The organism is Gordonia pseudamarae (assembly GCF_025273675.1).
Classification (GTDB): Bacteria; Actinomycetota; Actinomycetes; order Mycobacteriales; family Mycobacteriaceae; genus Gordonia; species Gordonia pseudamarae.
In genome coordinates this window covers 4,494,567-4,552,237 of sequence record NZ_CP045809.1, presented here as the reverse complement: position 1 = coordinate 4,552,237, position 57,671 = coordinate 4,494,567, and the positions used below count along the sequence as shown (strand labels likewise).

Sequence of the window (57,671 nt, the reverse complement as noted above, 5' to 3'; positions counted from 1 at the left end):
AAGACGACTGCGCCCGTACCGGGGTGAACTCGGTACGGGCGCAGGAGGTGTTGCGGTGGGGTCAGTGCATCAGCACGGGCACCGACTCGGCGGTGGCCACGCGCTTGCGCGGCAGGAAGAACGCCGGGACGAAGGTGACCACGATGAGCACGGCGGAGACGACGAACGCTCCGGCGAAGGCGGAGGCGCCCCAATCCAGCCACTGGGCGGGCACCTCGGCCGGTGCCTGACCGGCCGCGACGAGCTTGTCGTACTGCTCGGGTGCGGCGTTCGAGGCGATCGCCAGCTTCGACTCGGCGTGCGCGGCCAGGTTGGAGGCGAGCAGCACCGAGATGATGGCGGTGCCTATCGACGAGGCGGTCTGCTGGACGACGTTCACCAGCGTCGAGCCGTCGGGAACCTGCTCGGTCTTCAGGGTGGCCAGCGCCGCCGACATGATCGGCATCATGGTCATGCCCATACCCATGCCCTGCACGAACAGCGCACCGCACAGCAGCCAGTAGGAACTGTCGGCCGCCAGGAAGGTGAAGGTGCCCACACCGAGCGCGATCAGGACCAGGCCGCCCAGGACGAACTTTCCGGGGCCCATCTTGTCGGTGAGCCGACCGGCGATCGGCATCGTCAGCATCGCGCCGATGCCCTGCGGGGCCAGCAGCAGGCCCGCCGACAGGGTCGATTCGCCGCGGATGCCGATGAAGTACTGCGGGTACAGCAGCGCCGCACCGAAGAACGCGATCATGAACAGGGTCATCGCGATCACCGAGATCGACAGCGTCCGGTTACGGAACAGACGCAGATCCAGCAGCGGGGCCTTGCTGCGCAGCGCGTGGGCGATGAAGGCCAGGATCAGCACCAGGCCGACGGCGGCCGGGACGAGGACCTTGGCCGCGATGAAGGTTCCCTCTTCGGCGCTGGTGGAGATGCCGTACAGGAACAGCGCCAGGCCGGGGGAGAGCAACATCAGGCCGACGATGTCGATGGACGGCCGGCTGGTTTCTTCCTTGTCGCGCAGGATGATCCATGAGTATACGAAGGCGACGATGCCGACCGGCACGTTGATCAGGAACACCCAGTGCCAGCTGGCGGTCTCGATGAGCAATCCGCCGAGGATGGGGCCGGCGATGGGGCCGAGCAGCATCGGGATACCGAGCACCGCCATCACCGAACCGACGCGATCGGGGCCGGCCGCCTTGGTCAGGATCATCATGCCGACGGGCATCAACAGACCGCCGCCGAGGCCCTGGATCACCCGGAACGCCACCAGCATTCCGATGCTGGAGGCCATCGCGCACAAGGCCGATCCGATGGTGAACAGCACAAGTGAGGTCAGGTACACGTTGCGTGCGCCGAACCGGGCCACCGCCCAGCTCGAGAGCGGGATCACCGCGGCCAGGGCCAGGGTGTAGCCGGTCATCGTCCATGCGGCCCCCGCCGCGTCGGTGCCGAATTCCTGCTGGAAGGTGTTCTGCGCGACCGCGACGATGGTGACGTCGAGGATCGACATGATGGCGCCGAGGACGACGACACCGGCGATGAGCAACACCTTGCGGTCGAGTGGACCGCCCGGTGGCGTCTCGGTGGTCGCCGGCGAATTGCCGGTGGTTGAGGACATGGGGGTATTCCTGTTCGTTGCGGGGTGGGCCGTGACGTCAGACGGGGTGCGCGGCGGTGCGCGGCGAGTGGCTGCAGGCGGCGAAGTAGTCGGTGTCGGCGCGGACGATCCGGTCGAGCGCCGCCCGAAGTTGTTCGCCGATGTCCGCGGGCAGGGTGCTCACGAAGCGTGTGATGGTGTCGTCCATGACGGCGCGTTCGGAATCGATGAACTCCTGCCCGGAGTCGGTCAGCGAGATTCGTTTGACCCGCCGGTCGACCGTGTCCTCGCGACGGTTCACCAGCGTGACACCGACGAGCTTGTCGATGATGCGTCCGGTGGCCGCCAGGGACAGGTGGATCCGATCGGCGAGTTCGTTGACCGACATCGGGCCGTCACTGCTGCCGAGGGCGAACAACACCTTCAGCTGGGACAGTGTCAGCTCGGACTCGGCCAGAAAGTCCGTCGCGTTGGTCTTGGCGACGGCCATGAATCTGTGCAGGAACTCGGTCAATGCCGCACACGTCGCCGACTCGCCCGGATGAGACGCCGGCGCGTGGCCGGGTTCTGTGGCGATACGGGTTGGTGAAGGCACCTGAAAATACTAACTCATGTGCAACTATTTCGATCACGCAAGTATTGGTGACGTTGAGCACCGATGAGGATCGGTGTGAGCGCGCACACGCAACCGGTCCCGGGTATGACTACCCTTGGCTCGCATGGCCAATATCAAAGAGATCCCCGTACACGCCCTCGACGGTTCCGATCTGGACCTGAGCACCTTCGCCGGGCCGCTGCTGGTGGTGAACGTCGCCAGCAAGTGCGGGCTCACCCCGCAGTACACCGCGCTGGAGAAGCTCGCCGAGACCTACGGCGGCCGTGGTCTCACCGTGGTGGGTGTGCCGTGTAACCAGTTCGCCGGACAGGAACCGGGCTCGGCCGAGGAGATCGCCACCTTCTGCTCGGTCACCTACGGCGTCAGCTTCCCGCTCCTGGAAAAGGTCGACGTCAACGGTGACGACCGGCACCCGCTGTACGCCGAACTCACCCGGACCCCCGACGCCGCCGGCGAGGCCGGTGACATCCAGTGGAACTTCGAGAAGTTCCTCGTCGGCGCGGACGGCGGTGTGGTGGGCCGCTTCCGGCCACGCACCGAACCCGATGCACCCGAGGTGATCGAGGCCATCGAGGCCGCACTCGCCTGACCCGAGACCGGAGTCGTCGCCGCGCGATGCGCCCGGACCAGTGCTACCCGGTAAGGTGAGCGAGGGCGAGCGCGGCGACGGGACCGTGCTTATCGCGCACGATACGACGGTGGATGCCTGTCGCGCGCGTGGCGACGGCGGACGCGCCGGCCCATTCCGCAACAGACGAGGAGCGTACGGACGATGGCGCGAGTGGTGGTCGATGTGATGCCCAAGGCCGAAATTCTCGATCCGCAGGGCCAGGCGATCGTCGGGGCGCTCGGTCGTCTCGGTGTCGCCGGGATCGCGGACGTGCGGCAGGGCAAGCGGTTCGAGCTGGAGGTCGACGACTCGGTCGACGACGCCACGCTCGAGCGGATCGCCGAAGAACTGCTGACCAATACGGTCATCGAAAATTTCAGCGTCTCGCGGGTGAGCTGAGCTCATGGCAGTGCGTATCGGTGTGATCACCTTCCCCGGAACTCTCGACGACGTCGACGCCGCACGGGCCGCGCGTCTGGCCGGTGCCGAGCCGGTCGCGCTGTGGCACGGCGACGACGATCTCAAAGGGGTCGACGCGGTCATCGTGCCCGGCGGCTTCTCCTACGGCGACTATCTGCGGGCCGGCGCCATCGCCCGGTTCGCGCCGGTGATGCAGTCCGTGGTCGACGCCGCGGGCAAGGGCATGCCGGTCCTGGGTATCTGCAACGGCTTCCAGATCCTGTGCGAGGCCGGTCTGCTGCCCGGTGCCCTCATCCGCAACGAGGGCCTGCACTTCATCTGCCGCGACGAATGGCTGCGCGTGGAGTCGAACACCACCGCCTGGACCGGACGGTTCGAGCGCGGTGCGGAGATCCTGATCCCGCTCAAGTCGGGTGAGGGCCGCTTCGTGGCGCCGCAGCGCAAACTCGAAGAGCTCGAGGGCGAGGGCCGCATCGTGTTCACCTACGCGGGCGGCAACCCCAACGGATCAACCCTGAACATCGCCGGTATCACCGATGAGACCGGCCGCGTTGTCGGGCTCATGCCGCACCCCGAGCACGCCACCGAGGCGCTGACCGGGCCGAGCGACGACGGTCTGGGCCTGTTCTACTCGGCCATCGACTCCGTTCTCGCCGCAGTCTGAGCGTCGGCGACATGATCTCCACCAGTGCGTCGGCGGCTGGTCTCGGTGAATTCATCGACGCCTCGCCGTCTCCGTTCCATGTGTGCGCCACCACCGCGGACGTTCTCGACGCCGCCGGCTACACCCGGCTGTACGAGGAGCGGAATTGGCCGTCGGCGGCCGGCCGGCACTACGTGATCCGGGGCGGATCGATTATCGCCTGGGCGAGCGAAGCGACGGGAGATCTCGTCGGGTCCGGCGGCGCCGATACCGTGGCCGGTTTCCGGATTGTCGGCGGGCACACCGATTCACCCAATCTACGGCTCAAGCAGCACCCGGACCGCAACGACGCCGGTGTCGGGGTGGTGGCGCTCGAACCATACGGCGGAGCCTGGCTCAACTCGTGGCTCGACCGCGACCTCGGCCTGTCCGGGCGGCTGGCCTACCGTACCGAGGACGGTGTGGCGCATCGGCTGGTGCTGGTCGACGAGCCGGTGTTGCGGGTGCCGCAACTGGCGATCCACCTGTCCGAGGACCGCAAGGGCGTGTCCCCCGACCCGCAGGGCGACGTCAACGCCATCTGGCACACCGCGGACGCCGAGCCCGACATTCTGGCCTGGGTGGCCCGGCGTGCCGGCATCGAACCGGGCGATCTGCTCGGCTGGGATCTGATGGCGCACGATGTCACCCCGTCGCGGATCATCGGTGCCGAGCAAGATCTGCTGAGCGCCCCGCGCCTGGACAACCAGGGCACCTGTTATGCGGGTCTGCGGGCGTTGCTCGACGCCGACGCCGGAGTGTCCGCCGGGTTTACCCGGATGCTCGCGCTCTTCGATCATGAGGAGGTGGGCAGCGGTTCCGAACGCGGTGCGGCCTCCGACTTCCTGGCAACGATCTGCGAACGAATCGTGTTGGCCGAGGGCGGATCTCGTGCCGACTACCTGCAGTCGATGGCGGCCAGTTTCTGTGTATCCGGCGACATGGCGCACGCCACCCACCCCAACTATCCCGACCGTCATGAGCCCAACCACCGCATCGCCATCAACGGCGGCCCGGTCCTCAAGGTGAACCAGAATCTGCGCTATGCCTCGGATTCCTTGGGGGAGGCGGTGTTCGCGGTCGCCTGCGCCGACGCCGGGGTGCCGCTACAGCGGTACACCCATCGTGCCGACCTGCCCTGCGGGTCGACGATCGGTCCCATCACCGCCACCCGTACCGGCCTGCGCACCGTCGACGTCGGCGCCCCCCAACTCGCGATGCACAGCTCCCGCGAACTCATGGGCACCCACGACGTCCCCATGTATTCCGCCGCCCTGCAAGCCTTCTACCTCTCCACCACTCCCTGAATCACCGGCCATCTGCCGGTTGAGCCCTCAAGGTTTTGCTCCCGCCCGTTCCGACGGGAACGCCGCCCACCCCGGCGGTTGAGGTGCGAGGTCGCCCAGCGACCGAGCCTCGAAACCTGGTGAGATAGCACTGTCATCTCACCAGGTTTCGAGGCTCGCAAGCTCGCACCTCAACCGACAAGGTTGGCCGGTCTCAGGATCAGGGCGACGTCGCCGGCGGTCAGTAGTTGCGGGCGTAGCCGCGGACGTCGGCGACGTACTGATACGACTGGTTGTAGCGCAGGATCGCCCGGGTCTGACCGTCGTCGGTGCGCATGTTGATGCCTTCGGCGCACAGGTACCTGGCGGTGGTCAGCGCGGCGTCGTACAGGTTCTGCGGGTCGGCCTTGCCGTCACCGTTGCCGTCGGCGGCGTACAGCCTCCACGTCGACGGCAGGAACTGCATCGGGCCGACAGCGCGGTCGTACGCCGCGTCGCCGTCGAGGGCACCGCCGTCGGTGTCGGTGATCACCTGGTTGCCGGCGAGGGAGCCGTCCAGTCGTGGACCGTAGATCGCGTTCTTCAGCGTGCCGTCCGCCGATGCGTCACCCATGTTGGCGTGGTGCGACTCGACGCGGCCGATGCCGCCGATGATGGTCCACGGGATGCCGCAGCCGGGCGTGGTGCGAGCCATGGTGTCGGCCGCCGTCTTGTACGCCTTGTAATTGATGACGGGAATCTCGCCGGTGGCGACGGCGGACGGCGTCGACACAGCCGCGGAGGACTGGGCCGGCGGGATGAAAGCGGGCCCTGCGACCTGGCGGGCGGGGGTGACGCCGACCAGATCCGGCGCGGGTGCCGCCTCCGGCGTCCGGTGCTTGCCGGTCGTTGCGGCAGTGCCCCGATCCTGTGCGCCCCGATCCGGTGTGCCCCGATCCGGTGTGCCCTGATCTGATCCGTTCCGATCAGACTTGTCGGGGCTGGGAGTGGCTGCGTCGACGAGCATCTTTATGCCGGTGGTGTGCGCGTCCGCTCCCGCGGCGGTGGCCACCAGGCCGCCCGCCACCGGCACCATGGCGGTCACCATCCACTTCGCGTGGTTGCTCGGCTTGGAGTGTTTGCCCACTTCAGTCGCCCTCCCGTTGGATGTTCGGGCTGACGCTACATGAATCTGTGCTCTGGATGTTATGTTCACGTTACATAACGAGCTGATAACTGATTGTTGTCGCTGGTAGGCGACCTACACCCCAGATCATGTGATGCTCGTCATATATGTCCCACAACTGGGTGACACGTCAGGGGGTTGACGCCGCCTGCCGCAACGTGCGGGACGGGCGGAAACCGCACGGTTGATCGCCGACGTGGCGAGTGCTGATCCCATATAGCGGGTCGGCGAGTGCGGCGCCGTCGACGGTGCGTACCAAGGGCGCGCCCGTGAAACGGACAGTAGTCGGGATTCGACTCGGGTTCGGATGGGATCGATTCGCGTGACGAGGGTCACCGTGTCCTGACTGGTCTTTCGCCCAAAAGGGTTACATCAGGGTTTTGGCTCGGCGAATAGCCTTATTACCTGCGTGAACTTCGGGCATCTATCGGCGGGTGATCCGACGAAGTCGATCGGGAAGAACTGAGGAGAAGGAATTGAAGCGAATGATCGTGGGCGTCGCTGCGGGCGCCGTGCTGGCCTGTGGAGCTGCGACGCTGAGCGCCGCGCCGGCAGGTGCGGACGAACTGTCGGATCTGATCGGGGCGCTGATCACCGGTTCGGCCGCCGCCTCGAGTGACGACGGCGGCTCTCCCTCGCCGACCGGACCGGCACCGCAGAACGGACCGTCGTCGAACGGGGTGGTCGGAATCGACGTCACCGTCAGCAATTGGGTGGGTAGGAAGTTGGGGCCGAATCTCTATACTTTCGGCGACAGTGGCTACTTTACGCCGCGGGTAAGGCATACTGCGCGGACGTCATCCGGTGGCACCAATAGTTCCGACAGTTGCCGGATCGAGCTTCAGGTCATCGGACCGCAGTCCTCCGGTGTGGTCAAGACCGCGAATTGTAGCGACAGCTGGAACATGGACCGGATTACCCAGACCGGCAGCTACACCGCTGTGGTGGTGGACCGGGTGTCCGGCCGCAAGGGCACTTCGACGTTCGTCATCGAGTGAACTGAAAATCCGGGTGGTACGGCGACCCCTGGGGCGGAGATCGCCCCGGGGGTTGCCGCATTTCCGGAGAATTCGCGTTTCGCTCACGGCGTACTCCGGCCGGAACATCGCCGGATCGACGGTGGTTGTCCAGGTCAGGCCGTTGTCGATGGGCGGTGACGGCGTGACCGGAAGCGACATTAACCGCAGGTGGCCGGGCATGGACCACTACAGTGGTAGCCAGACTGGTCGCACCGGTGACGAGACCGTCAACCGCCAGGTTCGGGACGCGAGTCCGGGGCCCCGGTGGCGACGGGTGAAAAGATACGTGAGGGAGAACAATGTTCGAACGGTTCACCGACCGCGCACGCCGGGTTGTGGTTCTGGCCCAAGAAGAGGCGCGGATGCTCAACCACAACTACATCGGCACCGAGCACATCCTCCTGGGTCTGATCCACGAGGGTGAGGGTGTCGCGGCCAAGGCGCTCGAATCTCTGGGAATCTCGCTGGAAGGCGTCCGCAGCCAGGTCGAGGAGATCATCGGCCAGGGGCAGCAGGCCCCGTCCGGTCACATCCCGTTCACGCCGCGCGCCAAGAAGGTGCTGGAGCTGTCGCTGCGCGAGGCGCTGCAGCTCGGCCACAATTACATCGGCACCGAGCACATCCTGCTCGGCCTCATCCGCGAGGGTGAGGGTGTGGCCGCCCAGGTGCTGGTCAAACTGGGCGCCGACCTCAACCGGGTCCGTCAGCAGGTCATCCAGCTGCTCTCGGGCTACCAGGGCAAGGAGCCGCAGGAGGCCGGCACCGGCGGGCGCAGCTCGGAGTCGGGCACGCCGTCGACGTCCCTGGTGCTCGACCAGTTCGGCCGCAATCTCACCGCCGCCGCATCCGAGGGCAAACTCGATCCGGTCATCGGGCGTGAAAAAGAGATCGAGCGCGTCATGCAGGTGCTCAGCCGCCGCACCAAGAACAACCCGGTGCTGATCGGCGAGCCGGGCGTCGGCAAGACGGCGGTGGTCGAGGGCCTGGCGCAGGCGATCGTCAACGGCAAGGTGCCCGAGACCCTCAAGGACAAGCAGCTCTACACCCTCGATCTCGGTTCGCTGGTCGCCGGCAGCCGCTACCGCGGCGACTTCGAGGAACGCCTGAAGAAGGTGCTCAAGGAGATCAACACCCGCGGCGACATCATCCTGTTCATCGACGAGCTGCACACGCTCGTCGGCGCGGGTGCCGCCGAGGGCGCGATCGACGCCGCCAGCATCCTCAAGCCGAAGCTGGCCCGCGGTGAGCTGCAGACCATCGGTGCCACCACCCTCGACGAGTACCGTAAGTACATCGAGAAGGACGCCGCCCTCGAGCGACGCTTCCAGCCCGTCCAGGTGGGCGAGCCGTCGGTGGAACACACCATCGAGATCCTCAAGGGTCTGCGCGACCGCTACGAGGCGCATCACCGTGTGTCCATCACCGACGGTGCGTTGGTGGCCGCGGCCACGCTGGCCGACCGCTACATCAACGATCGCTTCCTGCCGGACAAGGCGATCGACCTCATCGACGAGGCGGGCGCGCGCATGCGTATCCGCCGGATGACCGCACCGCCGGACCTGCGCGAGTTCGACGAGCGCATCGCCGACGCGCGCAAGGAGAAGGAATCGGCGATCGACGCCCAGGACTTCGAGAAGGCCGCAAGCCTGCGCGACAAGGAGAAGACCCTCGTCGCCGAGCGTTCCGAGCGCGAAAAGCAGTGGCGCAGTGGCGATATGGACGTCGTGGCCGAGGTTGACGACGAGCAGATCGCCGAGGTTCTCGGTAACTGGACCGGCATCCCCGTCTTCAAGCTCACGGAGGAGGAGACCACCCGTCTGCTCCGCATGGAGGACGAGCTGCACAGGCGGATCATCGGCCAGGAGGACGCGGTCAAGGCCGTCTCCAAGGCGATCCGCCGTACCCGCGCCGGACTGAAGGACCCCAAGCGTCCGTCGGGCTCGTTCATCTTCGCCGGCCCGTCCGGTGTGGGTAAGACCGAGCTGTCCAAGGCGCTGGCCAACTTCCTGTTCGGCGACGACGACGCGCTCATCCAGATCGACATGGGCGAGTTCCACGACCGGTTCACCGCCTCGCGCCTGTTCGGTGCGCCTCCCGGCTACGTCGGTTACGAAGAGGGCGGCCAGCTCACCGAGAAGGTGCGCCGCAAGCCGTTCTCGGTGGTGCTCTTCGACGAGATCGAGAAGGCCCACTCGGAGATCTACAACACACTGCTGCAGGTCCTGGAGGACGGTCGGCTCACCGACGGTCAGGGACGCACGGTCGACTTCAAGAACACCGTGCTGATCTTCACCTCCAACCTCGGCACCAGCGATATCTCCAAGGCCGTCGGTCTGGGCTTCAGCAAGAGCGACGACTCCAAGTCGAACTACGAGCGGATGAAGCTCAAGGTCAACGACGAGCTCAAGAAGCACTTCCGGCCCGAGTTCCTCAACCGGATCGATGACGTTATCGTCTTCCATCAGCTGACGCAGGACGAGATCATCCAGATGGTCGACCTGATGATCGCGCGGGTCGAGACGCAGCTGAAGAACAAGGACATGGCTCTCGAGCTCACCGACAGGGCCAAGTCTCTGCTGGCCAAGCGCGGATTCGATCCGGTACTCGGCGCCCGTCCGCTGCGTCGGACCATCCAGCGTGAGATCGAGGATCAGCTGTCGGAGAAGATACTCTTCGGTGAGCTGACCGCCGGACAGATCGTGCTGGTCGATGTGGAGAACTGGGACGGTGAGGGCGACGGTGAGAACGCGAAGTTCACTTTCGCCGGATCGGAGAAGCCGCGTGCGGTTCCGGACGCGCCCGTCGAACTGACCAAGGCGGCCGACGACGCGAGCTGACGGTCGGGGTCGGCTGGGCACGTTGCCCGGCCGACCGGCATAATAGAACACGACAAGTGACGCCACCGTGACAACGGTGGCGTCACCGTTGTAGAAAGGGGTCGTTCACCGCATTGAGAGCACAGTTGTGTGACACTCTTACCGTGCTGCGTCCGTTCCGCAATCAGATCCGTGCCACCGCGGTGGCGGCGACGGCCCTCGCGACCGCCGCGGTCGTCACGACCGGAGTGGTGATCGCGGAGAAGAGCACACCCGAGGTCAAGGCGGTGTCCAACGCCCAGGAGACCCCTCGTGTGTACGTCGCGCTCGGCAGTTCGTACGCCGCCGGACCGGGACCGCGCAGCCTCGATATCGGGCCGTGTCTGCGGACCAAGAACAATTATCCCAACCAGGTCGCCGAGACGCTCGGTCTGAAGCTGATCGATGCGACCTGCTCGGGGGCCACCACTCGCAACATCCTCGATGTGCCGCAGCGTGCGTTCGGTGGCCGTCCGCAGATCGACGAGGTGCCCGCCGACGCCGACGTCATCACCATCACCACGGGTGGCAACGATCTGGGCTATGTGAGCAGGCTGATTCTGAACGGCTGCGGCAACGTACTGCCGGAGTTCCTCAAGCGGACGCCGATCCGCAGCTGCCGGCTGGGTAAGGATCCGTTCCCCGAGCCCGGTAAGGCGGCCTACCTGGAGGTGGAGCGGTCGATGGTGGCGGTGGTCGAGGCGGTCCGGATGCGCGCACCAGGCGCCAAGATTCTGCTGGTGGATTACCCGCCGGTCGTCGAGGCGGGTAAACCGGCCTGTTCCCGGCTGCCGTTGCGGCCTGCTCAGGTGGCGCAGACCGTCCGCGTTTTCAACGGGCTGGCCCAGGCCACCTCGCGCGCCGCGGAGACCACCGGCGTCACGCTGGTGGAGGCGTCCCGTGCGGGCGCCGCACACACGGTGTGCTCGTCGTCGCCCTGGTTGACCGGGTTTACGCCGCCGGTGCCGTACCACCCGTCGGAGGCCGGTAAGAAGGGGGTGGCCGAGTTGGTCGTCGACGAACTGCGCCCGAGTCGGGCACAGCGCGCCAGTTCGCGCACTCCGGGCGCCTGATCCCGCCGCGTCCGACAGCACGCCCCGGGCAAGACACCACCGAACAAGACACCACCGAACAAGACACGCCGGGCCGGTCTCGATGAGACCGGCCCGGCGTTGTAGTCTGTGATGCCTGTTCACCCTGTGGGGTCGTCGTGGCCCCGGGCGAGATCAGACCGTCGCACCCTCTTCGAGTGCCGCACGCCGGCGCTTGTAGCCGACGACGGCGGCGGAGACCAGCAACAGCAGACCGGTTCCGGTGATCAGCTGGCCGACCACCATCTCGAAGCCGTAGCGCAGGACGATGCCGAGCACGATCGCGCCGACGGCCACCGCGGCCGAGCGCACTTCGTTCTGCTCACGCCAGTCGATGGTGCTGCGTCCTGTGGTGATGAGACTGATCGGGCTGCGCCGCAGTACCTCCACCACGAACACCGTCAGCGCGCAGGTGACGATGTAGGTGATGATGATCTTGGGCCACAGCGGGCCGTCCGGGTGCTCGCGCAAGAAGCGCATCAGCTCGGCCAGCGCGAGCGCATGGGCGAGGTAGATCCCGTACGAGCGGTCGGCGGCTTTCGCCATGAACGTGTCGGCCAGCGAGCCCTTGGTTCGGCGCTGCTGCCAGATGGTGCCCAGGCAGTACAGGATCACGATGATCGCGATGAACGCGGCGATGTTGTAGATCGAGAACACGTTGGTGGCGCGGAACATGCGGTCGAACTCGGTTCCGTGCATGACGTTGCCGCGGCCCTCGTGGTAGGCGGTGTTGTACCACCACAGGGTGATGCCCACGACCACCAGACCGGCGGCGATGAGGTGGACGCGCCAGCGGATCATGAACGCCTGGAACGCCTCCAGATGCATGGCGGCGACACAGCCGGCGAGGATGAAGAACTGGTACGGCAGCAGGGTGATGGTGAGGTGGCTCCACAGCTTGCCGGGCAGGCCTGACTGGAAGAATTCCAGCGGCGGCAGCATCATCCGCCAGATCAGCCAGGCGTGGAACGCGAAACTGATCGCGAGCAGGTAGCGGTGGTAGCCCCAGGTACGTTTGAGAACCCACAGCACCGCCGGGAACACCAGATAGATCTGCATGCTCACCGACATGAAGTACATGTGGTAGAAGGCGTGGCCGGTGATCAGGTCGTAGGTGATGCTCTTGAGCGCGGTACCGATCGAGGACCAGCTGTTGAAGATGTCGGTGAGGGCGTCGATACCGCCGCGACGGTAGCGGGTGTAGCCCCAGTAGAACAGGCTCCACACGAGGAACGGCAGACCGATCAGCTTGTACCGTCGGCGCCAGTAGTCGACGGGCTTCAGCTCGCGGTCGCGGTACTGGTAGGTCTGGACGAAGCCGGTGAGCGCGAAGAACGAGTAGCGCGTGTACCGGCACAGTAGGCCGACACCGCCGGCGACCACCGCGGTGGCCGACATGAGGCCGAGGATGACGTGGTCGAGGATGACCGCGGCGAAGGTGACCAGTCGGACGAAGTCGATCTGGTAGAGATGACCACCCCGCTTCGGCTTGGGGGCGGCGGCGTCCGGGTCGACGGAGGAGCCCGTCGGTTCCGGATCGGGTACCGGCCGGGCCGATGGGGGATTGTGGGGATGATGCTTATTCGTATCCACACCGGTGTTTGTCCGGGCGGATGCGTTTTCCTCCATGGTGATGGGGGCCTCCGTCTCGCCTCGACCGCGTACCGATCACGTAGCGGCCGACTGTGCTGATCGTGGGACAGGCTACCCGCACTTGTGTCAGGGGCGTGCGTTGCCCGCCCCGTGGGGCCGGATTGCGGCGTTCGTCCGAACGGGCTACCGCGGATCGAGGACTCGGACAGAACGGCCGGATCGGCCTGGCGGGTGTTCCCCCTGTCGCCGGGGTACGCCGTCCATAGGGCAGGGCTTGCTGTCACCCGGGCAGGGGCCGGGCTCCGCGAGCTTCCAGCAGCATGGTCATCTGTGAGATCTCCTGGCCCTGGTCGGTCATCATCTCGTAGGCGGTCCGCTTCACGGTCGGTGAGACCTCGTCATTGTTGTGCGCGGCCTTGGCCATCTGCAGGCCGCCCTGGTGGTGCCGGATCATCAGTTGCAGAAACCACACCTCGGCGGCGCGGCCGGTGAGGTCGGCGAGACGGGAGATGTCGGCGGTGCTCGCCATCCCGGTCATCGCCGGACCCTGGTCAGCGGCCGCGGACGGCACGGTGGTGCGCGTGACGGTGCCGTGATGGCCGTGTCCGGAGCCGGGGTCGTCGTCGGTCACCGACATCCAGCTCATCGGGTCCGTGGCGGTGAGCGGTTTGCCGAACCAGGTCAGCCAGCCGCGCAGGGTGGCGTTCTCCGCGGTCTGGGCGGTGATGATCCGCGTGGCCAGTCCGGTGATCTCCGGCCCCACCCCGGGCAGCCCCGCGACCGTGCCGGCCAGCAGGATCGCCTGGTCGTGGTGCACGGACATGTCCTGGGCGAAACCGACGTCGACGGCACTCATCGTGGGTGCCCTGTCGTTGTCGCGGGACTGCCACGCGGCGCCCACCACCGCCCCGACGGCCAGCAGCAGTACCGCGATGGCCGATGCGCCGACCGCGAGCACCGCTGTTCTGGGGACTGCCGGCCGTTCCCGGCCCATCAGGACGTGGAGTTCCCGAGAGTCGTGTTCTGGCCGGCGGGCGGGGTGTAGACGCGTGCGCTCAGTTCGAGGGCCAGGAAGCCGTTGTCCGAGCAGGTCGCCCAGATCTGGTTGCCGCGGAACTCCGGCGGTGACATGCACCAGTCGGTGGACCGGTCACCGAAGGCGATCTTGCCGGTGCGCGGCCCGATGGCCTCGTGCAGGCGGACCTTGCCGTTGATGGTCTGCATCCCCAGGCTGATGAACTCGACGGCGGGCAGACCGATGATGGAGCCGATCGCGTGTGGCGAGTTGGGCAGGTCGAACGGGTTGGTGCTGCGCTTGGTGGGCGGGTTGTAGTAGCCGATCTGGGTGATCTTCTTCAGGTTGGTGATATCGAAGACACGGATACCGGAGGACTCCCATCCGCAGGCCAGCGCGGTGGGGTTCTCGACGCGGTCGGCCGAGCAGTAGTGGGCGTTGTAGCTGAAGATCGATCCGCCCATCGACGAGCGCAGGTTCGCGTCGAGGTTGCGCGGCAGATTGATCTCCAGCTTGATCTGCGCCGCCAGTGCGGGCTTGTCGACCCGTTGCACGTCGAAGATCTTCACCCCGCCCGAGCCGGCTTCGTCGATGGTGATGATGTAGGGATGCCCGTCATAGAAGACGGGGATGGTGTGCTGGTTGAGCTGGCCGTCGGGCCAGTGGTAGGCGGCGATGTGCGGCACCTGCGGGTTCGGGTCGCGGCGTTGCACCGCCGAGATGTCGAGCACGGTGACACCGGCCATGTTGGACAGGTACATGCGGTTGCCGTCGGGGGAGATGCCGAATCCGTGTCCGACGAAGGCGTACAGGCCCTGCCAGATCACCTTCGGTCGCCGTGGGTCGCTGACGTCGATCGCCGACAGATGTCCCGGTGACAGACCCGAGGCCCAGTATGTCTTGCCGTCGGGTGAGAATCCGCCCTCATGCGAGGTGAACGGCAGAGGAGTCTTGGTGCCGGGACCGGTGTTGAGAAGTTTGGGGTGCGCGCAGTCGGAGATGTCGTAGACGGCGAAGAATCCGCCGCCCCACAGCAGCGGCACGGCGGTGCCGGCGAGCAGCTTGCGTTCCTTGTTGACCTTGAGCGTCTCCCAGGTCCCGGCGAGCATTCCGGGGGCGGTGAGTGCGCCGACGATCTTCGGGTTGCGCGGATCCTTGGCGTCGATCACCTGCACGCCGGTGTTCTTCTTGGTGATGGCGGTGCTGAACACGCTGCCCGTGTACGAGCAGTGGTCGTAGTTGGCCGATACGATGCCGCCGCCGGCGCCCTGGGCCTTGCCCAGCAGCTTCATGTTGCAGGTGTAGCCGCGTTCGCTGCGCCCCGACTCGCGGTCGGCGGACGGTACGTCGCCCGACAGACCGGCCTCCGGCGACGATCCGGGCCCGCAGTCGAGCTGTTTGACGGCTGTGTCGCCGACGTCCATGAAGTAGTGGTTTCCGGCGCTCGCGGGTGCGGCGAGTGCCGTGCCGAGGACTGCGGTGGCGGCCAGGGCGATGACAACGCCGGCGCGTTGCCGGACACGATGAGACAGACTCAGTTTGTTGTTCATTTGTGGCGCACTATAGCCGTGATCACGAGAATGCGGAATGCCTTACCGAACAAGCGTCAGTAGCCACGGTCGTGTCCCGATCAGTGGGAAGGGTATGGACACGAGGCCCCACGGGTGGCGGGTCACTGTCGGTGTCACGACGAGGACGACGCGGTGCTCGGCGTCACCCGGAGGTCCGGTGACGGGGAGGCCGCCGGTACGGGCCGATATCTCGGTGATGGACGGGTCTTCGTGGTCGGGCATGGGGCCACGCCGGGACGTCGAGTGTTCTCAAGGTCAACGGTGGGACCTTCGACTCATGTCCGATCTGAGACAACGAACAGATACTGTCAGGTGTTGACCTAATGCCTTTCGGTTATTAGGCTCGCCCTGTGACCCGGTTCACAGGACACCTCCCACCAGGGTGGTGCGGTGGCCGGAAACCCTCATGGCAGGTATGCGTCGTTAAGGAGCATTTGTATGACCACTGTGGAAGTCTCCGACCCGTTGGCAGGTATCGCCGATCGCGAACAGGTGTTCATCGGCGGACGATGGGTGGACTCGACCGGGGATGAGTGGATCGACGTCGTCGATTCGTGGTCGGAGCGGACCGCCGCGCGGGTGCGCGCGGCGACGGCCGAAGACGTGGCGCGCGCGGTGGATGCCGCGCGTGAGTCGTTCGATCGCGGCGACTGGGCGCGCACCCCGATCACCGAACGCGCCGATATCATCGACGCCATCGCCGATGCGATGGACGCCCGGCTCGAACAGCTGACCACGCTCGGCATCGTCGAGGTGGGTGTCCCGGTTCCGGTCAGCATGATGACCCAGCAGATGGTCATCAGCTTGTTCCGCGCGGTCGCCGAGGAGGCCCGGAACGTCGTGCTGGTCGATGAACGCACCCGCGCCGACGGCGGTGTCTCCCGCGTCGTCAAGGAGCCCAATGGTGTGGTCGCCGTGATCATCCCGTGGAACGGGCCGATCGGTACGATCGCCTTCAAGGTGATCCCGGCGCTCGCCGCCGGAAACTCGGTGGTGCTCAAGACCTCTCCCGAGGCGCCGCTGTCACCGTCGGTGTTCGCCGATGTGATCGCCGAGTTCGTCGCGGCGGGCCGGATTCCCGAAGGTGTGGTCAGCGTTGTGGCGGCCGACCGGGAGGTGTCCGAGACGTTGGTGACCAACCCCAAGGTCGACCATGTGACGTTCACCGGCAGCACGGGCGCCGGTAAGCGCATCATGGCGTTGGCCGCCGACCGGGTGGCCAAGGTGTCGCTGGAACTGGGCGGCAAGTCCGCGGCGATCATCCTCGACGATGCCGACCTGAACACCGTGCTGTCCAACGCGGTGATGGGCGGCTGCCTGCAGTCCGGGCAGGCGTGTATCGCCCTCACCCGGGTCCTGGTGTCCCGCAAGCGACATGACGAGGTGGTGGCCGGCTATCAGGCCGCGCTGAGTCAGATCCCGATCGGTAACCCGTGGGAGCAGACCAACTTCCTGGGACCGCTCACCACCGCACGGCAGCGCGAACGCGTCGAGGGGTACATCGAGAGCGCCAAAGCCGAAGGTGCGGAGGTTGTTTACGGTGGTGGGCGGATCGGGGAGCAGGGCTTCTTCGTGGCGCCGACGATCCTCGACAACGTCCGCAACGACATGAAGGTCGCGCAGGAGGAGGTGTTCGGTCCGGTCATCTCGATCATCACCTACGAGGACGAGGATGACGCGGTGGCCATCGCCAACGACTCGATCTACGGCCTGTCGGGCGCGGTGTTCACTGCCGATCCCGAGCGCGGATTCGAAGTGGCGCAACGTATCCGGACCGGTACGGTGAACGTGAACACCGCCGTCACCGACTTCACCGTCCCGTTCGGCGGGTACAAGCAGTCGGGCCTGGGTCGTGAGGGCGGACCCGAGGGCCTTGAGGAGTTCTTTGAAACCAAGACGGTGCACTTCCCAGCGCCCCCCGCGAGCTGACCCGGATCCACCCCTCAGCCGTGGCGGTAACCAAACCGCCACGGCCAGAGGTGGTTTCGGTTCAGGCAGTTGCGAACTGCTGACAAATGTCGCTTGACGTCTCATGTAAAACCCAATATCGTGGACAGTGAAGGTGGCGGTCGTCACACTCATTCCATTCCTATCGCATAGCCCCCGGTAGCTGTGTAACGCACGGTGATTCGTCCGATGAGCCGGCCGGGCCGCGAGATTCAAAGGAGCAGTCAGCATATGACCAACAGGCTTGACGGCAAGGTCGTTCTGATCACCGGTGCCGGTTCGGGGCTGGGACGTGAAGCGTCGCAGCTGTTCTCATCGGAAGGTGCCAAGATCGCCATCGTCGACATCGACGGTGATCGTGCCGAGCAGACGCTCAAGCTCGTCCAGGAGGCGGGCGGCGAGGCGATCGCCATCACCGCGGATGTCTCGCAAAAGGACCAGATCGTCGCGGCCACCGATGCGGCGGTGGAGAAGTTCGGCAAGATCGACGTGACCTGGGCCAACGCCGGCGTCGTCTCCCGTGGCGGTGTTCCGACGGTCGCCGGCGGCGAGCAGGTGCTCTTCGAGGACCTGACCGAGCAGGACTGGAACGACGTCCTCGGTGTCAACCTCTCGGGCGTCATCTTCACGGCCCAGGCCGCGGTGCCCCATATGAAGGCGAACGGCGGCGGCACGATCATCGCCACCTCGTCGGCGGCGTCGTTCCTGGCCTACCACGACATCTCGTTCTACAGCGCCACCAAGGCCGGCGTGAACGGCCTGGTCCGTGCGCTGGCGCTCGACCTGGGGCCCTTCGGCATCCGGGTCAACGGCATCGCCCCCACGCACGGCATGTCGCCCAACTTCCTCATGCCCGCCGGTTCGCCGGTGGTGGGGCAGTCCTACGAGCAGGTCGCCGGTCCCTGGGTGCCGTTCCACTCGCCCATCCCGCTCAAGCTCAACCGGCCGCCGACACTGCTCGACAACGCCAAGGTCGCGCTCTTCCTGGCCTCGGATGATTCGGCGTACATGTCGGGTTCAGTGCTCAACTCGGCCGACGGCGGCACCATCGGCCGCGTCGGCATCTGGTTCCCCGAGGACCTCGATCAGGTCGACCCCAACGCCTGACCGTCAGGTCCTCGCCCCCGATCACGGGCCGGCCGGTGGATGCCACTCCCCCCCAGGCCGACCGGCCGGCCCGTTCACCAGAACGACTCAGCCCACACGCCGGCGCGGCCCCCGGTCGGCCCGGCCCCCAGTCAGCCCAGCCCACACAGTCAGGAACATTCATGACGACAATCGAACGCACGCGCGAGGACGTGACCGTCGACTTCGACGTCTATGATCCGTCGATCGCCGCGCCCGTCGACCGGTTCAACGATCTGGTCGCCGACATGGCAGCCATCAATCCGGTGGTCTATTCCACCGCGTACGACGGTCACTGGCTCGTCCTCGGCTATGAGGAAGTCACCCAGGTCCTGCGCGATCCGGCGACCTTCTCCAGTTATCCGAACAATCTGGTCACCAATGAGGCCTTCGGCAAGTTCATCCCCATCGAACTCGACGCGCCGGAACACACCGCCTACCGCCGGGCGCTGGCCCCGCTGTTCACCCCGAAACGGATGAGCGCGCTCAAGCAGACGGTGCGGGACACGGTCGATGAGCTGATCGACGGGTTCGCCAAGAAGGGCGAGGCCGAGTACGTGACCGAGTTCGCCCACGAACTGCCCGCGCGGGTGTTCCTGGCGCTGATGGACTGGCCGGTCGAGGATGCGCCGCTGTTCACCGACGCCACCGATAAGGCGCTGTTCGGCAAGCCCGGCGGTACCGAGGAGGAGTCGCTGCAGGTGCGGGCGACGGCCGCGTTCGCGATGTTCGGCTACTTCCAGAAGATCATCTCCGAGCGTCGGGAGAACCCGGGTGACGACGTCACCTCGACGATCATCCACACCGAGTTGGCGCTGCCCGACGGCAAGCGTCTGCTGACCGACGAAGAGCTCGCCCGCATGTGCTTCCTGCTGCTGGTGGCGGGTCTGCATACCGTGCAGGGTTCGCTCGCATGGGCCATCCAGCATCTGGTGAACAGCCCTGAGCAGCGCGCACTCATCCTCGACAATCCCGAGGAGGTGCTGCCGACCGCCGTGGAGGAGATCCTGCGGATCGACGCCGCGGTCATCGCCGGCCGCCGCGCCACCCGCGACGTCCAGCTCGGTGGGGTCACCATTCCTGAGGGTGACCAGCTCGTGGTGGTGCTGGGTGCGGCCAACCGCGACGGCAGGCAGTTCGCCGATCCCACCGAGCTTGACGTGCGCCGCGAGGGCAATCGTCACCTGGCCTTCGGCGGCGGCCCGCACCAGTGCCTCGGTATGCATCTGGCGCGGATCGAGATGAACATCGCGCTGGAGGCGCTGCTGCGCCGGATCCCGGACTTCGATTTGGTGCCCGAGGATCCGCCGACCTATCACCCGGGACAGGTCCGGGGCTGTGCACGCATGCCGATCCGGTTTACTCCGGAGTCCTGACCAGTCGGTATTGCTCAATAAACCTTATTGCGATAGGTTTATTGAGCACTACCAGATTCGATGACCGGAGGATTCGATGACCACCTCGCTGCCACGGCAGGACCGCATCCGGCGGGCACTGGAGCTACTGCGCGACAAGACAACGGACAAGTTCGACGAGATCGTGCCGGTCGAGGCCGGCGAGTACACCGATCCAGTACTGGCCAAGGAGGAGCGGGACTACATCTTCGGAGCCGTTCCCTCGATCGTCGCGCACAGTTCCGAGCTGGCCCGTCCGCACGATTTCATGACCATCCAGATGCCGCGCAACAATCTGCTCATCGTGCGGCAGAAGGACGGCGGCGTGAAGTCGTTCGTCAATCTGTGCAGGCACCGCGGTGCCATGCTCGAAGACCGGGACAAGGGGCGGTGCCGGATCTTCTCGTGCGGCTATCACCGCTGGTCCTATGATCCCGACGGCTCGCTGCGGGCCATCACCCGCGACAACACCTTCGGTGAGGTGGACCGCGGCGAGCACGGCCTCATCGAGATCCCGACCGAGGAGCGGCACGGGTTCATCTGGGTGGTCGACAACGCGAAGGCCGACATCAACGTCGCCGAATGGCTCGGACCGGACATCGATCCGATGCTCGCCTCGTATCACCTGGAGGATCTGGTCTGCTACAAGGCCGCCGGATTCGATGAGCCGACCAACTGGAAGATCATGCAGGACGCGTTCCTGGACGGCTATCACATCCAGTACGCGCACCCGAATACCGCGGGCAAGATCATCCACACCAACGTGATGGCGTTCGAGGATTTCGGCAGGCACTGCCGATTCATCGCCCCGCGCAAGTCGATCGACCGCTTCCTCGAAGAGGATCCCGGTGACACCCCGCTGGACAGGTACGTCACCGAGACCCACTTCATCGGCCCCAACAGCACATTGCTGCGGCAGCCGGACCACTTCCAGCTGTTGACGTTCCGGCCGCATCCGCTGGATCCGATGAAGTCCCGGATGGAGCAGCGGCTGTTCGTGCCGACCGTGGAGAACAGCGGTATGCCGCCGGAGAAGTGGGAACACGTCTGGAACAAGAACTGGGACATCCTGCTCGCGGTTCTGCACCAGGAGGACTTCCCGTTGCTGCGCGACGCCCAGCGCGGGCTCGTCAGTGCCGACGCCGGCGGCATGATTCTGGGCCGCAACGAGACCGCCAATCAGCTGTTCCGCCGGGAGACCAAACGTCTGGTCGCCGCAGGCCGGGCCGCGAATTCCGAAACACCGTCAAGTCCCTGACCACACAGGAGTGAACAAGATGACCGCAACCATCGGCAAGGCCCTCGATTGGTGGGCCCGCACCGCGCCGGACCGAACCGCACTGGTATTCAGCGGAGAGTCGTTGACCTACCGACAGGTTCGTGACTTCAGCAGCAGGATCGCCAGACTGCTCGTCGAGCAGAAGGGTGTCTCCGAAGGCGACCGGGTCGGATTGCTCGGCCCCAACTCGCTGACCTGGCCCGTCGCCGCGCTGGGCACCCTGAAGTCCGGTGGCGTGCTGGTTCCGCTCAACAGCCGGTACCGGCCCGCCGAACTGCGCAAGATCGCCGATGACGCCGGCATCGGTGTGGTCATCGTGGCGCCGGGATTCGAACAGCTCGCCGAGGACACCGCCGCGATCGGCAGCCCGTTCACCGTGGTCACCTATGCCGACATCGAGGAGCTGCGCGACGGTGCCTCCGCCGATGACTTCCGGGTGGACCGGGCTCCCGACGAACCCACCTCCGTGCTGTTCACCAGCGGTTCGACGGGCCTGTCCAAGGGCGTGGTCCTCACCAACCGCACGCTGCTGTCGATCGTGCTGGAGAACACCCTCACCGAGGAGGGCTTCCGGCCGGGTACCACCACGCTGCTGGTGCTGCCGCTCGCGTTCACCCCGGGACTGGTGTACGGCCTGCTGATCACCACGGTGCTCGGCGGCACGCTGGTGATCGAGCCGGAGCTGAATCCGTCCAGCGCGGTGAAGCTGCTCGAACAGCATTCGGTGGAGGCGATCTTCGGCGTTCCGTTGATCTTCGAGGCGATCTCGCGGGCCCCGGAGTTCGCCGACGCCGACCTCAGCTCGCTCAAGACCGCCATCGTCGGAGGTGCCGCGGTGCCGGTGCCGTTGTTGCAGCGGTGGGCCGACAAGGGCGTGCTGCTACGGCAGATCTACGGCATGACCGAGGCCGGTGGCGTGGCAACCGCCACGATCCGCGAGGAGGCGTTCGAGTTTCCGGATCGCTGCGGCACCGGATCGATCTTCACCGAGGTGAAGGTATTCAACGCCGACGGTGAGCCCGCGGCTCCCGGTGAGGAAGGCGAACTCGTGGTCCGTGGCCCGGGTGTGACCCCGGGCTACTGGAACGACCCGGAGACCACCGCCCAGGCCCTGCGTGATGGCTGGTTGCACAGTGGTGACCTGGGCACCGCCGACGAGGACGGCCGCGTGCAGTTCGTCGACCGGCTCAAGGACCTCATCATCTCGGGCGGCATCAACATCTCGCCGGTGGAGTTGGAGATCGCGATCATGGCGATCGACGGGGTCCAAGAGGTCGCGGTGATCGCGGCTCACGACGACCGCTTCGGCGAAACGCCCGCGGCGATCGTCACTGCATCGCCGGAGGTCGACGAGAAGGTGGTGATCGAGCACTGCGAGAAGGTGCTGGCCGACTTCAAGGTGCCGCGCTACGTGGTGATCCGTCAGGAGCCCTTGCCCCGGCTGCCCAGTGGCAAGCTCGCCAAGACGGTGATCCGCGACGAGTACAAGGATGTCGACACCCGCTTCGACAAGGTGCGCTAGGCGGACGGAAGCCGGAGACCCGCTCGGCGGAGGGTCCCATCGGTCGTCGCGGATCGATGGGATGCCTCCGCCGAGTGGTTTCCGGTCGAGGACGAGTGATTGTGGCCCGGACCGGGTGGCTTCGGCCGGGGTGGAGCGGTATTTCTCGAGTGAGATGTGCAACTCAGGACTTATAGCACTACACCGGACATGATCTGTCTCATGTAGCTTGTGAATCGGATACAGGGGATGAAAGGTGATTTCGGTGGCACGCAGGAAGACAGGCAATGTGCTCAGCGGCAACCTCGACGAGGCGCGTGAGCAGATCATGGTTGCCGCGGAGACCGTGTTCACCCGTTTCGGCGTCGCCAAGACGACGATGGACGATATCGGCCGTGAGGCGGGCGTCTCCCGCCCGACCGTGTACCGCTACTTCGGCGACCGCGACACACTGATATCTGCGATCATCGAACGGCGATCGAGGATGCTGTTCGCCAAGGCCCGTGAGTTTCTGTTTCTGCAGCCGACTTTCGCCGATCAACTCGTCGAAGGACTGATCTTTCTGGTCGACCGGGGCCGCAGCGATCCGCTGATCCGGATCCTGGTAAGCCCTGAGCACATGCAGATGGCCGAACGTCTGGTCGGCAGCTCCGGTCTGGCCGCCCGGCTGACCGCGGAGATGTGGGGACCGGTGCTCGAACGCGCGCTGGAGAACGGGGATATCCGTACCGACGTCGACATCCAGAAGATGTCGGAATGGATCGCGCTGGTGCAATTCATTCTTGTCGGCCGGCTCGACTTCGACAATCCGGACGATCCCGCGCATCGGGAGATGTTGCGCAACTTCGTGCTGCCGGGTCTGGAGCCGAGTGTGGCCACCGTCGGCCGGTAGTCTCCCGACATACGACAGGCCCGCCGCCGATTCCGGATATCCGGAATCGGCGGCGGGCACAGTTTTTTATGCGGGCGATTCTGCCCGCTTGTTCTGGTCTGCCCGTGTGTTCTGGTCGGATTCGTAGATGTCGTCGATCAGCGCGGCGTACTTCGCGGAGACACCACGTCGCTTGAGCTTCATGGTGGGGGTCAGCTCGGCCGAGTCGGGCAGCCACTCGTCACCGAGCAGCCGGTAGCGCTTGATCTGTTCGACCCGCGACAGATTCTCGTTGGCGGCGGTGACGGCCTCGTCGATCAACCGCACCAGGTCGGGATTGGACACCAGGGCCGCGGGCGATGCGTCGTCGAGGCCGTGCTGGGCGGCGAACACCTTTGCCGAATCGGGGTCAAGCACCAGCAGTGCCACGTTGTACGGTCGGCGATCCCCGATGACGCAGGCCTGTCCGATGAGCGGGGAGGCGCTTTTGAGCGCACCCTCGATGTTCACCGGCGACATATTCTTGCCGGCCGCGTTGATGATGAGTTCCTTCTTGCGGTCGACGATGCTGACCCAGCCGTCGTCGTCGATGACGGCGATGTCGCCGGTGTGCAGCCAGCCCTGCTCGTCAACGGCCTCGGCCGTCTTCTCCGGGGCCTTGCGGTAGCCGCGCATCACGTGCGGGCCGCGCATCAGCAGTTCCCCGTCGTCGGCGAGCGTGGCCTCGGTGCCGGGCTGGGCCAGACCGACCTTTCCGATGCGGATGTCGGTGACGATATTGGTGAAGCCGAGCGCACCGGTCTCCGACATTCCGAACCCTTCCTGCAGCGGCAGGCCTAGCGCGAGGAAGAAGGCATGCACCGCGGGTGCGATCGGGGCGGCGCCGGTCATCAGCAGCGTCACCCTGTCCAGGCCGAGCTGCACGCGCAGCGGGCCGAAGATCTTTTCATCGAAAACCGCTGCCTTGGCGGACAATTCGTCGGGGACCGGTTCGTTCTTCTGTTGCAGCCACACGCGCTCGGTGGCGGCCTCGATCGCGCCGAGTGTGGCCGCGCGTGACTCGTCGGGCAGTGCGTTGAACCTGGCCAGCAGTGCCGCGCGCAGCTTCTCCCAGATGCGCGGCACACCGAGGAACCAGGTCGGCCGGGCCGCGGCCACGGCCGCGAAAACCGTCGTCGCATCGTCGACGGCGGTGATCGGCCAGCCGGTCACGGTGGCCAGATAGTGCGAGAACACCCGGTCGGCCGCGTGCGCGGTGGGCAGGTACGAGATGGCGGCGCCCTCGGCGGCGAACGGGAACCGGACGTTACAGGTGTGCATCACAAACATCAGGTTCGCGTGCGTCAGCTCCACCCCCTTGGGGTCGCCGGTGGTGCCCGAAGTGTAGATGAGGGTGGCCAGATCGCTGTCCTTCACCGCGCGCCAGGTGGAGGTGAAGTCGAAATATGAAGGCTTGGAAGCACGTACGGACGACATCGAGGTGACCTCGGCCGCCCCGATCCGCTCGGGCAGACCGGTGTCGGCGTCGGTGACCACGATGTGCCGCAACCCGTCGACGGCGGTCCTGCCGAGCACGTCCAGGAACCGCTGCTGGGCCACCACCACGTGATTGCCCGCGTTGCTGAACAGGAAGTCGATCTGGGCCGGCGCCGAGGTGAGATAGATCGAGAAGGGCGTGGCGCCCAGGTGGAGAACCGCCATGTCCACGATATGGAACTCGGGACTGTTCGGCAGCATGATGGCGACGGTGTCGCCGCCCGTCACGCCGAGTGCGGCCAGTCCGGATGCCACTTCCTCGACGGCGGTGGCGTAGTCGTTCCAGCTGAGCGTTCGGTTCTCGCGGAAATCCCCCGTCGCTCCGCTCGCCCCGGCACCCCCCGTCGCTCCGCTCGCCCCGGCACCCCCCGTCGCTCCGCTCGCCCCGGCACCCCCCGTCGCTCCGCTCGCCCCGAAAGCGATGAGGGCCGGCTCATCGCCGCGCGCGGCGACGGTCGCCTGGAATGCGGCGGGCAGGGTGGTCGCGTCGATACCGGGGGCGGCCACTGCGGCCGTCTCGGCAACGGATCGGGTCATGATGCCTCACTTGGGTTTCGGGAGTCGGCGGTTCGGACGATGGCGTGGTTGATGTTCTCGGTCAGGAACTCTTCAGTCGCGGAGATTCGCGAGGTGGTCAGGAAATCGTCGAGGTTCGGCTCGTGCACCCGCTGCCAGTAGTCGACATAGCGCCATGGGCTGTTGGTGACGATGCGGCCGCCGGAATTGCGGTAGTAGGTGGTGGTGCCGCCGAAATCCCACACCGTGCGCGAGAGTGCCCGGTCGAGTTCGGCGTTGTAGTCGTCGTGCACTTCCTGGCGGACCTCGACGGTCGCCAGATCCCGGTCGATCATCGCCGCGATGATCGCCGAGATGTGCTGCACCTGCATCTCGGTGCCGGCGATGACGGTGCCACCGTGACCGGTGTTGGTGTTGGGTCCGTACAGGCAGAAGAAGTTGGGGAATCCGGGGATCGAGATGCCCAGATGCGCGCGGCCGTCCCCGGCGCCCCAGACCTCCCGCAGGGTGCGGCCGCCTCGGCCGCGCACCGGCAGTGACGCGAGAACGTCGACGGCCTTGAAACCTGTTGCCAGGACGATGATGTCGACGTCATGGTCGACACCGTCGGTGGTACGCACACCGGTCGCGGTGATGGTCTCGATGCCGTCGGTCACCAATTCGACGTTGTCCTTGGTGAGCGTGCTGAACCACTGCGAATCCACCAGCAGGCGTTTGCCGTACGGCGGATAGTCCGGGATGCATTTGTCGAGCAGGTCGGGACGGCCGGCGAGTTCGTGTTCGATGAAGGTGGTGAGCATCGCCCGGAGCCGGTCGTTGGCCTTGTTCACCGCGCGGCCCAGGTGCGGGTACTCGGGATCGACCTGGAGCAGCTTCCACACCTTGTCGCCCATCCGCCAGAACAGTCTGGCCCGGTACCAGGCCAGGTAGAACGGTACGTGGGCGTTGAGGAAGTGCATGTCGTCGGTGACGTGGGCGCCTTTGAGCGGGTGCGGCATCGACCATTGCGGGGTGCGCTGGAAGACGGTGACCTTCTGTGCCACCTGGGAACCGGCCGGAACGAACTGCATGGCGCTGGCACCGGTGCCGATCACGGCGACCTTCTTGCCGGCCACGTCGAACGACCGATCCCACTGCGCGGTGTGCACGACCGGCCCGGTGAAGTCGCCCATCCCGGGCAGATCGGGGATGGCGGGCTGGTTGAGCAGGCCGACTCCGCTGACCACGACGTCGGCGGTCAGGGTTTCCACGGCATCGGGGGAGCCGACAGGCGCTACGTCGACGTGCCAACCGCAGGTCTGCTCGTCGAAGCGAGCTTCGCGGACAACGGTGTTCAGGCGCGTGTTGGGCAGCACGCCGTGCTTGTCGGCGAGCTCGTGCCAGTACTGCGCCAGCTCGGCCTGGGTGGCGAAGTACTGCTGCCAATCGGGTTTCGGGTCGAAGGACAGTGCGTACAGATAGCTGGGGGTATCGACTCCGCAACCGGGGTAGACGTTCTCGTGCCAGGTGCCGCCCACGTCGTCGTTCTTGTCGACGATGAGGTAGTCGATGCCGGCCTGCCCGAGGCGCACCGCCATGGCCAGCCCGGAGATGCCCGCGCCCACGATCAGCACCCGGAACCCCGGGGCGGGGGACCGGACGGGCTCGGTGTGCCGGGGGTAGATGCCCATCTCCTCGCCCAGCAGCGTGCCGTACCCGTCGGGGATGCGGTCGCCGAGCATGACCGCGAGAACTTCTGAGATGTGTTGCGGTGCGGGTGGATCAGCCGGGAGATTCAGGGTTCCGTCGCGCCAGGAGCACAGGGTCTCGACGGCCTCGGTGCGGATGCGTCCGGCGACCTCGTCGTCGAAACCGCCGCTGTCGTGATCACCGAGATCCTGCGGCGGGGTGGGTATGTAGGGTTCGGAAATCCACTTGTCGTCACCGGTCAGCAGGGCCAGCGAGCCCAGGAGGATCGGCAGGTTGGCGTGCTCGATCGCCCGACGCATCTGCTCGTCGGTGAACTCTGCCGTGGGGGTGAATGCGCCGGCCGGGGGGTTGCCCCAACCGGAACTCCGATTCGGACTGTTCGGGTGCTGCCTGGACTTCGACATACGCGTGACCATACACTCTGTTCAGATATGGTGTCAATCACATTGCTCTCGCTTATCAAGGGCGAAGGCGCACGTCAAGACCCTGTGCATCTGTCCGGCAGGGTGTAGAGAGGAATAGATTCATGGCAAGCACGATCAACGGGTCCGCGCGATCGGTGGCGCCTGAGCGTGGTGTCTACGGGCCCGACCACGAGGCGTTCCGGGACAGCTTCCGCCGGTTCCTGGCCACCCGGGTGGTGCCCGGCTACGAGACGTGGGAACGCGAGGGCGTGATCGCCCGGGAGATGTTCACCGAGGCCGGATCGCACGGCTTCCTCGGAATGGCGATCCCCGAGGAATTCGGCGGCGGAGGTTCCGACGACTTCCGCTTCAACGCGATCATCGCCGAGGAGGTCTCCTACGCGGGGGTGATGTCGTTCGGCGTCAACCTGCACAATGACATCTGCGTTCCCTACTTCCTGCACTATGCGACCGACGAGCAACGGCACCGGTGGCTACCCGGACTGGCCTCCGGCGAGCTGATCGCGGCCATCGCCATGACCGAGCCGGGCACCGGTTCGGATCTGGCCGGCATCGCGACGACGGCCGTGCTCGATGGTGATCACTACGTGCTGAACGGCTCGAAGACGTTCATCTCCAACGGCATCAACGCCGACATCGTCATCGTGGCGGCCCGCACGGAGAGCGACAGCCGCCACGGCGGCCTGTCGCTGCTGGTGGTGGAACGCGGCATGGAAGGATTCGAACGCGGCCGCAACCTGGACAAGATCGGCATGCACGCCCAGGACACCGCCGAACTGTCGTTCACCGACGTCCGGGTTCCGGTCGCCAATCTGCTCGGCGAATCGGGGCGGGGCTTCCGGTACCTGGTCTCCAATCTGCCGCAGGAACGGCTCACGATCGCCGTGGCGAGCGTGGCCGCCGCCGCGCGGGCGGTGGAACTGACCGCCGACTACGTCAACGAGCGCAAGGCGTTCGGCAAACCACTTGCCGCACAGCAGAACACCAGGTTCACCATCGCCGACGCGCACGTGCAGACCGAGGTCACCCGCGCGTTCGTCGACAACTGTCTGGCGCTGCACGTCGACGGTGCGCTCAGCGCCGACCGTGCGGCCATGGCCAAGCTGGCGGCCACCGAGAACCAGGGCCGGGTCGTCGACGCCTGCCTGCAGATGTTCGGCGGCTACGGCTACATGGCCGAATATCCCATCTCCCGTGCGTATGTCGATGCCCGCGTGCAGCGGATCTACGGCGGCGCCAGCGAGATCATGAAAGAGATCATCGCCAGGTCACTCGGCCTGGGAAAGTAGGTAAACCGATGAAACGCACCATCTTCGAGACCGAACACGAGCAATTCCGCGAGTCCGTGCGCGCTTTTCTGCGCAAGGAGGCCGTGCCGCATACCGACAGGTGGGAGGCGAACGGACTCGTCGACCGCGAATTCTGGTCGGCGGCCGCCGCGCATGGTTTCGTCGGATTCGCCGCACCCGAGGAATTCGGTGGCGGCGGACTACGGGACTTCCGGTTCAACGCGGTCCTCAACGAGGAGGTGGTTCGCACCGGAACCGTCGGCGACGGATTCTCCCTCACCAACGACATCGTGCTGCCGTACTATCTCGACATCGCCTCGCCCGAGCAGCAGGCCCGGTGGATTCCGGGGATCATCAAGGGCGACACGGTGATCGCGGTGTCGATGTCCGAACCAGGTACCGGCTCGGATCTGCGCGGCATCAAGTCCACCGCGGTGCGCGACGGTGCAGGCTGGCGGCTCAGCGGCTCGAAGACATTTGTCACCAGCGGCATTCAGGCCGATCTGGTGATCGTCGCCGCCCGCATCGCCGAAGGCGGTCTCGGTTTGTTCGTGGTCGCCTCGGGGCAGAAGGGCTTCACCCGTGGCCGCAAACTGGACAAGATCGGCCGCAAGGCCCAGGACACCGCGGAACTGTTCTTCGACAATGTGTACGTGCCGGATTCGGATGTGCTCGGCGAACCGGGCAAGGGGCTGCATTACCTGATGGGCAACCTTGCCCAGGAACGGCTGTCGATGGCGGTGGTCGCCGTGGCCAGTGCGGAGTACGCCGTGGACATCGCGGTGGCCTACGGTAAGGAGCGCACGGCATTCGGTCAGCCGGTGGGCAGCTTCCAGGCCAACCGGTTCCGGCTCGCGGAACTGGCCACCAAGGTGTCGATGGCCCGGGTGTACGTCGACCGCTGCATCGAGGCGCAGAACGCGGACGAGTTGACCGCCGCCGAGGCCGCGGGCGCCAAATTCACCACCACCGAACTCGAATTCGAGGCTCTGGACGCGTGCCTGCAGATCCACGGCGGGTACGGGTACATGGAGGAGTACGAGGTGGCCCGGCGCTGGCGGGATTGCCGCGTGCAGCGCATCTACGGCGGCACCAACGAGATCATGCGGGAGATCGTGGGCCGGTCGTTGGGGCTTTAGGACATTAGCGAAAAGGGATGTAGGGGTGCCACTATGTGACACCCCTACATCCCTTTGATCAGGGCTGCCCGCATAGTGTTATACCGTTTATACTCAGGGATATGAAAACAGCGATCTCCATCCCCGACGATGTGTTCCGTGAAGCCGACAGCGCCGCCAACCGCCTCGGTTGGAGCCGATCGCAACTGTATACGCGCGCCGTCCGTGAGTTTCTCGAACGCCAGGAGGAGGATTCGGTGACCGCGGCGCTCAACGATATCGCCGATGGCCTGAACAGCGATCCCGTTCCCGCGGTCGGGCGCAGTCTCATCGAGTCCGGAGCGTGGCAGTGGTAGAACGCGGCGATGTCTGGTGGGTCGATTTCGGTGAGCCGCTCGGCTCCGAGCCCGGCTACCGCAGGCCCGCTCTGATCGTCTCGTCGGACCGGTTCAACCGATCCCGGATCGCGACGGTCATCGTATCGGCGGTCACCAGCAATCTGCGACTGGCCGCAGCACCGGGAAACGTGGAACTCGCCGCCGGTACCGCGGGCCTTCCGAAGGACTGCGTGGTCAACGTATCCCAGACGCTGGTCGTCGACCGCGCACGGCTCACCGAGCCGATCGGCACCCTCGCGTTCCACATCATGCGCCGGGTCGACGACGGATTGCGCCTGGTGTTCGCCGTGTGACGATCGGTAGTCGTCGATTGTCTCTGCGACCGGTTATTCGCGGAGACATGGTCGTCACAGTTGGACAGTCACAGTTCAACGATACCGCTGTTGATGAGTTCGGCCACCTCGTGATCGGCGAACCCGGCGTCGGCCAGTACTTTCCGGCTGTCGGCGCCCGGTGATCTGCGCGCGGTCGGGGTGGTCGGCGGGACACCGTCGAAACGTGGGGCCGGTGCGGCCTGCATGACCCCGTCGACGTCGATGAACGTGCCGCGGTCCACATTGTGCGGGTGACGGTAGGCCTCGTCGAGACTGAGCACCGGTGCGTAACACGTGTTGCGCCCGGCGAACATCGCGTCGAGCTCGGACCGGTCACGGGCGGCGATCCGGCTCGCGAGGATCTCCCGGAACTCGTCCCAGCGGCTCTCGTCGAACTGGTTGGCGCGCATGTCGGCCGGCAGCTCGAGCACATCGCAGAGCTCGGTCCAGAACTGCGCCTCGATGGCGCCGATGCTCACCCACAGCCCGTCGCGGGTGCGGTAGGTGTCGTAGAAGAATGCGCCGGTCCCGAGCAGATGCGTGCCCCGCTGGTCGTCGAACGAGCCTTCGGCGCGGTATTGATGGAACATCGCCATCAGCGCCGACGCTCCGTCGATCATCGCCGCGTCCACCACCCGGCCGCCGCCGCCGGCCCGTGCCGAGATGATCCCCGACAACATGCCGACGGCCAGCAGCATCCCGCCGCCGCCGAAGTCGCCGACGAGATTGAGCGGTGCGACGGGTGGACCGTCCTTGCGCCCGATCGAATGCAGGGCGCCGGTCAGCGCGATGTAGTTGATGTCGTGGCCGGGAAGTGTGGCCATCGGCCCGGTCTGTCCCCAGCCGGTCATCCGGCCGTAGATCAGGTCGGGGTTTGCGGCGAGGCAGTCGTCGGGGCCGACACCGAGCCGTTCGGCGACCCCCGGCCGGAACGTCTCGATGATGCCGTCGGCGCCGGCGCAGAGCCGGCGCACAATGGCCGCCCCGTCGGGTTGTTTGAGATCGACCGCGATATGGCGGCGGCTGCGGAACAGGACGCCGTGCCCGGTGCCCGACCACGGGTTGCCGCCCGGACGCTCGACGCAGATGACCTCCGCGCCGAGGTCGGCGAGCATCATCGCCGCGAACGGCCCCGGGCCGATCCCGGCGAGCTCGATGATGCGGGTGCCCTTCAGCGGGGCAGCGGCGTCGGCTGCGCGGGCGGTCACCGTTTGCTCACCCGCGGCATTCCGCCCTTGTTGGCCGCGATGTCGGCATGAACCTCGTCGGGGTTGGCCACCGTGTGTGCGCGGTCGGCGCCCTCGGGCAGCTTGATGGCGTCGTTGAACCGCCGCAACATGTCGAACGCGGCGCGCTCGTCGTCGGCGAAGGTCCGCTTGGAGAAGCGCTCGTACGTCGACACCAGGGGGGCGATGGTGGGCAGGATCCTGGCCCACCCGGTCTTCTCGATGCCCAGGTCTGCCATGACCGGTGCCGGGATCCACGAGTGCAGCAGGCCGTAGGCCAGTTTGAGCCGGCGCTCGTCGGTCATGAACGAGGCGACCGGGCCGGGCAGCACCTCGACGCCGCCGGGCGGGTTCTCGATGCTGTACTTGATGATCGAGTTCACCACGTCGCGGCACAGATCGTCGGGTGCGAGCTCGAGCATCGTGTGTAGGTCGGTCTTGAGGCGGGCGTCCTCGTAGCCGGTGTGCAGGATGTCCTCCGGTACCCCGATGACATAGCCGACATAGCGGCTGAGTGCGAAGATGTCTTCCAATTCGCGGTCACTGTAACGGAATCCGGCGCTCTGCACGGCGTCGGTGAACTTCACGCCGAACTGTCCGGCCTGGGTGACCATCGAGTCCATGTTGTTGATCGGGATGCCCCAGCCCGCCCAGTCCCAGTGGTCGGAGTGGCTCAGGCTGTGCCGGACGGCGGCGTGGATGAGGCGCACCTTGGCGGTGAGCCGGAAGCCCTCCTCGAAGCGCCCCATATTGCCCGGGGTGTAGGCGGCGACCACGTACCGGAAGCTCTCGATGAGTCGGGTACCCACGCGCTCGGTCTGCTTGAGCCGGCCGCTGAACAGTACCGGCCGGGTGGCGCTGTACATCGAGAAGCCGCCCGCGATGGCGCCCCAGGCCAGCACCGGCGGAACGATCGGGCCCGCCCGCCAGAAGGCCACGGCGCCGCGGTAGAGCTGGTCGAAATCAACCCAGTCGGGGATCCGGTCGAGCTGTTCGAACATTGCGACCAGGCCGGGGGTCGGGTCGTCGATGGCATCGATGCCGTGATCGAGTGCCTTGTCGAAGGTGCGCCAGCTCGTGTTGTTGCTTTTGTCCTTGACGTCGAGCATCGCCTGGTAGGCGTAGTCGTCGGCGAGCAGGGCGTGGTCGGTGATCTTCTCCACCAGCTCACGCCCGTACATGGCGATCGCCTTGTCCTGGTTCCTGATCCGGCTCAGGTCCAGACCTCGGGGGAGGCCCTCGGGGACGTCGAGATCGCCGCGGAAGGTGCGGGCGCCGGGTTGGTGTCCGGCGGTGATCTTCTCGGTGGTGATCTTTTCTGGGGTGATCTTTTCGGGGGCGATCTTCTCGGGGGTGGTCTTTTCGGTCGTGGTCATTGCTGCCTCCTGCTCTGCCACTTGTGTTCGGGCCACTGGTGTCGGGTCACCTCGGGCGGTCTGCGTTCGCCGGGGCGGCCAACCTGCCTGTGATACCCGTTACAGATCGAGGGTAGACGAGCCTGAACACTATGTCTATACTCATCGTATGGCCGCTTGTTGACGGTCAGTGCGTGGGTTGCGTCCCCGGTCGCCCCGGCTGGGCGTGACCCAGGCTGTCCGGCGGCCGGCGTTCGCTCCTCATTCGGATGTGCGCGAGTCCCCACGGCTCGCCCACATCCGGGTTCACCCAGTCACAGGGAGTGCATGTTCATGAGTCAGAGTTACGGCGCGACAACCGATCAGGTCCGGCGTGCGGACGACGAGGCGTTCGCAGTCCTCGACCGCATGGTCTCCGAGCGATGGAGTTGCCGGGCGTTTGTGCCCGAGCCGGTTCCGCGGGCCGAGATCGAGAAGGTTCTCGACATCGCCCGGCGCACACCGTCGTGGTGCAATACCCAGCCCTGGCACCTGCACATCACCTCGGGCGCGGCGACCACGGCCCTGCGCACCGCGATCGGTGCCGCACTCGCCGGTGGGCCGCAGGAGAATCCGGACATAGCGTTCCCGCAGTCCTATGCAGGCGACTACGCCGAACGCAGGCGGACCAGCGGCCGGCAGCTCTACGAGAGCCTCGGCATCGAGAAGGGCGACCGGGTGGCGTCGGCCCGACAGATGATGCGCAACTTCGACTTCTTCGACGCGCCGCACGTGGCTGTCGTGACCACCGAGCGGGCGCTGGGTGCCTACGGCGCGGTCGATTGCGGACTGTTCGTGCAGAGCTTCCTGCTGGCCGCGCATGCCCGCGGGATCGGTGCGATACCGCAGGCGGCGCTGGCCACACAGGCGCCGGTGATCCGGGAGCACCTCGGCCTGCCCGAGTCGCGTCAGGTGCTGATCGGGATCTCGTTCGGTTACCCGGATGCCGGGCATCCGGTGAACGGCTACCGGACCCACCGCAGGAGCACCGCGGAGGTGGCTACCTTCGTGGGCGAGCCGAGCGTCGAGGACGCGCGATGATGACGCAGAAGCTGATCGCCGTGCGCGACGGTACCGGTATCAACGTGCGCGAGCTGGGCGAGGGTCCGGCGGTACTGCTGATCCACGGCTGGAGTCTCAGCGGTGAGGTCTGGGACCGGCAGATGCGATTGCTGGCCGAGAGCGGTCGCCGGGTGATCGCGATGGATCAGCGCGGCCACGGTGGATCCGAGGCGCCGCTGCACGGTTACGATCTCGCCGATCTCGCCGACGATGCGACCGATGTCCTGGGCACGCTGGGTATCTCGCGTGCGTCGGTGGTCGGCTGGTCGCTCGGCGGGATGGTCGCGCTGCGCATGGCGCACGTCCGGCCCGACCTGGTCGGCCGGCTGGTTATGGTCGCCTCCAACGGTGTGGCGGCATCGCGCACCGAGCGGTTCCCGTACGGCGTGCCGGCCGATGGGCCGCTGGCGACGATCCTGGCCGCCGAGCACACCGACCGGGTCGCGTTGCGCCGCAGCGCGGTCGGTGATCCGTTCAAGACGCCGCCGGCGCCGTACACCCTCGATTGGCTGCATCGCATCCTTACCTTTCTAGATGGGGTGACCGGAGACCTGTGGTTTCGTAGGCTGTGAGTTGCCCTGGGGCTCCGGGTATGGCTGTCATCGTGTTGCTGGTGGGTACAGCTGAAGGAGAATGGCCGCCCGGTGTCCTGCGACGACTCGACCGCTGATTGAGAGACGCGATGCGATCGCTGTGTAAGGACACGCCGGGGATGTCGTCTGCAGGGATTCCTACTGTTCACCAACGACTCCGGAGGTAGGCACGAATGGCGAGACAAGTATGGGCCGGTGTCGACGCCGGTAAGACCGCGCATCACTGCGTTGTAATCGATACCGATGGGGAGCAACTTTTGTCGCGGCGGATCGACAACGACGAACCCGCCTTGACTGACCTGATCGCCACGGTCGGCGACATTGCCGCCGGTGGCGAGGTCACCTGGGCGATGGACCTCAACGCCGGCGGCGGGGCACTGCTGATCGCTTTGCTGATCGACGCGCAACAGAGGCTGCTTTATCTGCCCGGCAGGACCGTGCACCACGCATCGAAGGGCTACCGAGGTGACGGTAAGTCCGACGCTAAGGATGCGGCAGTCATCGCCGATCAGGCGCGGATGCGCCGCGACCTGCAACCCCTGCGCCCGGGTGACGACATCGCGGTCGACCTCAGGATCCTGACCGCCCGCCGGGCAGACCTGGTCGCCGACCGCACCCGTGCAATCAACCGGATGCGCGCCACCTTGCTGGAGTTCTTCCCTGCGCTCGAGCGAGCCATCGACTACAGCAGTTCCAAGGCCGGGTTGACCTTGTTGACCGGCTACCAGACCCCCGATTCGATTCGCCGTATGGGCCACGCACGACTGGAGGCCTGGTTGCGTAACCGCAAGGTGCGCAATGCAGCCGCGGTCGCGCAGACCGCCATGGACGCGGCGCATCAGCAGCACGTCACGGTCCGCGGTCAGCAGGTCGCCGCGCAGATCGTGGCTCGGTTGGCCAAGGAGGTGATGACCCTCAACAGCGAAATCAGCGACACCGAAGCGCTGATCGAGGACCGATTTCGCCGCCACCCGCACGCCGAAATCCTGACCAGCATGCCCGGCTTCGGGACCATCCTGGCCGCAGAGTTCCTCGCCGCCACCGGCGGCGACATGACCGTCTTCGGCACCGTCGACCGCCTCGCTGGCGTCGCGGGCCTGGCACCAGTTCCCCGCGACTCCGGCCGGATCAGCGGCAACCTGCACCGGCCGCGGCACTACAGCCGCCGACTGCTGCGTTCCTGTTATCTCTCCGCGCAGGTTGCAGTACACCGCGATCCCGTCTCGCAGGTCTACTACCAACGCAAACGCCGCGAGGGCAAGACACACGTGCAAGCAGTCATCGCGCTCGCACGCCGTCGTCTCAACGTTCAATGGGCCATGCTCCGCGACCAGAAGCCCTACACCACAACCGATTCCGCAACCCACGTCCACGGCGCGGCCGCCTGACAACACCCTCCGATTCTCACCCCCTCTGGGGCTTGACAACTTCATTGAGATTCTCCTTGCAGACGCCCACGTGGGCCGGGGCGGCGGCGATGCGTACGCTGCTGTGCGCCGAGCAGACCGAGGCGCTCGACGGACTCGATGTGCCGCTCGTTCAGATCATCGGCACCGCCGACCCGGCGTTGTCGGTCCGTGGTGCTCGCTGGGTGGCCGAACAGGTGGGCGGTAAACTCATCGAGTTCGATTGCGGTCACTATCCGATGCTGGAGATGGCCGATGCGTTCGACGAGGCACTGCTGGCCGCGGTATGAGTACTAGGTCCCGGGTTGCACGTCTGTATAGACGTCTTGTCTGGACAGATCTAGACTTGGCCGCATGACCAGTACTTCGTACGCCCGGCGACGTCCACGGGACTTCGACGGCAATTCCGCCACCGAGTTGGCGGTATTCGACGCGACCGAGGAACTGCTCGCCCAGACATCGCTGCAGAAGCTCACCGTGGCGAAGATCCTGAAGAAGGCGGGGATATCCCGCGCCAACTTCTATCACTACTTCGCCAACAAGTACGACGTCCTCGTCGCGCTGCTGGGCCGGGTACTGGACACCTCCTATGGTGCCGACGGGCCGTGGTCGTCCGAGCCCGGACGTAACCGTTCCCGGCAGATGGGCGTGAGCCTGGAAAGCACCCTGCAGATGTGGGACGAGCATGGCGCGGTCATCTGTGCGGTGCTCGAGCACATGCATTCCGAGCCGGTCGTCGGGCGGATATGGCAGGGCATCTTCGAGCGCTTCGTCGATGCGGTCACCGAACAGATCGAGTTCGAACGCGGCGAGGGCCGCGCACCCGTCGGTCCCCCGGCCGACCTGGTGGCGGCGATGCTCATCAGCGCGGCCGAGCGCACGTTCTACGTGTCGAGCCGCGGTCTGGATCCGCGCCTTCCGGACGTGCGATCCACGGTGGCCCCGCTGCGGGCGATCAACGAGGCGGCGATCTACGGTGGCCGCTCCCTCTCGATCAGGGAGTCGGGCACTCCCATTGTCGCCCAATCAGATTCGATCGTTCTCACAGTGCCCGCCCCCACAGTGCCCGCCTTCGGTGGTGAAGCCGCCGACCTGGAGGGCACCGGCCGGTCGATCCTGGACGCCATGCGCGAACTGCTCGCCGATATCCCGCTGGCCGAACTGAGCGTCGCCCAGGTTCTGGACCGCGCGGGTGTCTCTCGCGCGTCGTTCTACTTCTATTTCCGGAGCAAGGAGGACGCGTTCATCGTCCTGTTCCGGGAGGCGGCCCGCGATGTCGTGACGGGTCTGGCGACGATGGGTGCGATCGATCGCGGTGATCGGGCCGCTTTCGTCGACGGTGTGCGCCAATGGCTCAACCTCGACGAATTCGCCAATGCGGTGATCCGCAACGCCGTGCACACCTGGCCGTGGTTGCCCGAGCTGCGCACCGAGTATCTGACCGCGATGAGTGCGATGGAAACCGTTCTCACGTCACTGATCGAGACCGATCGGGCGGCCGGACTCGCTCCGGCCGGACCCGCGGCGCCGCAGTACGCGGCCACCATCCTGTGGACCGTCGAGCGCACGGTGGCCGGCGCGCTGGCCGGCGAGGAGCACCTGACGGATTTCCCGGCTGTTGCCGCGATGGTCGGCGACTTCCTGTTCGCGGCACTGTACGGCCGTCGCGACACCTGAGCGGCCCGGGACCGCGACACGCGCCGCGCATCGGCCGCCCGTGTCCCGACGTGTGGTGAGCCCCCGCGCTCGGTGAGCCGCTACCGTCCGGTGAACTCCGGTCGGCGACGCTCGGCGAATGCCACTGCACCGGAACGGAAGTCGGCTGAATCGACCAGTGCGGTCTGTCCGGCCACCTCCGACTCGAAGACGGCATCCAGGTGCGGGAGCAGCGCGGCGTTCAGGGTGCGTTTGGTGGCGGCGAAGGCCAGGGTCGGGCCTGTCGCGAAACGCCGAGCCCGCTCGGTGACCGAGCCGGTCAGATCGTCCGCGGCGACGACGGCGTCGACCATTCCCCAGGATGCCGCGGTGGCGGCGTCGACCTGCTCGGCGAGCAGTGCCATCCGGTTGACCCGGCCGAATCCGATGCGGGCGCCGAGCAGCACGGAGGCGCCGGCGTCCAGGGTCAGGCCCACCTTGGCGAAGGCCAGGGAGAACACCGCGGTGTCGGCGGCGATGACGTGATCACAGGCCATGGCCAGTGCGCAGCCCACGCCGATCGCCGGTCCGTTGACCGCGGCGACCACCGGTTTGGGCATGGTGCGGATGGCCTTGACGATCGGGTTGTACCGCATCCGCAGCTCGTCCTCGGTCCGGGGAGCAAGGCGCCGCCCGGGCTCGACATCGGCGATGTCCAGGTCGGCGCCGGCGCAGAACGCCCGGCCGTCGCCGGTGAGCACCACGCAGCGCACCGAGTCGTCGGCGGCCACCCGGTCGATCTCGTCCCGCAGCGCCTGCTGCAGTGCGAAGTCGAAGGCGTTGAGCGAGGCCGGCCGCGACAGCGTCAGCCACGCGGTCGCGCCGGAGCGCCGGGTCCGGAGTACTGGGGGCGTGGATGGGCTCGACATGACTCCGACACTAGGCTATACACGCCGTACAGACAATATGTACGGCGATGGATTCAGTGCTGCGGCAGGGCTTGTCCGGCCATGGACTCCCGGCCGATCTGTACCTCGATGCCGTCCAGGAAGGCGTGCAGCATCCCGGTGAAGAACCTGTCGCCCGACCAGTCGCCGGTGTGCAGCGCGTCGACGACATCGGTATCGAAGGCGGCCGGGTTCGACGGCGTGGCCATCTCCGGCCGGCCGGTTGCGACACATACGGCCGAGCCGATGGTCATCCGGTGTACCGCCTCCAGGATGAACATCTGGAATCGGGGCGGCACCCCGTGCTCGCCGAGGATCCGGCAGTATTCGGCATAGAGACGTTCGAGCATGCCGCGCGGGAAGTACTCCACGACGATGGGTGCGGCCCGCTGGTGGGTGAGCAGGGTGTGGCGCACGGCGGTGGAGGCCTCGACCAGCCAGCTCTTCCAGTCGTCGGTGGCCGCCGGATCGGGGACCACGGGAACCTCGAGCAGCACGGCGCGGGCGACCTCGGCCAGGATCTCGGCCTTGTCGCTGAAGTGGTTGTAGAGCGAGGGCGCCTTGACTCCCAGCCTCCCGGCAACCCGCTCCAGGCTCAGCGCGCCCGGTCCGTCGGTGTCGATGATCTCGAGCGCGGCGGCGACGGCGTCTTCGCGGGCGATCAACGGCTTTCGACCCACCGGTCCCTCCCGTCCTCGTTGCTGGACCACACATTACAGCCGTCGCGACCGTCCGCTTGACGCAATAGACTAATGGCGATAGTTTATTGGGGTGAGGTGAATCACAGCCATGGCCTCGGGGTTCCTCGGGGTTCCCGGATGTGCGCTCGCGAAGAGCGCGTCCCGCACTGTCCACGCGTAACCCCGGGGCAGAGTTTCCGTCAGGAGAATGTGTCGTGCTCGTCGATCAGAATCAGTCGTCAGTCATCCACGCCCGTCGTACCCGCGCGCTGCGTGAACTGCTCAACCACCTCGACACCCGGGTGACCGACCAGTACCCCGACATCGCGAAGTTCGAGGCGATGGACTACCAGGACCCGGTGCGCGCCGAGCTCGAACGCGACCGGATCTTCGGCGAGGTGCCGTTCATCGTCGCGCATTCGTCGGAGGTGGCGCGCACCGGCGACTTCATCTCCCTGGACCTTCCGCGCAACAAGGTCGTCGTGGTGCGCCAGCGTGACGGCTCGGTGCGCGCGTTCATCAACGCGTGCCGCCATCGCGGCGCCCAGCTGGTGACCGAGGACTCGGGGACCTGCCGCATCTTCTCCTGCCCCTATCATCGCTGGTCGTACGGCATCAACGGAGAATTGCGTTCGGTCACGCTGAACAACACGTTCGGCGAATTCGACCGGTCCACCTCGGGGATGATCGAGATACCTGTCGAGGAACGGCACGGATTCGTCTGGGCCATCGACAACGCCGAGCGCGAGATCGATGTCGCCGCATGGCTCGGCCCCGAGATGGACGTCGTCATGGCCGAATACGAGATCGATCGGCTCATCAGCGTCGATCCGCACACCTACCAGCGCCCGGTGAACTGGAAGATCATGCAGGACGGCTTCCTGGACAACTATCACGTCAAGTACGCGCATCCGAACACCGCGGGAAAAATGCTGCACACCAACGCGGTGACCCTCGACGATCTGGGCAGATCCTTCTGGTTCCTCACCGCGCGCAAGAGCATCGACCAGTTCATCGGCCAGGACCTGGAATGGACGAAGGAGATGGAGGGGCACACCATCGAGAGCTGCTTCCTCGCCCCCAACACGATGCTTCTCAAACACGCCACCCATTTCGAGCTGCTCACCTTCCGCCCGGTCGGCGCCGACCCCGGCCAGTCGATCATGCAGATGCGGATCATGGCGCCCTCGGTCGAGGACAGCGGAATCACCGAGGAGCACTGGCATAAGCGCTGGGCCAAGAACTGGGGACTGCTGATCGCGATTCTGCACGACGAGGATTTCCCGATCCTGGACAGCTCGCAGAGTGCGCTGGCGAGTCTGGACGCGGGCACGATGCTGTTGGGTCGCAACGAGTTGGCCAGCCATCTATTCCGGCGCGAGGTCGACCGGCTGATCCGTGCGGAAGCGCCGGGCCGATGACGGTCGGCGAACATGTGCGCGTCGATCCCGCCCCACCGGAACTGGTCACGCTGACCTGGACGTCGGGTCCACCCGGCCCTGTGGCCCGGGAGATCCTCGACGCGGCGGCCCGGGCCGATGCCGAGATGACCTTCGGCCGCGCCGCCGGGGACGGCCTGTACCGGCGGGTATTCGCGACGGCGCTCGTGTACACCCGGCTACGCCGCTGGTCGGCGCCCCGCTCGGCGCACCCGATACCGGCCGCGGTCATCACGGTGCGCGGCGGCGGCGACAGGGGATTGGTGGTCGACGCGACAGTTCATCCCGAGTTCCGGTCCACGGGCGTGCTCACCGCATCGGTCGAGGACCTGCAACGGCGGCCGCCGCCGGCGATGATCGACGGCACTTTGCCGATCATCGTGTGTGCGTACGGTTCTCATCCGGCGGCGTTGCGGGCCGCCCACGGCTTCGGTGCCACGATCGGCGGTCGGCGGGATGTACTCGTGCTTCCGGATATGCAGGCGTATCTGCGGTCCAGGGCCGCGGACGGAAAATCGATGCGGGCGGTCGAGGTGGGTTCGGTGCCGGTCACCTCGCGGCATGCCCCTGTGTGGTCGCACGTCGACGGCCCACAGCAGCCGGTTCACTACGCCGCGACCTGTCCGGCGACCGGGGCGATTTCCGGCTGGTTCACCGTCGACTGGGCCGCACCGCACCACGGTGATAGCGAATCATATTGCACTGCAACACAACTGACGGTAGTAGCGGCCGATCCCGGGTGCCGCGACGAACGGGCCGCGCTGGCCGAGACGATCTCGGCGGCATTGTCGACGGCCTGGTGCCGCAGCACCGACACCCCGATCGAGGCCGTGACCGCCGCCGACGACGCGGTTCTCACCGAAGCCCTGCGGGCCGCGGCCTTCGAGCACGACCGCACGGACGTCGTCTTCCGGGCCGGTACGCGGTGGGCGCCGGATCCCCGGCACCTGTCCGATACCCCGGCGACAACGGCGCCGGCGCAATCGATCACCACGACACCCGGCCCGACCCCGGCGCCATAACAAACAAGGAGAATCTCAATGAAGTTGTCAAGCCCCAGAGGGGGTGAGAATCGGAGGGTGTTGTCAGGCGGCCGCGCCGTGGACGTGGGTTGCGGAATCGGTTGTGGTGTAGGGCTTCTGGTCGCGGAGCATGGCCCATTGAACGTTGAGACGACGGCGTGCGAGCGCGATGACTGCTTGCACGTGTGTCTTGCCCTCGCGGCGTTTGCGTTGGTAGTAGACCTGCGAGACGGGATCGCGGTGTACTGCAACCTGCGCGGAGAGATAACAGGAACGCAGCAGTCGGCGGCTGTAGTGCCGCGGCCGGTGCAGGTTGCCGCTGATCCGGCCGGAGTCGCGGGGAACTGGTGCCAGGCCCGCGACGCCAGCGAGGCGGTCGACGGTGCCGAAGACGGTCATGTCGCCGCCGGTGGCGGCGAGGAACTCTGCGGCCAGGATGGTCCCGAAGCCGGGCATGCTGGTCAGGATTTCGGCGTGCGGGTGGCGGCGAAATCGGTCCTCGATCAGCGCTTCGGTGTCGCTGATTTCGCTGTTGAGGGTCATCACCTCCTTGGCCAACCGAGCCACGATCTGCGCGGCGACCTGCTGACCGCGGACCGTGACGTGCTGCTGATGCGCCGCGTCCATGGCGGTCTGCGCGACCGCGGCTGCATTGCGCACCTTGCGGTTACGCAACCAGGCCTCCAGTCGTGCGTGGCCCATACGGCGAATCGAATCGGGGGTCTGGTAGCCGGTCAACAAGGTCAACCCGGCCTTGGAACTGCTGTAGTCGATGGCTCGCTCGAGCGCAGGGAAGAACTCCAGCAAGGTGGCGCGCATCCGGTTGATTGCACGGGTGCGGTCGGCGACCAGGTCTGCCCGGCGGGCGGTCAGGATCCTGAGGTCGACCGCGATGTCGTCACCCGGGCGCAGGGGTTGCAGGTCGCGGCGCATCCGCGCCTGATCGGCGATGACTGCCGCATCCTTAGCGTCGGACTTACCGTCACCTCGGTAGCCCTTCGATGCGTGGTGCACGGTCCTGCCGGGCAGATAAAGCAGCCTCTGTTGCGCGTCGATCAGCAAAGCGATCAGCAGTGCCCCGCCGCCGGCGTTGAGGTCCATCGCCCAGGTGACCTCGCCACCGGCGGCAATGTCGCCGACCGTGGCGATCAGGTCAGTCAAGGCGGGTTCGTCGTTGTCGATCCGCCGCGACAAAAGTTGCTCCCCATCGGTATCGATTACAACGCAGTGATGCGCGGTCTTACCGGCGTCGACACCGGCCCATACTTGTCTCGCCATTCGTGCCTACCTCCGGAGTCGTTGGTGAACAGTAGGAATCCCTGCAGACGACATCCCCGGCGTGTCCTTACACAGCGATCGCATCGCGTCTCTCAATCAGCGGTCGAGTCGTCGCAGGACACCGGGCGGCCATTCTCCTTCAGCTGTACCCACCAGCAACACGATGACAGCCATACCCGGAGCCCCAGGGCAACTCACAGCCTACGAAACCACAGGTCTCCGGTCACCCCATCTAGAAAGGTAAGGACACCCCGATGAACAGCTCGATACTTCGTCCGCTTGCCGCCTGGGCGAGCCGTAGCCCCGACCTCCAGGTGGTCGAATGTGGTACGGACTCGCTGACCTGGCGGCAATTGGCGTCCGCATCGGATCAGGTGGCCGCGCGGGTGGCGGCCCGTGGCATCAACCCCGGCGACCGGATCGCCGTCATCGGCCGTCCGTCGATCGACTGGGCCGTGGCCGCGTTGGGCATCATCAAGGCCGGTGCCATCATCTGCCCCCTCAACGAGCGCTCGGGACCCGCCGAGATCGATCAGGCGCTGGGCACGTTGGAGCCGGCGGTCGTCGTCGCCGCGGAGGCGTTCCGCGCGCTGATCGACGGCGTCGCGGGCCCGGCGGGGGTCGAGGTGGACGATCTCGCGACCTTCGTCCACGACGACGACGGCCCGGCCGGTGCCCCGGTGCCGGTCTGCACGCGCGCCGACGACGATCCGGTGGCGATCCTGTCGACGTCGGGGTCGACAGGTGCGCCCAAGGGTGTGGTCTTCACGCATCGGTCGCTGCTCAACGCCTTCTTCGAATGGAGTCTGCAGGAGCCGGGTTTCCTGCGCGCCCGGTCGCTGAATGTCAGTTCGATGGCCTTCGGTGCGGGCTTGCTCAACGGCTTCCTCGGGCCGCTGGTGCTGGGCGGGAGTCTGATCTTCCTGCCCAACTGGGACGCGGGTGTCGCGTTGCGGCTGATCCGGGACGGCAAGGTCACCCATCTGGGGGCGACCACCATCTTTTACGAGCAGATGGCCGCCGACCCGGACTTCGCCGACGCCGACCTGTCGTCGCTGACGGTGGCCTTCACCGGCGGAAATCCGGTCACGACCGAGTTGATCGCCGCGTGGTCGGCCAAGGGGATCGGACTGCGTCAGGTCTACGGCCTGACCGAGTCCCAGTCCAATACGACGGTCCCGTCCGTGGAGATGGCCATCGAGTATCCCGAGAGCGTCGGTCTGGGTGGTGTGCTGAACACCTTCGCCCTCAAGAACGCCGACGGCGCTGATTGCGAGCCCGGCGAGCCCGGCGAGATCTGGATCTCCGGCCCCGGTCTGGCGGCCGGGTACTGGCAGGACGCCGAACAGACCGAGGCCGCGTTCGGTGGCGGCTGGCTGCGAACGGGCGATGTCGCGGTGCGCGACGACGCGGGGCGACTGACGATCGTCGGGCGGCTCAAGGACATCATCATCTCCGGGGGCATCAACATCTATGCCGCCGAACTCGAACGCACGATCGCCGAGCTCGACGGCGTGCTCGAGGTCGCGGTGATCGGGGTCGCCGACGACGAGTTCGGCGAGACGCCGGCGGCATTGGTGCGCACCTCGGGCGAGCTGACCGCCGGTGACATCATCGAACACTGCCTGGCGCGGCTGGCGCGGTACAAGGCTCCGCGGTACGTCGAGTTCCTCGAGTCCCCGCTTCCCCGGACCGTGAGTATGAAGATCAAGAAGGGCGATCTGCGCTCGACGTACGCCGATCTGCCCGACCGGACGTCGAAGGTGGCGGTGCCCGGCAGGACGCTGCAGACCAGCTGACCGGACCTTGCGGGAAACCCGGCGCGAGCACCGTCTCGTGCCGGGTTCGTCGCTTTTCGCCCCGTACGGCCCGGGGTACCTGAACTGTCGCCGGCTACTGACGCAGTGCATAATAGTGGGCAGGGCGGTGTCGATGATTCGGTGCCGCAGACCTCACCGGGCAGCGGAAAGGAACCCAGCGCCATGTCGGGGAGTACGCGACGGTTGATCAAGAAGTACTCGAATCGAAAGCTGTACGACACCGAACGCCGCAAATTCACGACGATCGATGACGTCGCCGCGTTGGTCGAATCCGGTATCGACGTGCAGATCGTCGATCACAACACCGGTGTCGACCGGACCGACGAGGTGCTCGTCCAGCTGGTGCGCCGCAAGGTGCAGGCCAAACCCGAGTCGTCGAGCCTGTTCTCGGAGCTGGTTCGTGCTCCCGCCGACGTGGCGCAGAGCCTTGTCGACGGATTGACCACCATCAGCAATCTGCCCGAGGAAGCCAAGCTGCCGGGGCGGGGGCGGGCACGTCGATCGTCGGAACCGCCACCCAAGAACAATCAGGATCAGCAGGAGGAGATCCGGGAGTTGCGCGAGCAGATCGCGAAACTGACCGAGGTGGTCGCCAAGCTGGTCGATGCGCAATCACCGGACGACTCCGCGGACTGACTGCTCGCGCCCTGCGTATCCGTGGCCGATCCGGGCCGTACTCGTACGACGACAAAGGCTGCCGCACGGACGGTGTCCGCTCCGATTTCCGGGCGAGAACACCGTCTTGTGCGGCAGCCTTGATGCCTGCGCCCGTGTGAGGGGCGCTGTTACTACTTGGCGCCGGCCTTCACCGCGGCCAGCTGGTCGACCTTGGCGGTCAGCTCGGCCAGGGCGTTCTTGAGGGTTGCCACCTCATCGGCGCTCGGCGAATCGGTGCTCTCGTCGCTCAGGGCCGAGGTGGCGGCGTCGCGGGTCTTCTCCTCGATGTCCTGGGCGCGGTCGATCAGATCGTCGACGAGTGCCTTGCTGTCATCGATGACATCGCTGAGGAAGGTGGTCAGGGTGTTCTTGCGACGAGCTCCCATGGGAGTTCTCCAATCGTGTGGGGGTTTCGGTGCTTGATTTCTGCACTGCATAAATAATTACACGACGCGTAACGTGCGTCAATCGTCAGAAACTTGATCTGGATCACACCTGTGACCCGAATCCATTACGCGGCACCGGGAATCAATGCGTGAGATGTTCGACGATGAAGACCTGTACCTCGCCGACCAGGAAGCCCAGGATCGCGCCGACCATGATCAGCGTCTTCTCGTCGGCCCGGAAGACCGGGTGCAGAACGTTTTCGAACTCCTCGGGGGTCATCGCGGCCATCTTCTCCGACATCGTCGCCTCGATGTCGAGGGTCTCGGTCAGGTAGTCCGACGCTGAATCGAGCAGCAGATCCGGCAGTGCCACAAGCGCTTCGCTCGCGAACGCAGCACACATCGGTTCGATCTGGGTCAGGTCCAGACCCACCCGCGCGACCCCCTTGGTCGGGCCGCTCAGGATATCGAGGAATCCGTCGAACAGGCGGCCGGCGGAGATCCCCGCGAACTGCAGGTTGCCGAAATCGATGTCGCTGAACAGTGGGAGATCCCGCAGTTCGATGTCCACGTAGTTGCTCAGATCGCCGAGTTCCTCGCGCAGAGTGGCTTCGAGCACCTCGGCGACGACCTTTTCGACACGATCGTTGTCCGGTCCTGAGCACAGGCTGCGGATGAGCCGGTCCGGGGTGAGGACCTTGGTGCCGATCAACGAGCCGTAGTCTCGGGCGACCGGAATGCGGTGCTGCTGGAATAGTCCCTGCCACTTGATGAATCCCAGGTACTTCTTCGGCTCTCGGGGGTAGAAGATGAGCCGCAGTGCCGCCCAGTCGGTGAACCACCCGGTGAACAGACCGAACAGCGGCATGACCCACGGGTTGTGGGTGAGTGCCCAGACGGCAACCTGCACAAGGCCGATGAAGAACCCGAAGACGAAACCGCTGCGCCGGATGAAGGCGAACTCCCGACGCCCGACGCTTTTGAACATGGATTCGAGGGTTGTCGGATCGTTCAGAAACTCGTTGGTGGCCATCGTTTTCAGGTCGAAGACCTCATCGACGCGGTCCACGACCCCGTCCACCACCGACACGATGGCATCGGGTGCCGATCGCTGGACCCGCTCGATCACGAAGTCCTGGACCGGGGCGGGCAGCATATTCCACAGCGTGGGCTGGTACTCGGCCAGGATCTTGCGGGTGATCCGGGAGACCTCCGCCCGCAGCGGCCGATCGATCCGCGCGGCGAGTTCCGCGGGGTCGACGCGCTCGGCGATCTCCTTGGCGTTGATCAGCCGCGGGGTCAGGGTGTCGCACAGGATCGTCACCATCTGTGGTGCGCGCTTGGGGATAATGCCCTGCCATCCGAGCGGCCCGATCCCGGTGAACGTGTGCGGGCGAAACATCATGCGGATGGCGACGAGTTTGGTACTCCAGCCGATCAGCGCCGCCACGAAGGGCATCGCTACGTAGATCGGCCAGTTTCGCTGGAAATCATCGGTGATTTCGGCCCATGTCTGCACTGCTGCGTACTCCTACATCTCGACGCGGGACATCAGTGACCTGGACCTGGGGAACTGACGCTGACATATAACGAAATTTGTCTCATGTTGCATGGACAGTACACGCGGTCCGCGCCTGCGGCGTCGAATCCAAGTGACGTGACGTAAGTCATATTCGTGCCCGAGCCGCGGCGGCACTTGCCGGCCGCGGATGTGCCGACGGTACGGGACTGCCACGAGGGTGCTGACACTTGACAGAATTCGTCTCATGTAGTTTAACTAATGCCCATAGATGTGGCTCGGCTCACAATGGTCGTGTGAGCGAGGTCGGGCCACGGCTCGGCCGGATTCAGGAAGAGAGCGGTAGCGTATGTCGCGTTGGTGCGGGAGAGTGATTGACGTCACGTCCATACACTATGTATGCTCATCCTGTCTTTCGGGCTTCAGTGTCGCGGTGCAGTCAAAGGAAACCGCAGCTCACGCGAGCCGAACCGCAACTACGCAGGGTGTGCTATGACCATTTCCGCAATCACCTCCGACACCGGTAGCGCCGGGATCGCCGACGCCTTCGCCACCGCCCGGGAAACATTCCGGTCCGGCCGTACCCGCTCGCTGCAATGGCGCAAGGCGCAATTGGAAGGCCTGCTCGCGTTCATCGATGAGTGCGAGGGTGAGATCGCCGCCGCGATCGGCGAGGATATCGGTCGCGGTCCGATGGCGACATTCATGGCCGATGTCGCGCCGGTACGCCACGAGATCAGGCATACGCTCGGCAAACTGGCCGGCTGGATGAAGCCGACCTCGGTCTCGCTCAACGCGGCCACCGCCCCCGGCAAGGCCTGGACCATGCCCGAGCCCAAGGGCGTCGTGCTCGTCATCGGTGCGTGGAACTTCCCGGTTCTGCTGACGATCCACCCGCTCGTCAGCGCGCTGGCCGCGGGCAACACCGCGATCGTCAAGCCCTCGGAGCTGTCCGGCGCCACCGCCGAGCTCATCGCCCGGCTGCTGCCCCGCTACCTTGACCCCGGAGCCGTGCGGGTGATCACCGGCGACGCGGCCGTCAGCCGCGAGCTCACCGCACTCCCGGTCGACCACATCTTCTTCACCGGATCGACCGCCGTCGGTCGCGAGATCATGCGCAGCGCCGCGGCCAACCTCACGCCGGTCACACTCGAACTCGGTGGCAAGAGCCCGGTGATCGTCGCCGACGATGCCGACATCGACGTCGCCGCCCGCCGCATCGCGTGGGCCAAGTCGATCAACGCCGGCCAGGCGTGCATCGCGCCCGACTACGTGATCGTCACCGAATCGGCCCGGCCGCGTCTGGTGGAGCGGCTGATCGAGGAACTGCCGGCGCGGGCGTCCGCCGACAGCACCCGGATCGTGAACCGCAGGCATCTGGACCGGCTCGCGAACGCACTGGCCGGCCACGGCGGACATCAGATCGGCGGTCGCGTGAACGTCGCGAAGCTGACCGTGTCGCCGGCGCTGGTCACCGACCCCGACCTTGATTCGCAACTGATGCGCGAGGAGATCTTCGGCCCGATTCTGCCGTTGATCAGCGTGCCGACCATCGACGACGCCATCGATTTCGTCAATGACCGGCCTAAACCCCTTGCGCTATATGTCTTCACCGAATCTCGGGAGACCGAGCGCCGGGTACTGGAGAACACCTCTTCGGGGTCGGTCGGGATCAACCACATGCTCTACCAGCTCCTGGTCGACGAACTCCCTTTCGGAGGAGTCGGCGCATCTGGCATGGGCCGTTACCACGGCAAGCACGGATTTGACACTTTCAGCCATCACAAAGCGGTACTACGCAAGTCGACGAGGCCCGATCCGGCGGTCACCTATCCGCCGTACGGTCGTGCGATGCAGGCGATCCTGCGTCGCGTGATGGGCTGACACGAGGGCGGCAGCCGACTTGCCCGAACCGGATCTTCATGGGGTTCCGGTGCGCTCGTAGCTGCCCTCATACTCAGGCCCACTGAAAACGCCAGGCACCCAAGGTATTCGGGGCCATGGGTGGTCGCGGTACCAATCCAAGAGAGGAAACAATGAGCGTTGTCGCGCTCGAGTCGCAGCGTTCCGGTGTGGGGGACTGGTTCGGTGGTCTACTCGGATTTGTCGGCCGATTCTTTTCCGGCTTCCTAGGTCGGGTCTCGCAGAGCATCGCCACGATCGGGCGCTCCGCCTATCTGGCGGGCGAGATGATCAGGTATTCGGTCACCGACAGCATCTCGCTCCGGCTGGCCGGTGGTGAGGTCATCGACCAGACATGGCGGATGTTCAAGGTCACCGCCCTGCCGGCCCTACTGATGGCGGTGCCGATCGGTGCCGAGGTGTCTGTCCAGGTGGGCGGTGTGATGGACCAGGTGGGCGCCAACTCGCTGGCAGGCGCGGCCAGCGGTCTGGGCGTGGTCAGCCAGGGTGCGCCGATGGCCGCCGGGCTGCTGATGAGTGGTGCCGCCGCGTCGGCCATCGCCTCGGACCTCGGGGCGCGGTCGATCCGGGAGGAGATCGACGCGATGCGGGTGATGGGCGTCAATCCCGTTCAGCGCCTGATCGTTCCCCGGTTCCTGGCGATGATCCTGATCGCCCCCACCCTGTGCGTGATGATCATCGCCTCGGGCGTCGGTGCCGGTCTGGCCATCTCGGCGAACGTCAACAACGTTGTTCCGGCCAGTTTCTGGCAGTCGTTCGGCGCATTCGCCACACCGGTCGATCTGATCTTCTCGGTGGTCAAGGCGATTCTGTTCGCCTTCATCGTCGTGGTCATCGCCAGCCTGCGAGGGCTTGAGGCAAAGGGTGGCCCCAAAGGCGTGGCCAACGCGGTGAACGCGTCGGTCGTCCTCAGTGTGTTCTGCATCTTCATGACCAACCTCGCGGTCAGCCAGCTTCAGACCATGTTCTTCCCGGCTCGATTGGCGTAAACGATGGCACCTGAACCAGCTTCCTCCGAACCATTTGCACAGACAAGCGTTCCCGCGGGAACGATAGCGGCCCCCGGCGGACTTCTCGTCCGCGCCGGGCGGGCGATCTCCGCGAAGATCTCGGCGATGTTCGCCGAGATCGGGCAGATCGGGATGTTCGTCTGGAAGACGATCACCCTGCTGCCGACCACCATCCGGCACTACCGGAAACAGACCCTCAAGACCATGAACGACATGGCTTGGGGCAGCGGCTCGATCATCGTCGACGGCGGTGTGGTCAGCCTGATGTTCTTCCTGGGCATCGCCGTCGGTGCCGTGGTCGCGATCATGGCATTCATGGCCTTCGACCTGCTCGGCTTCGGCGCGCTGACGGGTATCATCAGCTCGTTCGGCAATATCCGGGTTGTCGCCCCGATCATCACGGGTATCGGTTTCGCCGCTCAGGCAGGCTGCCGGATGACCGCCGAGATCGGTGCCATGCGGATCTCGGAAGAGATCGATGCCACCGAGGTGATGGGCCTGCGCGCCATTCCGTTCGTGGTCGGTACCCGGCTCGTCGGCGGCATGCTGGTGGTGCTGCCGAGTTACGTCCTGGCACTGGTGATCAGCTTTATCACCGGCGGCATCATCGTGAAAACCTTCCACGATCAGCCGGCCGGTACCTACGACCACTATTTCGCCCAATTCGTCACCTGGCAGGACCTACTCGCATCGATAGCCAAGACGCTGATCTTCTGCGCCATCGTCACCCTGATCCACTGCTACTACGGGTATTTCGCCAGTGGTGGACCGGCGGGCGTGGGCGCGGCCTCCGGCCGGGCGATCCGGGCCAGCCTCGTCGCCATCGTCCTGCTCAACTTCCTTATGACCGTGCTTATCTGGGGCCTCAACCCGCCCCTTCCATTCAGGGGATGACGTGGCAAAGCTCACCAACCAAGACTTCATCCGGGGATCCGGCAGTACGCAGAATCGGGCACTGACCGTCGCGGGTCTGATCGCCTCGGCGATCATAGTGGTCGCCCTCGTGGGCACCGCGGTCCTGTATCCGCGCATCACCGCTCCCTCGGGCACCGAACTGCGACTGGTCGTGCCGGCCCTCGGACCGGGCGTGAAGACGAAAAGCAAAGTGTTGCTGCGCGGTGCGGAAGTCGGCGTCGTCAAGGGCGTCGACGCCACCGCGCCGGACACCGTGACACTGGACATCGTGCTGACCGACGAGGCGATCAAGAGCCTGACCGACGCCTTCGAGGTCGACTACCGTCCGGCCAACTACTTCGGTATCACCGCGGTCAACCTGATCGCCAAACCCGGCGGATCGCCGTTGCACGCGGGCCAGACCCTGTCGCGGGCCAAGGTCCCGGACTTCACCATGTCGACGATGATCGAACACGGCTCGACCGTGGTGGACGGAACCCTGTCCCGGGAGATGATCGCGACCCTGGACAAGGTGACCCGGTACGCGACCGGCCTGGCACCGCTGATCGAGACCATGATCGTCGTCAGCGATAATGTCGCGCGCACCCAGAAGCAACTGCCCAGCACCCTGCTGGCCAAGATGAACGACATCACCGACGTGTTCCCCGAGGCCAACAAGGAAACACTGCGCGGCCTGAACTCGATCACCAACAGCGTCTTCAACCGGATGCCGGACGGATCCCGCGGGGTGGACGAGGCCTATCACAAGCTGATGGACGATTCGCTGACCGTGGCCGCCACCGGTCTGTTCGGTGCGGTCGGACAGCTGCTCGGCTCCCACAGCACCGAACTCACCCCGTTCGTCACCTCGATCAAGCACCTGGTCGATCCGGTGTCGGGCATCCTCGGTGGCCCGGAATCGATGACCACACTCACCACCGCGGTGAACGCACTGCAGAGCGCCTTCGCCGGACCTCCCGGGGAACAGTCGCTGCGGCTGCGACTGGTACTCGATACGGTGCCCTCGGTGTCCCAGACCCTGGCGAGTGTGGGCGTGCGGCCCTCCTCCGACTACGCCGTGGGTATGAAGAAGGCGGGCACGAAGAAGGCGAGCACGAAGAAGGCCGATTCGAATTACTCGGGCGCCGCCGAGAAGCGGACGGCCGAGAACCAGACCACCGGACAGCCGGGAAGGGGTAACTGACATGGCGTCACCTCGAGTGCAAAATATCAAGACCGGCGTCAAGGTCATCGGTATCGCCGTGATCACCGTCCTGCTGTTCATCCTGGTGGTCAACGCGATGCGCAACCCGGTCGACGTCGACACCCGCAGCTACAGCGCCGATTTCACCGATGCCTCGGGTCTGCACCCGAATGGTGACGTGCGGTTCCGCGGCAAGCGGGTCGGCAAGGTGACCAGTGTCGAACTCAAGCAGGGGGCCGACAAGTCCACGCCGCTCGCACATGTGGAGTTCACCCTCGACACCGATCACGTCATCACCGACACCACCTCGTTGGCCATCAAGTACCAGAACCTGACCGGCGTCCGGTATGTGGACGTCCGGCCGGGGGAGGGGAACGGTCGGCGGGTCAGTCACGTCCCGACCGAGCGGACGGTGCCCTCGTTCGACATCACCCGGCTGTTCAACGGTCTGCAGCCGGTACTGGTGACCATGAACGCCAAGGACATCAACCAGTTCAGCGAGAACGCGATCGCGCTCCTGCAGGGTGATGGCGGCGGTCTGGGACCGATGCTCGACAGCACGCAGAAGCTGACCAAATACGCCAAGAACCGGCAGCAGCTGATCTCCACGCTTACCGGCAACCTCGCCCGCATCACCGAGTCGATGGGTGGACGCAACGAGAACGTCATAGGGTTCCTGCAGGCCGTGGACGAGCCGATGAGTGCCGCGATGACGGTGCTGGACGAGTTCGCCGTCACCGCCAGCGCCGGCCCGGCCCTGTTCGAACCACTCGAGCGGATCCTCGCCGCGCTCGAGATCAAGGAGGACACCGACATGGAGGTTCGGATCAAGTCGGTGTTCAAGGACGCAACCTCGGCGCTCGGCGTGTTCGAGCTGATGCCGAATACCCTGGCGGGCATCAAGTCCGCGGCTGACTTTCAGCCCGGAATACCCCCGTGTTCCAAGGGGAACGTATACATTCCGCTCGAAGCGACCTTCTTCATCAAGGGCAGTGAGGTGGTCCTGTGCAATCCGTGAAACGTAAGAAAGGCCGCAAGGACGGGCCGAATGAGAAGCTGATCGGTCTGACGGTGATCGCCACGGTCGTCGCACTGCTGGTGGCGCTCTTCGTGGTCTACCTGCGCCCGCCGGGAAAGAAGGAACTGTCGTTCGCGGTCACCGATGCCGCATCGTTGAGTTCCGGTGTCGACGTGCGCGTTGCGGGCATCGTCGTCGGCAAGGTCACCGACGTGGCGATCAAGTCCGATCACGTGCTGGTCAAAGCCAAGATCGACAAGTCCACCTTCGTCGGTGACCGCTCGACCGTCGATGTCCGCATGCTGACCCCGGTCGGTGGTTACGCGATCACCCTGATCCCCTCCGGGACAAGGGAATCGTCGGCGACGATCCCCGTCGACCGGGTGACCGTCCCGTACTCCATCGGCGACGTCATCCAGGCGGTACCCGACACCACCGACGAAGTAGACACCACCCGTTGGCATTCCAACATCAGGCAGGTCGCCGATGCGTTCGGTGACAACACCACGTCGCTGCGCTCGATCGTCGATGGTCTGGACTCGGTGACGGAGGTCTTCGCCAAGCAACGCACTCAGATCCATCAGATCGCCCGGCTGGCCTCGGAGTACCTGGGTACCTTCAACAACAATCGGGACTTCGTGTTCGATCTGGTCAAGAAGATCGATTCCGTCGTGACCACTTATCACATCAATTCCGCGGGATTCAACTACGCCTACACGCTGTTTTCCAGCGTGCTGTACAGGCTCGGCCCCTCATTCCGCCTGTACCTGGTGAACAGTGACCAGCTGGCTCCGCAGATTCATTCTCTGCTGGCCGATCTGCGCAAGATCATCAGTGAATTCGAGCCGACCATCACCGGTTTGATCGCGCTCAAGGACAAGCTCATGGGTGGCCTGACACCGGAGAACCTGCGCCAGTTGAGCAATGGACAGCTGTCCTTGAGCGGCCTGTGCATCCCCGTCCGCGGGAGGAAGTGCTGACATGACACCACAGACTAAGGCCACCGTGGGTGGCAAGAAGCCGATCCTGATCGGCGTCCTGGCCGTGGTGTTCGTGACTGCGATCATCGGCGTGGTGGCCGGCCGGGGGATCAGCTCGGGCCGGTCGACGACCGAGGGCGCCGAGGGTGGCGGCGGATTCTGCGCCATGCTCACCGATGCGATCGGCCTGTACAAGGGAAACCCGGTGACCCAGATGGGATTCCGGGTCGGTGAGGTTACCGGTATCGAGAACGCCGGCACCCGTGTGAAGGTGACCTTCTCGCTGGATTCCGGTCGTGCGTACCCGGCCGACGTCACCGCCGTGACCCGCTCGAAGTCGCTTCTGGCCGACCGCAGTCTGGAACTCGTCGGCAACTACACCGACGGTCCGACGCTGAGCAAGGGCCAATGCATCACCACCACGTTCACCCCCAAGAACATCAACGAGGTCGCCGGATCGGCGTCGGACTTTCTCAAGGACCTGTCCGACAACGGCGGACTCGATCTGCAGAACGCCCTCGACGGTGCCGATACCGCGCTCTCGGGAACCGGCGCGAAGGCGCATTCGATGTACGTGAACGCGGCCAAGGCCGCCCAGGACCCCGACGGTTTCACGGCCGATATCGGTTCGGCAATCCGGGATATGGCGCCGCTGACCACCGATGCGCTGAACAACTGGGACACGATCTTGTCGATCACCGGCCAGGCGCCCACGGTCGCCGGGCTCGGTACCGAGCTGTTCTACCACGTGGCGCGGTTCTGCCGCGGCATCGGCTGGACGATCGCGCTGATGTATGACGTCTGGCGGAACTACGGTCACGAGCTGGAACCGCTGATTCTGGGTCTGGCTCCGCCGGAACTGCATGATATCGCCAAGAACCGGGCTCCCGGCTGGGCTCAGGATCTGTCGAATCTGTCGCCGGCGATCGCCGATGCGCTCAAGCAGCAGACATCGACCACCGGTGGCCTGTCGATCCCGTACTCGGCACCGGCGTTCAAGCTCGACAAGCGTCAGTGCGCCGCCGCGGGCAAGGCCTGCGATACCGCCAACGGCACAGTGGACGCGACCAACCTCGTCACCCTCGTCTTGCAGAAGGCAGGCATCCGATGAATGACACGCCGTCGGCGAAGAAAGAGGTTCAGGGGGAGTTGAACAAGACCCTGAACACGCGCCAGAACCGGGGCGTAGGAGAGAGTTCGCATGCCCGCAAGGGCAATTCGCGACACATCGCCCGAATCATGGTGGCGTTGGGGGTTGTTGTCGCCGCGCTCATGGCGACCAGCGGCTGCGCGTTGAGCCCGAACCGGCTGCCGTCGGTGAAGGCCGGCGTCAGCAACGACTACAGCGTGACGCTGAAGTTCGCCAGCGTGCTCAATCTCCCCACCGGCGCCGACGTGATGATGAACGGCCTGCAGGTCGGTCGCGTCAGCGCCCTGAACGAGACCGCCGACGGCGTCGATGTGGTCGTCGGTCTCACCAAATCCCGTCCGGTGCCCGCCAACTCGTCGGCCGTCATCCGGCAGAACACGCCACTGGGTGACACCTACCTCGCGCTGACACCGGACACGAACGCGGTGTCGACCGAGTACCTGCGCGATGGTTCGGTCATCCCGCAGGATCGGACCACCTCACCGCCCACGCTGGAGGACACGATCGCGGTCCTGGCCTACTTCGTGAACGGCGGAACCATCCAGAAGGTCCAGGACACGATGGGTACTCTTAACAAGGTGCTGCCGAAGGTGCGCGATGTGCGCAGGCTGGCGACCACGGTGGCCAAGGACCTGGACGATCTCGCCGACAACACCGACGAGATCGACCGGACCCTGTACGGACTGGACAACGTGGCCAGGTCGTTCCCGGCCGGCGACGCTTACATCAAGAATGTCTTCTCCGACGACGGGGTGCACTTCTTCAAGACCGTCGCGCACACCTTGCTGCGTCACATCGCCACGCTGCTGCCGTCGGTGGGTTCGATCTTCACCGGTGGTCTGTGGGCCACGCCGCTGCTCAACTCGGTCGCCGAGATGCTTGAAACGGCCAATCCGATGTGGCCGGCCGGCGGCGGGACGGTGAAGGCGACCAACAGCTTCATCAGCGACACCCTGCTGCCGTTCCTGAAGAATCCCAAGGTGACGGTCACGTCTGTGAAGGCATCGGGGAGTAATAAGCAATTGCTTGGCGACACCGTCTCGGTGCTGCGGATTCTGGGGGTCATCCGATGATCACGAAAACTCGGGTGTCGGTGCTGGCAATGCTGGTCATCCTGGGGGTGTCGATCATGTACATCTTCAACGTCGGCCTGCACATCAAGACGATCGGCGCCAAACATGCGACGATCACCGTGCCGGATACCAACGGAATCCTGGTGGGTTCACGGGTTCTGCTCCGGGGTATAGAGATCGGTCACGTCACCGACATCTCACAGAGCGTCGAGGGCGCCCGGATCACCTGGGACTACGGCAAATCGACGAAGATTCCGGTCGCCAGCCGGTACCGGGTGGACAATCTGTCGGCACTCGGTGAGGCGTATGTGTCGGTGTTGCCGACGGCCACGACCGGACCGTACCTGCAGAACAACGCCCAGGTCGATACCGGTCAGGTGGAGGTGACCTCGACCTTCAAGGATTTGTCCGAGCAGGTGACCAAGATCCTCACCCAGGT

50 protein-coding genes (1 of these 50 only partly in view) are annotated in these 57,671 nt (G+C 65.7%); 35 read left to right on the top strand and 15 right to left on the bottom strand.

Features of this window, described 5'->3' with window-relative positions; translation table 11 throughout:
- Positions 1–61: 61 nt before the first annotated feature.
- Entirely contained in the window at positions 62–1,612 is a 1,551-nt protein-coding gene (locus GII31_RS19850) for a DHA2 family efflux MFS transporter permease subunit (protein ID WP_213245070.1), read from the bottom strand.
- Between the two features lie 37 nt (positions 1,613–1,649).
- Positions 1,650–2,186: a MarR family winged helix-turn-helix transcriptional regulator gene (locus GII31_RS19845; protein ID WP_322973037.1), complete on the bottom strand. Its 537-nt coding sequence runs from the start codon at positions 2,184–2,186 to the stop codon at positions 1,650–1,652.
- Positions 2,187–2,310: 124 nt separating this feature from the next.
- Between GII31_RS19845 and GII31_RS19840 the strand changes: the two genes are divergently transcribed.
- The 4 genes from GII31_RS19840 (at position 2,311) to GII31_RS19825 (ending at position 5,226) form a co-directional block, all read left to right on the top strand.
- Positions 2,311–2,796, top strand: coding sequence for a glutathione peroxidase (locus GII31_RS19840; protein ID WP_213245069.1), 486 nt, complete (start codon positions 2,311–2,313; stop codon positions 2,794–2,796).
- 183 nt (positions 2,797–2,979) lie between these two features.
- A complete protein-coding gene (gene purS / locus GII31_RS19835) occupies positions 2,980–3,216 on the top strand; it encodes a phosphoribosylformylglycinamidine synthase subunit PurS (RefSeq protein WP_213245068.1) in 237 nt (78 codons plus the stop codon).
- Between the two features lie 4 nt (positions 3,217–3,220).
- Entirely contained in the window at positions 3,221–3,901 is a 681-nt protein-coding gene (gene purQ / locus GII31_RS19830) for a phosphoribosylformylglycinamidine synthase subunit PurQ (protein ID WP_213245067.1), read from the top strand.
- A gap of 11 nt (positions 3,902–3,912) precedes the next feature.
- Positions 3,913–5,226 (top strand): M18 family aminopeptidase, encoded by a 1,314-nt coding sequence (locus GII31_RS19825; RefSeq protein WP_213245066.1) that lies wholly within the window; start codon positions 3,913–3,915, stop codon positions 5,224–5,226.
- A 220-nt stretch (positions 5,227–5,446) separates the two neighbouring features.
- On the opposite strand, the gene GII31_RS19820 is transcribed toward GII31_RS19825, so the two are convergent.
- Positions 5,447–6,331 (bottom strand): lytic transglycosylase domain-containing protein, encoded by an 885-nt coding sequence (locus tag GII31_RS19820; protein ID WP_246221968.1) that lies wholly within the window; start codon positions 6,329–6,331, stop codon positions 5,447–5,449.
- A gap of 515 nt (positions 6,332–6,846) precedes the next feature.
- Between GII31_RS19820 and GII31_RS19815 the strand changes: the two genes are divergently transcribed.
- The 3 genes from GII31_RS19815 (at position 6,847) to GII31_RS19805 (ending at position 11,317) form a co-directional block, all read left to right on the top strand.
- On the top strand, positions 6,847–7,368 hold the full coding sequence (locus GII31_RS19815) for a hypothetical protein (RefSeq protein ID WP_213245065.1): 522 nt from the start codon (positions 6,847–6,849) through the stop codon (positions 7,366–7,368).
- A gap of 320 nt (positions 7,369–7,688) precedes the next feature.
- Entirely contained in the window at positions 7,689–10,226 is a 2,538-nt protein-coding gene (locus GII31_RS19810; protein ID WP_260840130.1) for an ATP-dependent Clp protease ATP-binding subunit, read from the top strand.
- A 143-nt stretch (positions 10,227–10,369) separates the two neighbouring features.
- On the top strand, positions 10,370–11,317 hold the full coding sequence (locus GII31_RS19805; RefSeq protein WP_213245063.1) for an SGNH/GDSL hydrolase family protein: 948 nt from the start codon (positions 10,370–10,372) through the stop codon (positions 11,315–11,317).
- A gap of 153 nt (positions 11,318–11,470) precedes the next feature.
- Here the strand turns inward: GII31_RS19805 and GII31_RS19800 are convergent, their stop codons facing one another.
- From GII31_RS19800 to GII31_RS19790, 3 genes are all read right to left on the bottom strand, one after another.
- On the bottom strand, positions 11,471–12,964 hold the full coding sequence (locus GII31_RS19800) for an acyltransferase (protein WP_213245062.1): 1,494 nt from the start codon (positions 12,962–12,964) through the stop codon (positions 11,471–11,473).
- Positions 12,965–13,208: 244 nt separating this feature from the next.
- Positions 13,209–13,922 (bottom strand): DUF305 domain-containing protein, encoded by a 714-nt coding sequence (locus tag GII31_RS19795; protein ID WP_213245061.1) that lies wholly within the window; start codon positions 13,920–13,922, stop codon positions 13,209–13,211.
- Positions 13,922–15,493, bottom strand: a complete 1,572-nt coding sequence (locus GII31_RS19790) for an LVIVD repeat-containing protein (RefSeq protein WP_246221967.1) — start codon at positions 15,491–15,493, stop codon at positions 13,922–13,924. Before GII31_RS19790 ends, GII31_RS19795 begins: the two co-directional genes overlap by 1 nt.
- A 459-nt stretch (positions 15,494–15,952) precedes the next feature.
- Between GII31_RS19790 and GII31_RS19785 the strand changes: the two genes are divergently transcribed.
- The 6 genes from GII31_RS19785 to GII31_RS19760 all read left to right on the top strand — a co-directional run bounded on the left by GII31_RS19785 (position 15,953) and on the right by GII31_RS19760 (position 23,652).
- Positions 15,953–17,443 carry an aldehyde dehydrogenase gene (locus GII31_RS19785; protein ID WP_213245060.1) on the top strand — a complete coding sequence of 497 codons (1,491 nt, stop codon included), beginning with the start codon at positions 15,953–15,955 and terminating at the stop codon, positions 17,441–17,443.
- A 249-nt stretch (positions 17,444–17,692) separates the two neighbouring features.
- The gene (locus GII31_RS19780) at positions 17,693–18,568 is read left to right on the top strand and encodes an SDR family NAD(P)-dependent oxidoreductase (RefSeq protein WP_213245059.1); all 876 of its coding nucleotides are present in this window, start codon (positions 17,693–17,695) and stop codon (positions 18,566–18,568) included.
- A gap of 161 nt (positions 18,569–18,729) precedes the next feature.
- The gene (locus GII31_RS19775) at positions 18,730–19,962 is read left to right on the top strand and encodes a cytochrome P450 (protein ID WP_213245058.1); all 1,233 of its coding nucleotides are present in this window, start codon (positions 18,730–18,732) and stop codon (positions 19,960–19,962) included.
- 76 nt (positions 19,963–20,038) lie between these two features.
- Positions 20,039–21,238, top strand: coding sequence for an aromatic ring-hydroxylating oxygenase subunit alpha (locus GII31_RS19770; protein ID WP_213245057.1), 1,200 nt, complete (start codon positions 20,039–20,041; stop codon positions 21,236–21,238).
- A gap of 19 nt (positions 21,239–21,257) precedes the next feature.
- A complete protein-coding gene (locus GII31_RS19765; RefSeq protein WP_213245056.1) occupies positions 21,258–22,781 on the top strand; it encodes a class I adenylate-forming enzyme family protein in 1,524 nt (507 codons plus the stop codon).
- Positions 22,782–23,025: 244 nt separating this feature from the next.
- A complete protein-coding gene (locus tag GII31_RS19760) occupies positions 23,026–23,652 on the top strand; it encodes a TetR/AcrR family transcriptional regulator (protein WP_213245055.1) in 627 nt (208 codons plus the stop codon).
- Between the two features lie 66 nt (positions 23,653–23,718).
- On the opposite strand, the gene GII31_RS19755 is transcribed toward GII31_RS19760, so the two are convergent.
- Together GII31_RS19755 and GII31_RS19750 are read right to left on the bottom strand one after the other, a co-directional pair.
- A complete protein-coding gene (locus tag GII31_RS19755; RefSeq protein ID WP_260840129.1) occupies positions 23,719–25,704 on the bottom strand; it encodes an AMP-dependent synthetase/ligase in 1,986 nt (661 codons plus the stop codon).
- On the bottom strand, positions 25,701–27,776 hold the full coding sequence (locus GII31_RS19750) for a flavin-containing monooxygenase (RefSeq protein ID WP_246221966.1): 2,076 nt from the start codon (positions 27,774–27,776) through the stop codon (positions 25,701–25,703). Before GII31_RS19750 ends, GII31_RS19755 begins: the two co-directional genes overlap by 4 nt.
- Positions 27,777–27,898: 122 nt before the next feature.
- On the opposite strand from GII31_RS19750, the gene GII31_RS19745 reads away from it, so the two are divergent.
- The 4 genes from GII31_RS19745 (at position 27,899) to GII31_RS19730 (ending at position 30,895) form a co-directional block, all read left to right on the top strand.
- Complete coding sequence (locus GII31_RS19745; RefSeq protein ID WP_213245052.1) at positions 27,899–29,086, top strand: acyl-CoA dehydrogenase family protein; 1,188 nt, start codon at positions 27,899–27,901, stop codon at positions 29,084–29,086.
- Positions 29,087–29,094: 8 nt separating this feature from the next.
- Positions 29,095–30,225: an acyl-CoA dehydrogenase family protein gene (locus GII31_RS19740; RefSeq protein WP_213245051.1), complete on the top strand. Its 1,131-nt coding sequence runs from the start codon at positions 29,095–29,097 to the stop codon at positions 30,223–30,225.
- Positions 30,226–30,326: 101 nt separating this feature from the next.
- Positions 30,327–30,560 (top strand): hypothetical protein, encoded by a 234-nt coding sequence (locus tag GII31_RS19735; RefSeq protein WP_213245050.1) that lies wholly within the window; start codon positions 30,327–30,329, stop codon positions 30,558–30,560.
- Positions 30,548–30,895: a type II toxin-antitoxin system PemK/MazF family toxin gene (locus GII31_RS19730; protein ID WP_260840128.1), complete on the top strand. Its 348-nt coding sequence runs from the start codon at positions 30,548–30,550 to the stop codon at positions 30,893–30,895. The genes GII31_RS19735 and GII31_RS19730 overlap by 13 nt, the downstream gene beginning before the upstream one ends.
- A gap of 68 nt (positions 30,896–30,963) precedes the next feature.
- On the opposite strand, the gene GII31_RS19725 is transcribed toward GII31_RS19730, so the two are convergent.
- Together GII31_RS19725 and GII31_RS19720 are read right to left on the bottom strand one after the other, a co-directional pair.
- Entirely contained in the window at positions 30,964–32,124 is a 1,161-nt protein-coding gene (locus GII31_RS19725; RefSeq protein WP_213245048.1) for a CaiB/BaiF CoA transferase family protein, read from the bottom strand.
- Complete coding sequence (locus GII31_RS19720) at positions 32,121–33,440, bottom strand: oxygenase MpaB family protein (RefSeq protein ID WP_407649996.1); 1,320 nt, start codon at positions 33,438–33,440, stop codon at positions 32,121–32,123. Before GII31_RS19720 ends, GII31_RS19725 begins: the two co-directional genes overlap by 4 nt.
- Positions 33,441–33,830: 390 nt before the next feature.
- Here GII31_RS19720 and GII31_RS19715 point away from each other — a divergent pair, with 390 nt between their 5' ends.
- The 5 genes from GII31_RS19715 (at position 33,831) to GII31_RS19695 (ending at position 38,274) form a co-directional block, all read left to right on the top strand.
- Positions 33,831–34,577, top strand: coding sequence for a nitroreductase (locus GII31_RS19715; RefSeq protein WP_213245046.1), 747 nt, complete (start codon positions 33,831–33,833; stop codon positions 34,575–34,577).
- On the top strand, positions 34,574–35,170 hold the full coding sequence (locus GII31_RS19710; RefSeq protein ID WP_260840127.1) for an alpha/beta fold hydrolase: 597 nt from the start codon (positions 34,574–34,576) through the stop codon (positions 35,168–35,170). The genes GII31_RS19715 and GII31_RS19710 overlap by 4 nt, the downstream gene beginning before the upstream one ends.
- A 194-nt stretch (positions 35,171–35,364) precedes the next feature.
- Positions 35,365–36,579: an IS110 family RNA-guided transposase gene (locus GII31_RS19705; RefSeq protein WP_213243249.1), complete on the top strand. Its 1,215-nt coding sequence runs from the start codon at positions 35,365–35,367 to the stop codon at positions 36,577–36,579.
- Positions 36,580–36,611: 32 nt separating this feature from the next.
- Positions 36,612–36,887 (top strand): alpha/beta fold hydrolase, encoded by a 276-nt coding sequence (locus GII31_RS19700; protein WP_260840126.1) that lies wholly within the window; start codon positions 36,612–36,614, stop codon positions 36,885–36,887.
- Positions 36,888–36,951: 64 nt separating this feature from the next.
- Positions 36,952–38,274 carry a TetR/AcrR family transcriptional regulator gene (locus GII31_RS19695; protein ID WP_260840125.1) on the top strand — a complete coding sequence of 441 codons (1,323 nt, stop codon included), beginning with the start codon at positions 36,952–36,954 and terminating at the stop codon, positions 38,272–38,274.
- Between the two features lie 80 nt (positions 38,275–38,354).
- Here the strand turns inward: GII31_RS19695 and GII31_RS19690 are convergent, their stop codons facing one another.
- Positions 38,355–39,161: an enoyl-CoA hydratase-related protein gene (locus GII31_RS19690; protein ID WP_213245044.1), complete on the bottom strand. Its 807-nt coding sequence runs from the start codon at positions 39,159–39,161 to the stop codon at positions 38,355–38,357.
- 53 nt (positions 39,162–39,214) lie between these two features.
- Positions 39,215–39,859 carry a TetR/AcrR family transcriptional regulator gene (locus GII31_RS19685; RefSeq protein WP_213245043.1) on the bottom strand — a complete coding sequence of 215 codons (645 nt, stop codon included), beginning with the start codon at positions 39,857–39,859 and terminating at the stop codon, positions 39,215–39,217.
- A 215-nt stretch (positions 39,860–40,074) separates the two neighbouring features.
- Between GII31_RS19685 and GII31_RS19680 the strand changes: the two genes are divergently transcribed.
- Together GII31_RS19680 and GII31_RS19675 are read left to right on the top strand one after the other, a co-directional pair.
- A complete protein-coding gene (locus tag GII31_RS19680; protein WP_246221965.1) occupies positions 40,075–41,280 on the top strand; it encodes an aromatic ring-hydroxylating oxygenase subunit alpha in 1,206 nt (401 codons plus the stop codon).
- Complete coding sequence (locus tag GII31_RS19675; RefSeq protein WP_213245042.1) at positions 41,277–42,320, top strand: hypothetical protein; 1,044 nt, start codon at positions 41,277–41,279, stop codon at positions 42,318–42,320. The genes GII31_RS19680 and GII31_RS19675 overlap by 4 nt, the downstream gene beginning before the upstream one ends.
- 63 nt (positions 42,321–42,383) lie before the next feature.
- Here the strand turns inward: GII31_RS19675 and GII31_RS19670 are convergent, their stop codons facing one another.
- Positions 42,384–43,598, bottom strand: coding sequence for an IS110 family RNA-guided transposase (locus tag GII31_RS19670; protein ID WP_213243249.1), 1,215 nt, complete (start codon positions 43,596–43,598; stop codon positions 42,384–42,386).
- A gap of 254 nt (positions 43,599–43,852) precedes the next feature.
- Here GII31_RS19670 and GII31_RS19665 point away from each other — a divergent pair, with 254 nt between their 5' ends.
- Together GII31_RS19665 and GII31_RS19660 are read left to right on the top strand one after the other, a co-directional pair.
- On the top strand, positions 43,853–45,397 hold the full coding sequence (locus tag GII31_RS19665) for a class I adenylate-forming enzyme family protein (RefSeq protein ID WP_213245041.1): 1,545 nt from the start codon (positions 43,853–43,855) through the stop codon (positions 45,395–45,397).
- A gap of 183 nt (positions 45,398–45,580) precedes the next feature.
- Positions 45,581–46,054, top strand: a complete 474-nt coding sequence (locus GII31_RS19660) for a polyhydroxyalkanoate synthesis regulator DNA-binding domain-containing protein (RefSeq protein WP_213245040.1) — start codon at positions 45,581–45,583, stop codon at positions 46,052–46,054.
- Positions 46,055–46,206: 152 nt separating this feature from the next.
- Here the strand turns inward: GII31_RS19660 and GII31_RS19655 are convergent, their stop codons facing one another.
- Together GII31_RS19655 and GII31_RS19650 are read right to left on the bottom strand one after the other, a co-directional pair.
- The gene (locus tag GII31_RS19655) at positions 46,207–46,461 is read right to left on the bottom strand and encodes a hypothetical protein (protein WP_213245039.1); all 255 of its coding nucleotides are present in this window, start codon (positions 46,459–46,461) and stop codon (positions 46,207–46,209) included.
- Positions 46,462–46,603: 142 nt separating this feature from the next.
- Positions 46,604–47,980: a DUF445 domain-containing protein gene (locus GII31_RS19650; protein ID WP_260840124.1), complete on the bottom strand. Its 1,377-nt coding sequence runs from the start codon at positions 47,978–47,980 to the stop codon at positions 46,604–46,606.
- Positions 47,981–48,472: 492 nt separating this feature from the next.
- Between GII31_RS19650 and GII31_RS19645 the strand changes: the two genes are divergently transcribed.
- The 9 genes from GII31_RS19645 to GII31_RS19605 all read left to right on the top strand — a co-directional run.
- Positions 48,473–49,864 carry an aldehyde dehydrogenase family protein gene (locus GII31_RS19645; RefSeq protein WP_213245037.1) on the top strand — a complete coding sequence of 464 codons (1,392 nt, stop codon included), beginning with the start codon at positions 48,473–48,475 and terminating at the stop codon, positions 49,862–49,864.
- A gap of 152 nt (positions 49,865–50,016) precedes the next feature.
- The gene (locus tag GII31_RS19640; protein ID WP_213245036.1) at positions 50,017–50,892 is read left to right on the top strand and encodes an ABC transporter permease; all 876 of its coding nucleotides are present in this window, start codon (positions 50,017–50,019) and stop codon (positions 50,890–50,892) included.
- A gap of 126 nt (positions 50,893–51,018) precedes the next feature.
- Positions 51,019–51,807 carry an MlaE family ABC transporter permease gene (locus GII31_RS19635; protein WP_213250747.1) on the top strand — a complete coding sequence of 263 codons (789 nt, stop codon included), beginning with the start codon at positions 51,019–51,021 and terminating at the stop codon, positions 51,805–51,807.
- A 1-nt stretch (position 51,808) separates the two neighbouring features.
- Complete coding sequence (locus GII31_RS19630; RefSeq protein WP_246221964.1) at positions 51,809–53,011, top strand: MlaD family protein; 1,203 nt, start codon at positions 51,809–51,811, stop codon at positions 53,009–53,011.
- Between the two features lies 1 nt (position 53,012).
- The gene (locus GII31_RS19625) at positions 53,013–54,029 is read left to right on the top strand and encodes an MlaD family protein (protein WP_213245035.1); all 1,017 of its coding nucleotides are present in this window, start codon (positions 53,013–53,015) and stop codon (positions 54,027–54,029) included.
- Positions 54,026–55,009, top strand: coding sequence for an MlaD family protein (locus GII31_RS19620; protein WP_213245034.1), 984 nt, complete (start codon positions 54,026–54,028; stop codon positions 55,007–55,009). The genes GII31_RS19625 and GII31_RS19620 overlap by 4 nt, the downstream gene beginning before the upstream one ends.
- Before the next feature lies 1 nt (position 55,010).
- The gene (locus GII31_RS19615) at positions 55,011–56,120 is read left to right on the top strand and encodes an MlaD family protein (RefSeq protein WP_213245033.1); all 1,110 of its coding nucleotides are present in this window, start codon (positions 55,011–55,013) and stop codon (positions 56,118–56,120) included.
- Positions 56,117–57,232, top strand: coding sequence for an MlaD family protein (locus tag GII31_RS19610; protein WP_246221963.1), 1,116 nt, complete (start codon positions 56,117–56,119; stop codon positions 57,230–57,232). Before GII31_RS19615 ends, GII31_RS19610 begins: the two co-directional genes overlap by 4 nt.
- On the top strand, positions 57,229–57,671 hold the start of the coding sequence (locus GII31_RS19605) for an MlaD family protein (protein WP_213245032.1). Its footprint extends 526 nt past the window's final position; the window shows 443 of its 969 coding nt (coding positions 1–443); it begins with the start codon at positions 57,229–57,231; the stop codon falls past the right edge of the window. Before GII31_RS19610 ends, GII31_RS19605 begins: the two co-directional genes overlap by 4 nt.

Excerpts from the sequence above, each read along its gene's own strand:
- GII31_RS19690 (WP_213245044.1), bottom strand. The coding sequence starts at position 39,161 with ATGTCGAGCCCATCCACGCCCCCAGTACTCCGGACCCGGCGCTCCGGC.
- GII31_RS19775 (WP_213245058.1), top strand. The coding sequence starts at position 18,730 with ATGACGACAATCGAACGCACGCGCGAGGACGTGACCGTCGACTTCGAC.
- GII31_RS19660 (WP_213245040.1), top strand. The coding sequence starts at position 45,581 with ATGTCGGGGAGTACGCGACGGTTGATCAAGAAGTACTCGAATCGAAAG.
- GII31_RS19795 (WP_213245061.1), bottom strand. The coding sequence starts at position 13,922 with ATGGGCCGGGAACGGCCGGCAGTCCCCAGAACAGCGGTGCTCGCGGTC.
- purQ (WP_213245067.1), top strand. The coding sequence starts at position 3,221 with ATGGCAGTGCGTATCGGTGTGATCACCTTCCCCGGAACTCTCGACGAC.
- GII31_RS19770 (WP_213245057.1), top strand. The coding sequence starts at position 20,039 with ATGACCACCTCGCTGCCACGGCAGGACCGCATCCGGCGGGCACTGGAG.
- GII31_RS19710 (WP_260840127.1), top strand. The coding sequence starts at position 34,574 with ATGATGACGCAGAAGCTGATCGCCGTGCGCGACGGTACCGGTATCAAC.
- GII31_RS19780 (WP_213245059.1), top strand. The coding sequence starts at position 17,693 with ATGACCAACAGGCTTGACGGCAAGGTCGTTCTGATCACCGGTGCCGGT.
- GII31_RS19615 (WP_213245033.1), top strand. The coding sequence starts at position 55,011 with ATGACACCACAGACTAAGGCCACCGTGGGTGGCAAGAAGCCGATCCTG.
- GII31_RS19810 (WP_260840130.1), top strand. The coding sequence starts at position 7,689 with ATGTTCGAACGGTTCACCGACCGCGCACGCCGGGTTGTGGTTCTGGCC.
- GII31_RS19755 (WP_260840129.1), bottom strand. The coding sequence starts at position 25,704 with ATGACCCGATCCGTTGCCGAGACGGCCGCAGTGGCCGCCCCCGGTATC.
- GII31_RS19695 (WP_260840125.1), top strand. The coding sequence starts at position 36,952 with ATGACCAGTACTTCGTACGCCCGGCGACGTCCACGGGACTTCGACGGC.
- GII31_RS19800 (WP_213245062.1), bottom strand. The coding sequence starts at position 12,964 with ATGGAGGAAAACGCATCCGCCCGGACAAACACCGGTGTGGATACGAAT.
- GII31_RS19640 (WP_213245036.1), top strand. The coding sequence starts at position 50,017 with ATGAGCGTTGTCGCGCTCGAGTCGCAGCGTTCCGGTGTGGGGGACTGG.
- GII31_RS19610 (WP_246221963.1), top strand. The coding sequence starts at position 56,117 with ATGAATGACACGCCGTCGGCGAAGAAAGAGGTTCAGGGGGAGTTGAAC.
- GII31_RS19825 (WP_213245066.1), top strand. The coding sequence starts at position 3,913 with ATGATCTCCACCAGTGCGTCGGCGGCTGGTCTCGGTGAATTCATCGAC.
- GII31_RS19750 (WP_246221966.1), bottom strand. The coding sequence starts at position 27,776 with ATGTCGAAGTCCAGGCAGCACCCGAACAGTCCGAATCGGAGTTCCGGT.
- GII31_RS19665 (WP_213245041.1), top strand. The coding sequence starts at position 43,853 with ATGAACAGCTCGATACTTCGTCCGCTTGCCGCCTGGGCGAGCCGTAGC.
- GII31_RS19840 (WP_213245069.1), top strand. The coding sequence starts at position 2,311 with ATGGCCAATATCAAAGAGATCCCCGTACACGCCCTCGACGGTTCCGAT.
- GII31_RS19785 (WP_213245060.1), top strand. The coding sequence starts at position 15,953 with ATGACCACTGTGGAAGTCTCCGACCCGTTGGCAGGTATCGCCGATCGC.
- GII31_RS19670 (WP_213243249.1), bottom strand. The coding sequence starts at position 43,598 with ATGGCGAGACAAGTATGGGCCGGTGTCGACGCCGGTAAGACCGCGCAT.
- GII31_RS19635 (WP_213250747.1), top strand. The coding sequence starts at position 51,019 with ATGTTCGCCGAGATCGGGCAGATCGGGATGTTCGTCTGGAAGACGATC.
- GII31_RS19625 (WP_213245035.1), top strand. The coding sequence starts at position 53,013 with ATGGCGTCACCTCGAGTGCAAAATATCAAGACCGGCGTCAAGGTCATC.
- GII31_RS19735 (WP_213245050.1), top strand. The coding sequence starts at position 30,327 with ATGAAAACAGCGATCTCCATCCCCGACGATGTGTTCCGTGAAGCCGAC.
- GII31_RS19765 (WP_213245056.1), top strand. The coding sequence starts at position 21,258 with ATGACCGCAACCATCGGCAAGGCCCTCGATTGGTGGGCCCGCACCGCG.
- GII31_RS19705 (WP_213243249.1), top strand. The coding sequence starts at position 35,365 with ATGGCGAGACAAGTATGGGCCGGTGTCGACGCCGGTAAGACCGCGCAT.
- GII31_RS19850 (WP_213245070.1), bottom strand. The coding sequence starts at position 1,612 with ATGTCCTCAACCACCGGCAATTCGCCGGCGACCACCGAGACGCCACCG.
- GII31_RS19715 (WP_213245046.1), top strand. The coding sequence starts at position 33,831 with ATGAGTCAGAGTTACGGCGCGACAACCGATCAGGTCCGGCGTGCGGAC.
- GII31_RS19740 (WP_213245051.1), top strand. The coding sequence starts at position 29,095 with ATGAAACGCACCATCTTCGAGACCGAACACGAGCAATTCCGCGAGTCC.
- GII31_RS19790 (WP_246221967.1), bottom strand. The coding sequence starts at position 15,493 with ATGAACAACAAACTGAGTCTGTCTCATCGTGTCCGGCAACGCGCCGGC.
- purS (WP_213245068.1), top strand. The coding sequence starts at position 2,980 with ATGGCGCGAGTGGTGGTCGATGTGATGCCCAAGGCCGAAATTCTCGAT.
- GII31_RS19645 (WP_213245037.1), top strand. The coding sequence starts at position 48,473 with ATGACCATTTCCGCAATCACCTCCGACACCGGTAGCGCCGGGATCGCC.
- GII31_RS19675 (WP_213245042.1), top strand. The coding sequence starts at position 41,277 with ATGACGGTCGGCGAACATGTGCGCGTCGATCCCGCCCCACCGGAACTG.
- GII31_RS19745 (WP_213245052.1), top strand. The coding sequence starts at position 27,899 with ATGGCAAGCACGATCAACGGGTCCGCGCGATCGGTGGCGCCTGAGCGT.
- GII31_RS19655 (WP_213245039.1), bottom strand. The coding sequence starts at position 46,461 with ATGGGAGCTCGTCGCAAGAACACCCTGACCACCTTCCTCAGCGATGTC.